This is a genomic window from Bacillus halotolerans, assembly GCF_004006435.1.
GTDB lineage: Bacteria > Bacillota > Bacilli > Bacillales > Bacillaceae > Bacillus > Bacillus halotolerans.
In genome coordinates this window covers 1,652,900-1,710,570 of the sequence record NZ_CP029364.1, presented here as the reverse complement: position 1 = coordinate 1,710,570, position 57,671 = coordinate 1,652,900, and the positions used below count along the sequence as shown (strand labels likewise).

Here is a 57,671-nt window from a genome sequence, read left to right as displayed (position 1 = left end):
CTACGATCTCTTGCTCCCAGATGATCCGCAGCTGTTTGTATACGTCAGAGAGGACGGCCGGCAGAAGCTTTTGGCGGTGAATAATTTTTCAAAAGAGAAGGCTGTATTCCAATGGCCGGAGCGCTGCAGCAAGGATCAGGCGTCCCTTTTACTCAGCAATTATAAAAACAACGGTGATATTGCTGATGAAATGGTGTTTCAGCCTTACGAGAGCAGAGTATATCTTTTGAACACAAGAGAATAAGAAGTCAGCCCGGCGCAGTTTGCCGGGTTTTTCAGTACATATATCCGCGCTGCACGCGGGAAGAATAAAAACATAGCGTCAACATAAAATTAATCTTGCAAAACGTAATGACTTCGGTTTATTATTATTAAGGATTACAAAATCGTTATCATTTTGATTTAAAGTCATTGTGAAAAAGAGGGGATATCGTTATGTTTAAAAAATGGAGCGGTTTGTTTGTGATTGCAGCGTGCTTCTTATTGGTCGCGGCATGCGGCAACTCATCAACAAAAGGGTCAGCGGATTCAAAGGGTGATAAACTGCACATTGTCACGACGTTCTACCCGATGTATGAATTTACGAAACAAATTGTGAAAGATAAGGGCGATGTGGATCTTTTAATTCCGTCTTCTGTCGAACCGCACGACTGGGAGCCGACGCCGAAGGATATTGCAAGCATTCAGGACGCAGATTTGTTCGTTTATAATAGCGAATACATGGAAACTTGGGTTCCTTCAACTGAAAAAAGCATGGGCCAAGACCATGCGGTTTTCGTAAATGCGAGCAAGGGCATCGATTTAATGGAGGGCTCTGAAGAAGAACACGAACATGAACACGGAGATCACGAAGAGCATGAACACAGCCATGAAATGGACCCTCATGTATGGCTCAGCCCTGTTTTAGCGCAAAAGGAAGTTGAAAATATTACTGCGCAAATCGTGAAGCAAGACCCGGATAACAAAGAATACTATGAGAAAAATAGTAAAGAATATATTGCAAAACTGCAGGATCTTGATAAACTATATCGTACAACCGTAAAAAAAGCGGCGAAGAAAGAATTTATCACACAGCACACAGCTTTTGGCTATTTGGCAAAAGAATATGGCCTGACTCAGGTTCCGATTGCAGGGCTTTCTCCTGAACAAGAGCCGAGTGCAGCTGACTTAGCAAAACTGAAAACGTATGCCAAAGAGCATGACGTGAACATTATATATTTTGAAGAAATTGCATCCTCCAAGGTTGCAGATACACTGGCCAGTGAAATCGGCGCGAAAACAGAAGTGCTGAATACGCTGGAAGGCTTAAGCAAAGAAGAACAGGATAAAGGTATAGGGTACATCGACATCATGAAGCAAAACCTCGATGCCCTGAAAGATTCACTATTGGATAAATAAAAAGATAGTGTGCGCCGGAGGGTGCACACTATTTCTTTGTGAGAAAGGAAGATTGACATGAATCTCGTCTCATTGAAAGATATCGTTTTTGGCTATTCCCACACGCCTGTGTTGGATAAAGTATCTCTTGATATTGAAAGCGGCGAGTTTGTCGGCATCACAGGTCCAAACGGCGCTTCTAAATCAACGCTGATAAAAGTGATGCTCGGCATGCTGAAACCGTGGGAAGGCAAGGTAACAATCAGTAAAAAGAATGCAGAAGGAAAACGTCTGACTATAGGGTATGTCCCGCAGCAAATTTCTTCATTTAATGCAGGTTTTCCGAGCACCGTGCTTGAGCTTGTCCAATCCGGCCGGTACACAAAAGGGAAATGGTTTAAACGTTTGAATGAAGAAGATCATATCGAAGTAGAAAAAGCCCTGAAAATGGTGGAAATGTGGGAGCTTCGCCATCGGAAAATCGGTGACTTGTCGGGCGGCCAGAAGCAGAAAATCTGTATTGCCAGAATGCTTGCCAGCAATCCCGATCTCTTAATGCTGGACGAACCGACCACAGCGGTTGATTATGACAGCAGAAAAGGGTTTTACGAATTCATGCACCACTTGGTGAAAAATCACAATCGCACAGTTGTGATGGTCACTCATGAACAAAATGAAGTACAGCAATTTTTAGATAAAGTGATTCGATTAGAGAGAGGAGAAAAAGGCGGATGGAAATGTTTGACTTGGAATTCATGCGACGAGCTTTTCTAGCAGGCGGTATGATCGCCATCATGGCCCCGATTTTAGGGGTATATCTTGTGCTTAGAAGGCAGGCCTTAATGGCTGACACACTCTCGCATATTTCACTGTCGGGTGTTGCCATCGGCTTTTTCCTCAGCACCAATATTACCGCGGCGAGCATAGTCGTTGTGACCGTCGGCGCGGTCGGAATTGAATACATGCGGCGGGCATATCGGACATATTCGGAAGTGTCCATTGCCATCTTAATGGCGGCGGGTTTGTCCTTCGCGATGTTTTTAATCAGCCTTTCGAAAGGCGCCGCCAATATGAGCATTGATCAGTACTTATTCGGGTCGCTCGTGACGGTTAACCAGCAGCAGGTCTATATTATCGGCATCATTACATTGTTGATCCTGCTTTATTTTATCGTGCTGAAAAGGCCGCTCTACCTGCTGACATTTGATGAAGCAACAGCCAAAACGTCCGGAATCAATACAAACATTCTGTCGATGTCATTCAGCATTGTCACTGGTCTTGCGATCTCAGTTATTATTCCGATTATCGGCGTACTGCTCGTATCGGCACTGCTCGTATTGCCGGCAGCTTTCGCCATTAGAATCGCAAAAGGCTTTAACATGGTATTTATGTCAGCCATACTCATTTCCTTATTCAGTGTATTTATGGGACTGACATCATCTTATCAGCTCGGCACACCGCCAGGGCCTTCCATTACCCTGCTGTTAATTGTTCTGCTCCTGATCGGATTTGCAGTTCAGGGGATATGGACGTTTATCAAAAAAGAAACCCAGCGTAAAAAAGGGCACAGATAAAAATAAAAAGCAGTTTTTCCTTTGGGAAAAGCTGCTTTTTTTATAGAAATAACCCGGCAAGACGTTCATATGATTCTTTTTTCGCCTCAAAATCAAACACATTGCAAAGAACCATGATTTCATTTGTTTCATAGCGGTCCGCCAGCTCTAGAAGCTGCTGTTTTACAGTGCTTGGAGAACCGATGACCATGCGCTTTCTGTTTTCTCGTATTTGGTTTTTGTCTGATTCAGTATAGTGGTATGCTTTCGCTTCCTCAATGCTTGGCACTCTGCTGTCCAAGCCTTTCCCGACGCGAAGAAGCCACAAATCCTGGCTTAACGCGAGCTCCTCTGCCTCTTCATCTGTTTTTGCGCAAATGACAAAGATCGTAAACAGTGCGGCCGGAGATGTGAAATGGGCTGATGGCTGAAAGTTTTCACGATAGATACGAAACGCGCTTTCCCCTCGTTCAGGGTTGATAAAATGCCCAAACACATATCCGATTCCCTGATGGGCCGCTCGCCTTGCGCTGTTCTCCCCTAATCCAAGCACCCAAAGCTCCGGTGCTGTGTCAATAAGAGGAGCCGCTTTGATCCCGGCATACGGATGCCCGGCGGGAAGCGAATCGGTCAGAAAATAAGAGACATCCTGAAGCTGTCTGTTAAAATCGGTTAAGCTTTTTTTGATGCCGTCGGTTAGTGCGAGCCGGGTTTTTGTCGTTCCGCCCGGCGAACGCCCGAGGCCAAGGTCAATCCGGTTCGGATACAAGGCCTCAAGCTGGCGAAAGGTCTCGGCCACCTTAAACGGGCTGTACTGAGGCAGAAGCACACCGCCAGACCCGACACGAATCTTGTTTGTGTGAGCCGCGATACGGGCGATCATAATTTCCGGTGCCGTGCTTGCCAGTCCTTTCGTGCTGTGGTGTTCGGCAAACCAATAACGCTTATAGCCCCATTCTTCACTTCGTCCGGCCAGCTCGACCGAATGCTGAAGGGTTGTCACGGGGCTTTCTCCTTTAGAAACAGGTGCCTGATCAAGTATGCTTAAATGAATCAAAAGGCCGCTTCCTTTCCGTTGCTTTTTAGAATGTGATACAAGAATAGGCAAAATGACTCGCTCACGTCAAATGGTATGTTTAAGATCCGCCATTCATATGATTTGCAAAACATATATCAAATATGGGAGATTTTTTTCGAGGATTTTCGTCAATTATTCTTAACTTTTACGAAACTTTGATATAATAAAAAACGTATATATTAATAATTTACGGCATACTCAAGTTACGTTTGTACGTAAAAATAAATGTGACTATATTCACATTTCGATGATTAGGAGTGAATCGTGTGGCAATTTCTTTAGAAAAAGGTCAGCGAATTGATTTAACAAAAGGAAAAGCGGGTCTGTCAAAATTGATGGTCGGTCTCGGCTGGGACCCGGTTTCATCAGGCGGCGGCTTTTTTGGAAAGCTGCTCGGCGGAGGCGGACCAAATATTGACTGTGACGCATCAGTGCTGATGCTGGAAAACGGCAAATTCACTGATAAGAAAAATGTCATTTATTTTGGAAACCTGAAAAGCCGCTGCGGCAGTGTCAAGCACACAGGTGACAACCTGACAGGCGACGGAGCGGGCGATGATGAGCAGATTTTAATTGATTTGGCGAAAGTGCCTGCCAACATTAATAAGCTTGTATTTGTTGTGAATATTTATGATTGCGTGAGAAGAAAACAGGATTTCGGCATGATTCAAAATGCTTTTATCCGTGTTGTTGATCAATCGAATCATGAAGAAATGCTCAAATACAATTTGAAAGACAATTATGCCGGCAGAACAAGCCTGATTACGGCTGAAATCTACCGCCAGGACGGCGAGTGGAAATTCGCGGCGGTCGGCGAAGGCACAAACGATACGAGATTAGAAGATATTGTCAACCGGTACGTATAAAAGAAAAAGGAGTGGATGAAACATGGCAATTTCATTGGCAAAAGGACAAAAAGTAGATTTAACAAAAACAAATCCGGGTCTTTCAAAGGTTGTTGTCGGTTTAGGCTGGGATACGAATAAGTATGACGGCGGTCATGACTTTGACCTTGACTCAAGTGTATTTCTTTTAGATGCGTCTGGAAAATGCGCATCTCAAAATGATTTTATTTTCTATAACCAGCTTGAAGGCGGAAACGGTTCAGTTGTTCATTCAGGCGATAACCTGACAGGTCTTGGCGAGGGTGATGACGAGAATGTAAAAGTCAATCTCAGCGCCGTACCTGCGAATATCGACAAAATCTCATTTGTTATCACGATTCACGAAGCGGAAGCGCGCAGCCAAAACTTTGGACAAGTGTCAAACGCGTTTGTACGCATTGTCAATGAAGAAACAAATGAAGAGCTTATTCGTTACGATCTTGCGGAAGATTTCTCTATTGAAACGGCAATTATCGCTGGAGAGCTTTACAGACACAACGGCGAATGGAAATTCTCTGCTATCGGCTCAGGCTACCAAGGCGGTCTTGCCCGCATCGCAACAGACTACGGCTTGCAAGTCGGTTAAGACATATTACGAAGAGCAGAAAGGAGAGAGGCAGTATGGCCATTCAATTAGCAAAAGGACAGCGTGTTGACTTAACGAAAACAAATCCGGGACTCACAAAAGCGGTGATCGGTTTAGGCTGGGATACAAATAAGTACTCAGGCGGACACGATTTTGACCTGGATGCTTCAGCCTTTTTAGTGGATGCGCATGATAACTGTGTGAATGATCTCGATTTCGTCTTCTATAATAACCTTGAGCATCCGAGCGGCGGTGTCATCCATACGGGTGACAACCGCACCGGTGAAGGCGACGGAGATGATGAGCAGATCATCGTTGATTTTTCAAAAATCCCTGCTCACATTGAGAAAATCGGCATCACAGTTACAATTCATGACGCGGAAGCACGCAGCCAAAACTTTGGACAAGTGTCAAACGCGTTTGTACGCGTTGCAGATGAAGAGACTCAAAATGAGCTTCTTCGCTTCGATTTGGGAGAAGATTTCTCCATTGAAACAGCCGTTGTCGTATGTGAGCTGTACAGACACGGAAACGAGTGGAAGTTCAATGCGATCGGCAGCGGTTTTTCCGGCGGCCTTGCTTCATTATGCCGGAACTACGGTTTGCAGGTGTAAGCGAGTGACAAATAAAGCAGTCACCGTTTTCAATTAATAGGAGGAAAAAACTTGGAATTTTTACATCACATCATGTCTACGTATGCTTCATTTTTCGATTGGAAAATGTGGGGGGAAGTTCTGACTGATCCGGTTTCTTGGGGTCTGATCGGTTCCCTTGTTGTACTGGAAGGCCTTTTATCGGCCGATAACGCGTTAGTTCTTGCGGTTATGGTGAAACATCTTCCGGAAAAACAGCGTAAAAAAGCGTTAACGTATGGTTTATTCGGAGCGTACATTTTCCGATTTATATTCATCGGACTCGGTATGCTTCTCATTAAATTCTGGTGGATCAAAGTGCTTGGCGCGCTTTACCTGGCTTGGCTCGTCATTAAGCACTTCTGGATCGGCGAAAAAGAAGAGGAAGCAGACGGTATTAAGAAAAACTCTTGGATGGTCCGTACATTTGGTATCTTCTGGGCAACTGTTATTTCAGTTGAACTGATGGACCTTGCCTTTTCTGTGGACAGCATCTTGGCCGCGTTTGCGGTATCTGAAAAAGTATGGGTTCTTTTGATCGGCGGTATGCTGGGTATTTTAATGATGCGTACAGTCGCAAAAGTATTCCTTGTGCTGATCGATAAAATCCCTGAGCTTGAAAACACAGCATTCGTGTTAATCGGAATTATCGCGCTGAAAATGGCAGGGAGCGCTTTCCATTATGAAATGCCGCATTCTGTATTCTTCATTATCATTATCGCTGCATTTGCGGTAACATTTATCATTCACTATATCAACAAACAAAAGCAAGTGCGCGAACAAACAGCTGCGTCAAAAGAAGAATAAAACAAAACAAGGAGGGAGTTTCATGTCCTTCCTTTTTTGTTACAGAAAAGAGGGTGACTGGTTTGCGGTATTTCCACTATTTATCAGCGCGTCAAGAAGAGCATGTATTTTATCAAGTGCCGAAACAGGTCACGAAAGAGGCGCCTAAAAAATGGCTTGAACAAGCGCTGGGAGCCCTATTATATATGCCTGCAACCCGCCACGACATAGCCGCTATGATTACTGAACAAAAGTACGAGGATCTAACGTCCGTTGTTTTCTGCTTAGAGGATGCGATTGGGGATCATGAAGTCGAGCAGGCTGAACATAATCTCAACATTCAGCTTGAGCGCATAGAACAGGCGATTCAGCAAAACAAAATTGAACCGGATAATCTTCCGCTCATGTTTGTAAGGGTGCGTTCTCCGAAGCAGCTGCAGGAGCTGGCGGGCCGCTTGAAGCGCTTTCTTCATTTGTTAACCGGTTTTGTGTTTCCGAAATGTTCAGGAGTGAACGCCCGTGACTATGCGGAAACGGTGGAAAACATTTCTCGCGATATGAGAGCGCCGATTTATGGAATGCCGATTTTAGAAACGCCCGATTTGCTTTCTAAAGAGACGCGGCCGGAGGCTTTCGGAGAGCTGAGTGCGGTTCTGCATCAATATCAGGACTTGATTTTAAATGTGCGAATCGGTGCTACTGATTTGTGCGGGTTATACGGCATCCGGAGAAAGCCGGGGCAAACCATCTATGATATTCGCCTGATTTCCGATTTTATGGCGGATGTCATCAATTATTTCGGCCGGACGTTTGTCGTTTCTGGACCGGTCTGGGAATATTTCCAGACAGCGCAAAAGCCTCACCTTCTGTCAGCGCACCAGCCTTCTGAGCTGAATGAGCATGTCAAAGGTTTGGTGAAGGAAACAGAGCTTGATATCGCTAACGGGATTCACGGGAAAACGGTCATTCACCCGTCTCAGCTTAAAGCGGTAAACAGCCTGTATGTTGTATCAAAGGAAGACTATATGGATGCGTTAAGCATTATTCATCACGGAAACGGTTCAATCGGTGTGATGAAAAGCCATTTTTCCAACAAAATGAATGAGATGAAGCCCCATATGAAATGGGCTGAGAACATCATAATAAAATCAGAAATCTATGGGGTGTATCATGAAAACCGATCTTTCTCCGATTTGCTCAACGAACAGCAAAACACTTCAAATATTGGACAATATGGCGGTTGATCTGTCGGTCACTGACAATCCGCTTTCTATTCCGGAGCAAGTCTTATTTGAAATGGCGGCGCGTGTAAACAAAAAAAGGGGTTTTTTATTTGTCAGCAAAGTGCTGGGAAAGCATATTCCAGTTCATCCGCTGAAGCCGCTTTTGGCGTCAGGGCTGCTTGCTTTGGAGTACGCTGAACGAAAAACGGGCCGTGAGCTGAAGGAGAAGGCCGACATTCTGAACGGGTTTCTTTCAGGAACGGACAGCGGGCTTCGGGCTGCTTATCGAACGTTGCAAAAGCAGCGTATTGCACTAGAGGAAGCGCCGCTTGTGATCGGGTTTGCGGAAACGGCGACAGCCCTTGGACACGCGGTTTATGACTGCATTGAGAATGCGTCGTATGTCCATACAACACGTGAACTGATACGGAACAACGAGCCTTCCATTACCTTTGTCGAGGAGCACTCCCATGCGACCGACCAGCTATGCTATGCGGAACCTCATATGATCAACAACGATTGCCCGGTGATTCTCGTGGATGATGAAATCACGACAGGAAAAACCGCACTGCATATCATTCGGGATATACAATCGAAGTTCCCCCGCAAAGAATACGCTGTTTTGTCTTTATTGGATTGGTGCACTGAGGAGCACAAACAAGCTTATGCTGAAGCGGAACGGGAATTAGGGGTTACCATATCAACAACAGCTTTACTGTCTGGGCGCATTTCCTTTAAAGGAGAGCTTTTGTCAGAGTCCTCCTATGATTACAGACCGAAGCCGCAGGAATCAGCAATACACAGAACAGACATCGACTTGTCCGGCTTCTTTGCATCCTTACCTTATCAGCCGGCCATATTCGCAGACGAGCATTTTTATGTGAAGGAAACAGGGCGGTTTGGCTTAAAGGCGAGTGACAGGCAGGCGGTTCACGAGGCCTGCCGCCTAGCTGCGCAGCATGTGGAACAGTATCGGAAGGGGAGAAGAACGCTTGTGCTTGGAACGGGAGAGCTGATGTACATTCCTATGAAAATCGCAGCGCATCTTCAGGGCTCCATTTCCTATCACTCTACTACCCGCAGCCCGATTCACCCTGTTGTCAAAGCGGGCTATGCTGTGCAAAACGGTTATTCATTTATGAATCCCGAAGATGAGGCGGTTCGCCATTTTATCTATAACCTCCCCGCCGGAGCGTATGACGAGGTCTTTTTCTGTCTTGAAAAGACCGTTTCGGATGAGGCGTTACAGCCAATTTTTCATATATTCAAAGAAAAAGAAGTGCCGCATATCCACATTGTAACCCTTTCAGGAAAGGTGTGATCTGAATTGACTGAGATAATTGACCAGATTGGGAGCTATCCGAAGGAGGATGTCACCTTTCTATTAAAAGATTTGTCCGCTGTTTCGATTGAAAAAAGCACGGAAGAACGGGAACGCTCGATCCAAAGTGGCACCCATTACTCAGAGATGCTGCCGATCGAATATAAGCCGACAGATGAATATATGAAACTGTTTTATGCCTCGCTTGAAGATAGTAAACAGAAGGTTGCGTTAGCGGCCGGAGCTGTAGCGGAGCAGCTTTTCGCCAAACACGGTGAGCATATGGTTTTGTGCAGTCTGGCAAGGGCGGGCACGCCGATCGGTGTATTGATCAAACGGTACATCAAGATGAAGTATCACGTCTCAGTTCCGCACTACAGCATATCGATTATTCGGGACAGGGGAATTGATGAAAACGCCATGCAGTATATGCTGAAGCATCATCCAGACGGAAAAATCGCCTTTATCGACGGCTGGACAGGCAAAGGCGCTATTACTAAAGAACTGAATCGATCCATCGAACAGTTTAACCAGCGCTGGAATACGAGACTTTCCTCAGAAATTGCGGTGCTTGCCGATCCGGGTGATTGCGCGGACATCTACGGAACGAAGGAGGATTTTCTGATTCCGAGTGCCTGCTTGAACTCTACGGTCTCGGGTCTTGTCAGCCGCACGGTCTTAAATGAAAAATGGATCGGGCCGGATGATTTTCACGGGGCGAAATATTACCGTGAGCTGAGCGAAGAGGATGTTTCTGTATTCTATATTGAAACGATAGCCGAGCAATTTCCGTCTATTTTTAAAGAAGCAGAACGTCTGGCGATTGGCTTGCAGCGCGTACGTATGAAACCGGCTTGGGACGGCTTGGCTTCCATTGAGACGATCCGAAAGCAATTTGGCATCAGCAATACGAACCTGATTAAACCTGGTGTCGGAGAAACGACCCGTGTGCTTCTTCGCAGAGTGCCTTGGAAAATACTGATTCAGCCTGGCGCTGAAGAAACGCTGAAACATATTCTTTTACTGGCAAAGGATCGGGGAGTGCCTGTAGAAGAATACGAGAACATGTCTTACAGCTGCTGCGGGCTGATTCGTCCGGCGGAGAAAAGCCTATGAACGCGTTTGCCAGCGATTTAGACAGAACATTAATTTATTCAAGGCGCATGATCGGCACGCCCGATAAGGAAGCCGGGATTGAGCTGATTGAAACATTAAATGGGCGGGAGCTTTCCTATATTTCCTCAGCCGTAAAAGAGCACTTAAATCAGATTCAGAAGGATCACTATTTTATCCCCGTCACCACGCGTACAAACGAACAGTATAAGAGAATCGGATGTTTCCAGCAGGACATTGTGCCGGAATATGCGGTGACAACAAATGGCGGGTGCATCTTAAAAGACGGCGAGCCTCTGAAAGAGTGGGACGAGCTGATGAAAGAGGAGCTGGCGTCGTGTCTGCCGATCGAGGCCATGCTAAGGGAAATCGCAGGTCTCTCTTTATCAGAGGCGGTAAAAAGAACCCGAATCGCCCATCACTATTTCGTGTATCTCATTTTACATGAGGAAAAAATACCGTATATCGATATATCCGCTGTGAAAGAGTGGGGCGCCGATAAGGGCTGGCAAGTATCTCTGCAGGGGCGGAAGCTTTACTTTATTCCCAATCCGCTTAATAAGTGGAAAGCAGTTGAATACCTGAAATCCAGGCTCTCTCTTGATGAAATCTATACGGCTGGAGACTCGCTGCTTGATCTTGAACTGATCCGGGAAGCTGATTTTGGCATCGCACCCGCGCACGGAGAGGTATTGAGTCACGATCCGGAACTACGCAAAACAATTGCAAGCGGCATGCTGGCGGGTGAAGAAATCACAGCGTCAGTTTTATCGCAAATATCCAAATTAAAACACGTGTAATATACACAAACAAACCAGAAAGGAGGATATGATGAGACAAGAAGAGCTAATCATTCATAAAGCTGTTCCGGCCGATGGTGATTGGAAAAGCATGCTGTTTCAGCCATTGCCGGAGCGGGATCACTATGAGAATGAACAAGGTCTTGCTTTTTCGAGGCTTGCCGGGCAAATACTGGGCACGCCCATTGATGAGACCGACTACTTTAACGAGCTGTATGAACTTTCTGTAAACGATCATATTTATGTCCTGAGCGAAACACTTGATAAAACAATTGCACCCGAAACATTTCAGGCGCTTCAGCATATTCATTCCATCAACCAGAAGGAAAAAGGCCTTTCGGTCAGCCGCTTTGTCGCCTTTCTGGACGGGGAACAGCTGATTGCGAAGCATTCCAATTCATTGCTGCACCGCCATTTAAGAAAAGCACTGATGACGCTTTTACATACCTTTGCCGAAAATCATGAGCAGGGGCTGAATCATCCTGATTTTCGCAGAGTGCTTCTTGATGTTTCAAAGTTTTCTTTGAACCACCTGAATCCTTGGCTGGAAAAAGCCGATATAGAGCGGGAGATGCCGAAGGTGGTCTGGTATGGAGACGCGACGAAAAGCCAGCTGTATTTCTTATATTATTTGATGCTTGTCGGCTGTGATGTTCTATTGTTCCATCCGGCGGGAACCGATCAGCTGACGCTCGTTGACCCTAAGCAGGAGCTAAGCTTCACGGAAAAGCTTCCGGATGTTTCAGATCTTCAGCGATTCCCGAAAGAAAAACCTGACCGTAAATCAACGGTGGCGTATCGATCGACAAAGGAAATTGAGCATGTGCTGAATCACGAGGAATCCATGCTGTACAAGCCTTGGCAGTTCAGAGACCACACACCGGTTTCCGTGACGCTGAAAACGACCTATGATGAACTGTTTTTAATTGCGAAAGAACGTGCGTTTATTCGCCCGAATTTCAAAGCCGATAAACATTCGATCGATATTCCGAATGTGTTTGCCAAAATTATGGGTGTGTCGAAGGACAATAAAGAATATTGGAACAGACTTCATACAATGGCGGACTATCCAGAAACGGAGATGGTTCGAAGCTTTCCGTTAACAGAAGAAATCAAATCAAACTATCAATTTCATTACAGCCACGCGCTTGATCATGAAGGAAACATCGATCCGGACAAGCTGATCGCAAGCAATGTGTGGCAGTACAAACAGCTTCCGGCAGGCATTCAGACCGCGATCGCCAAAACGATCTCGAGAATGTGCAGACACCCGCGGCTGAAGGCATTGCATCAGGAACAGGTCAAGGATGTTCAAATCTACTTGTTTAAACAAACAACAAACCTTCCCGCTAACCTGCTGAAATTGATTCAAATGTTCGACTATGCGCAGACTGTTCCGAAACTGGTGCTGTATCATACGGAAATGAACGGTGAGCTCACACGATCAGACGCCGCAGCCCTGCTGTTTTTGAATGAAATCGGAATTGATATCGTCATTTATAATCCTCCCGGACATCAAGACATTGAGCATTATATTGAAGAGGATCAGTATGATATCCACTGGCTGGACGACATGGTGTTTCAGCAGGACTATAAAGAGCCTTCGCTCGTGAAAAGGCTGTTCAGAACGATTACCCAAAAGTAAGGAGAGAAGAAAAGCATGACAACAGAAAATCAAAATCCGCTTGTTCTCGATAAAAACGAAGAAATTTCTCAGCAAAAGGCAGACGATATCCGCCTGCAGCTCCGCCAGGAACCAGAGGTGCAGCGCCTCGCCCAGCAAATTGACGTGAAAAACCAAATGGAGCTGCTGGAGTATGGAAAGGAGCCGGCTGTTGAAATTTCCAAGTTCTCTGACCGCATCTTAGGAATGATGAAAACAACAAGCGTGACAGACTCAGGCACAATGCTGACTCAGCTTGGAAAAATCATGGACCGCTTTGACAAAAATGATTTTGACGAGCCCAAGGGACTGATGGCCAAAATCTTCAAACGCGGCGGCAGCATGATTGAGAAAATCTTTAAAAAGTACCAGACGCTCGGCGGAGAAATTGAAAAAATCAACGTTGAGATTTCCAAATATAAAGATGAGATGACAAAAACAAACTACACGCTCGATGAAATGTATGAAAACAATATCAACTACTACATGGAGCTTGAAAAATACGTTGTTGCCGGTCAAATGAAGCTGGAAGAGATGCAGTCAATCCTTCCTTCATATGAAGAAAAAGCGGCAAGCGGAAACCAGCTTGCGCAAATGCAGCTCGATACGCTGCGCAACGGCATTCAGGCGCTTGAGGAACGCGTGTATGATCTTGATATGGCGCGAATGGTGGCGCTTCAAACCGCACCGCAGATCCGACTGCTCCAGCGCGGTAACGCTAAGCTGATCGGGAAAATTAACTCCGCTTTTATCATCACCATTCCGATTTTCAAAAACGGCATTATTCAGGCTGTTACGGTGAAACGCCAAAAGCTTGTGGCTGACTCTATGAGCGAGCTTGACCGCCGGACAAATGAGATGCTGAAACGCAATGCGGAGAACATCTCGAACCAGAGTGTTGAAATTGCCAGAATGGCCGGCAGACCAAGCATTGATATAGAAACGATCGAATCCTCTTGGAACACGATTGTCAGCGGCATGCAGGAAACAAAACAAATCGAAGAAGAAAACAAACGCCTTCGAGAAGAGGGCGCAAGACGAATTGCCCAGCTGCAGGATAATATTAAAAAAGCAGCATTACAGCAATAAAAAGACCCCCGCTTGTGAATCATAAGCGGGGTTTTTGATTGACATCAATTAGGTAATGACAATGTGTAAAGACAGGTGTAAACTTAAACGGTAATCATTTTGCATATCAGAGGTGTTGGCTATGGGAAAACAACAGCCTATATCCCAGCGTAAGCTGCTGGGTGTCGCCGGTTTAGGGTGGCTGTTTGATGCAATGGATGTCGGAATATTATCGTTTATTATCGCCGCGCTCCACGTGGAGTGGAATCTTTCGCCTGAAGAAATGAAATGGATCGGAAGCGTAAATTCCATCGGCATGGCTGTGGGTGCGTTTTTGTTTGGATTGCTGGCTGATCGAATCGGCCGCAAAAAAGTATTTATCATTACTCTTTTATGCTTTTCAATCGGAAGCGGTATATCAGCTTTCGTCACAAGCTTATCGGCATTTCTCATTCTGCGTTTTGTAATTGGGATGGGGCTTGGAGGCGAACTGCCTGTCGCTTCAACGCTTGTTTCGGAAGCGGTTGTGCCTGAAAAACGGGGCCGGGTCATTGTGCTTCTCGAAAGCTTTTGGGCTGTGGGCTGGCTGGCAGCGGCGCTTATTTCTTATTTTGTCATTCCAAGCTTCGGCTGGCAGGCGGCTTTGCTTTTAACCGCACTGTCGGCATTTTATGCGCTGTACTTGCGGACAGGATTGCCTGATTCGCCAAAGTACGAATCGCTTTCTATGAAAAAGAAATCGGTGTGGGAGAACGTGAAAAGCGTTTGGGCGAAACAGTATGTACGGCCGACGGTAATGCTGTCGATCGTCTGGTTCTGCGTTGTCTTTTCTTATTATGGGATGTTTTTGTGGCTGCCGAGTGTGATGCTGTTAAAAGGGTTCAGCATGATTCAAAGCTTTGAATATGTTCTGCTGATGACGCTTGCTCAGCTTCCGGGCTATTTTTCGGCTGCGTGGCTGATCGAAAAGGCGGGCCGGAAATGGATACTGGTCATTTATTTGATCGGAACAGCGGGAAGCGCGTATTTCTTCGGAACGGCAGATTCCTTAGGTCTGCTGCTGACGGCTGGAATGCTGTTGTCCTTCTTTAATCTTGGCGCGTGGGGCGTGCTGTATGCCTATACACCGGAGCAATATCCAACATCGATTCGGGCGACAGGTTCAGGAACCACAGCGGCGTTCGGAAGAATCGGCGGCATTTTCGGCCCGCTGCTCGTCGGAACACTCGCCGCCCGCCATATTTCGTTTTCAGTGATTTTTACAATCTTTTGCATTGCCATTTTACTGGCGGTCGCGTGTATTTTGATTATGGGAAAAGAAACGAAACAAACTGAGCTTGAATAACAAAAGCACCTCATCGTGAGGTGCTTTTTACATGGAAACCGGCAGCTTGCGGTTTGTTTTTTCTGCTTGTTTGATAAAGGGCCATAGACAGGACAAATAAAATCGCCGTAAACGCCGTGACAGCCCCAAAATGATGCGTGTTTTGATATAAGAGTCCGGCAAGGCATGTGCCGACAGTGGTTCCTGCATACATAGCCGCATTGGAAAGAGATGCAATCGTTCCGCGCGCGTTCGGTGATATGGATTGGAATATCCCCATCATTAACGGAAAAATGATCCCCGCTATAAAGAAAGTCAGAAAAAAGCTGGTTTCTACAATAAATAAGGTAGGGAAGAAAGGAAGAGAAAAATAGAGCGCGCCCATCAGCAGCATGCCGCTGATTAATGTCTTAAACGTTCCGAGCTTTGATGCAATTTTGCTTCCTATAAGGCTTCCAAGCATATTTCCCAGCCCCAGTACAAGCATCGCAGCGCCGATTTGGGATACGGTTAGATGATAATCTGCAGAAAGCCAGGTGCCGAGAAAGCTGAACGTGGCGAAATTTCCTGTTTGAAAGAGAAAATAAGCAAGCAGGATCATCGATGTTTTTGGCAGTGAAAACAGCTCACGATAAGGGCTGACTATAGATGAACGGTGTGCTGCCGCTTCTGCAGGACGAATATCTGGCATGGCCGCCGCCAAAATGAACAGGAGAACCAGCGAGCCTGCTGACAGAACGAAAAAGGGCGTGTGCCAAGTGAAGGAAGCCAAAAATCCGCCGATCGGAAGCCCGAGCATTTGTGAAGCCGCTAATCCTGCTGTTGCAATCCCCATGCTTTTTAACACTTTTGAGGCATGGACGATGACAGGGATGGATGCCCAAATTTGAGGCGTCACAAACGCGGCGCTGACACCGGCGGCAAAACGGAATGCACACATGGCGGCAAAGGAGGGAGCGATGCCGCATAAAAACGTGGAAAGGATAAAGCCCGCAAGCCCCGACAGCATCACGCTTTTCCGATTAAAGCGGTCAGAGATCGGACCGGCTGCCAAAGCAAACAGCGCATAACCGAGCGCATAAGCACTGACCATCCAGCCTGACAAATCAGTGGAGACATGGAATTGGTCCTGCAAAAGCGGGAGAAGCGGTGAGAGCAAAAAGGTATCTGTGCCGATGACAAACATTACACTGAAAAAAAGCCAAATAAGTTTCACTTTTAACACTCCTATAGTTTTATAATTATGAAACTATGAAACAGATATGTATATAGAAAACCCTTTTTAGAGGGTCTCCAGAAAGCCAGGCAGGTATGTTTGAAAGGTGTCTTCACGCAGCCTGACATATTTTGTCCGTGAATCTTTTCGCGTTGCAGTCAATCCCGCTTCACGCAGCGTTTTGAAATGATAAGATGCTGTGGTTTTGACGATATTGCATTTTTCACCTACTTCACCGCAGCTGAGTTCTTTTCCGCTGTAATAAAGCGTACGAATAATTGCAAGCCTGGATTCGTCAGACAATGCTTTGAATATGTGAGCTCTGATATGGTCTTCTGATTGTTTCATAGTCATGAAACTATAATACATTACATAGAGATGAAAAAGCAACTTATTTTTCCAGTAAAGGAGCTTGAAGTCATAAGAGGAAGAAGGATTTTCGGTTCAATAAAAGCGTTTTCAATTTTAAAAAGGCTTAATTTTACCTGTAAAATACAATAATAAAGGAGGATTACCGAGTATTTAGAAGCATAAATAAGGTCTTGGGGTCACAGGGATGTTTATCATGAAATGGTACAGAATAAAAGAGAATATGCGGTTTGTGTGTGTTGTTACATAAATGGTACGGTAATAAAGATTGCTTAATATGGAGGGAAAATATGAGTGTAGATGAGAAACCGATTAAGATAAAAGTCGAGAAAGTCTCTAAAATTTTTGGGAAACAAACCAAGAAAGCAGTTCAAATGCTTGCCGACGGAAAAAATAAAAAAGAGATCCTGAAAGCAACCGGATCAACCGTTGGGGTTAACCAAGCAGATTTTGATGTATATGATGGTGAGATATTTGTCATCATGGGTCTATCAGGGAGCGGTAAATCAACTTTAGTACGGCTGTTAAACCGGCTTATTGAACCGACTGCCGGAAAAATTTACATTGATGGTGACATGATAACAAATATGTCTAAAGACCAGCTCCGGGAAGTCCGCCGGAAAAAAATCAGTATGGTCTTCCAAAAGTTCGCTCTGTTCCCGCACAGAACGATACTTGAAAACACAGAATACGGACTGGAGCTTCAAGGTGTAGACAAACAGGAGCGCCAGCAAAAAGCGCTTGAGTCGCTTAAACTTGTCGGACTTGAAGGATTTGAACACCAATACCCTGATCAGCTTTCGGGCGGAATGCAGCAGCGTGTCGGCCTTGCCCGCGCTTTGACGAATAATCCGGACATCCTTCTGATGGACGAAGCATTCAGTGCGCTTGATCCATTAATCCGTAAAGATATGCAGGATGAGCTTCTGGATCTGCATGATAATGTCGGAAAAACGATTATTTTTATTACGCACGACCTGGACGAAGCGCTTCGCATCGGCGACAGAATCGCTCTGATGAAGGACGGAAATATCGTTCAGATCGGCACGCCGGAAGAAATCCTCATGAATCCGTCCAACGAATATGTTGAGAAATTCGTTGAGGACGTTGATTTGTCTAAAGTATTAACTGCCGGCCACATTATGAAACGCGCTGAAACGGTGCGGATTGATAAAGGGCCTCGCGTTGCGTTAACACTGATGAAAAACCTAGGGATTTCATCTATTTATGCAGTCGATAAACAGAAACAATTGTTAGGTGTCATTTACGCAGCTGATGCGAAAAAAGCAGCCGAGTCTGATTTATCCCTTCAGGATATCTTGAATACGGAATTTACGACTGTACCAGAGAATACGTATCTGACTGAGATTTTTGACGTTGTGTCTGACGCGAATATTCCAATTGCGGTTGTAGATGAAAAGCAAAGAATGAAAGGGATTGTCGTAAGAGGCGCGCTGATTGGCGCACTTGCGGGCAATAACGATTATATCAATGTTGAAGGCACTGCTGAGCAAACACAAGATCCTTCTGTACGGGAGGTGAAGTAAATTGGATAGACTGCCTAGAATACCTTTAGCAGATATCATTGACCGTTTTGTTGACTGGATTACGATAACGTTCGGCGGGTTCCTCGACGGAATCGCAAATGGCTTGGCCGTTTTTGTAAACGGGATTGTAAGCGGGCTTGGATTTATACCTTCTATTTTGTTAACGATTATTTTCGCAGCTCTTGCATGGTGGATCAGTACGAGAGGAATTGCGCTGTTCACTTTAATTGGGTTTCTCGTAATTGATTATTTAGGATATTGGGACCCCATGCTGCAAACGTTAGCGCTGGTTGTCACGTCCGTCATTATTTCGATTGTAGTCGGTGTGCCGATCGGAATTTGGGCATCTCAGAAAGAAACGGTTCGCCGTATCGTAACGCCTATCCTTGATTTAATGCAGACAATGCCTGCTTTCGTATATCTTTTGCCGGCAATTTTCTTCTTTAATATCGGTGTTGTGCCGGGTGTTGTTGCGTCTGTTATCTTCGCAATGCCGCCGACAATCCGTATGACGGTTCTCGGTATTAAACAAGTGCCTGCGGATCTGATTGAAGCAACTGAAGCGTTTGGTTCTACAACAGCTCAGCGTTTGTTTAAGGTTCAGCTTCCGCTTGCAACAAAAACCATTCTTGCCGGGATCAACCAAAGTATCATGCTTGCATTATCAATGGTTGTTATCGCAGCAATGGTCGGTGCGCCTGGACTAGGTTCAGAAGTATACAGCGCCGTTACACAGCTGAAAACAGGGGTTGGTGTAGAAGCAGGTATCGCTATCGTTATCGTTGCGATTACGCTCGACCGTATTACACAAAATATTAAAGTGAAGAAGAAAAGCAGGGGGAATGCCTGATGTTTAAAAAAATCATCGGTATCGGTGTTTCCGCCATGCTGGCACTCTCACTTGCGGCTTGCGGACAAGAAAACGACGAAAATGCGTCCGCGGCTGAACAGGTGAATAAGACGATCATCGGGATTGACCCCGGTTCAGGTATTATGAGCCTGACTGATCAAGCGTTGAAGGATTATAACCTGGACGACTGGACACTGATTTCATCGTCAAGCGCTGCTATGACTGCTACGCTCAAAAAGTCATACGACCGTAAGAAACCAATTATTATCACAGGATGGACACCGCATTGGATGTTCTCCAGATATAAATTAAAATATCTCGATGATCCGAAAAAAACTTACGGCAGTGCTGAGGAGATTCATACGATCACCAGAAAAGGCTTCAGCAAAGAACAGCCGAATGCCGTTAAGCTTCTGAGCCAGTTTAAATGGACGCAAGACGACATGGGTGAAGTGATGATCAAGGTGGAAGAAGGCGAGAAACCTTCCAAAGCCGCTGCTGAGTATGTGAAGAAGCATAAGGATCAAATCGCGGAGTGGACCAAAGGCGTGCAAAAGGTCAAGGGAGACAAAATCAACCTTGCCTATGTGGCGTGGGACAGTGAGATTGCAAGTACAAACGTTATGGGCAAAGTGTTAGAAGACTTGGGCTATGACGTGAAACTCACTCAGGTAGAAGCTGGTCCGATGTGGACGGCGATTGCGACGGGAAGCGCGGACGCATCCCTTTCCGCATGGCTGCCGAATACCCATAAACCATACGCTGTCAAATATAAAGGCAAATATGATGATGTAGGCGTCAGTATCACTGGCGTGAAGATGGGTCTTGTTGTGCCTCAATATATGAAAAACGTCAACTCAATTGAAGATCTAAAGAAATAATGAAGAAAGCAGCCTGTTCGCAGGCTGCTTTTTTGATTTAAGAAGCGTTGGCTGATGCGAGTGTATCGGCTTTTTGGAACGTTTTTAACACGGCGTTTGCTAAAATGTGAATCCCGGTAAACATCGCGTTTCTGTCAAAGGTCATATGCGGGTGATGGAGTCCTGGCTGAAGTCCGCAGCCGAGGCCAAGCATGGTCGTTTTAAGGTTCGGCACTTTCACAGAATAAAAATGAAAGTCTTCGCCGCCGGTTGTCACAAGCGGTTCATCGAGCTGATCAGCTCCGATAACGTCTGTGATTGCTTCAGCCATAATGCCTTCAGCTTCTTTATTTTGTGTTGCCGCCGGAAGGCTGTGTTCCTTGTGAAGTTTAATTTTCGCATCGAATGCCGCGGCAGCCGCTTCGCAGGCTCTTTCTGTTTCTGCGATCAGCGTCTCCATGGCTTCATTTGTTTGCGCCCGCAGGTCAAGGCTGAAGGTCGCTTTTCCGGGAATGATGTTGGAGCTGTCGCCGCCGGCTTGAAGCTTTGTCATTTTGACTGTGTGCGGGATTTTCGGATCAATGTGAATCAGCCCCAGCTTATGTACGAGGAATGCAGCGATTTCGATGCTGTTTTTGCCAAGATGCGGACGTGCGCCATGAGCTTCCTCTCCGATGATTGTGCCTTCGATGTGCTGGCTTGACCCGTGCAGAATGGATGGGGCGCAGCGTCCGTTTTGGGTTTCCTGAATTGGACGGACATGGACGCCATACAAATAGTCGACGTCATCAAGCACGCCTTCCTCTATCATTTTCAGAGCGCCTCCGCCTTTTTCTTCTGCGGGCTGAAAGATAAAACGTATCGTTCCGTTCGGAAGCTGCGGCTGTTTTTTCAGCAGCATTAACGTACCTAAAGCCATTGTCATATGCGAATCATGCCCGCAGGAATGATTGGCGCGAAATGTGCCGTTGACCTCCTGCCATAATGCATCAATGTCAGCGCGGACAGCTACAACAGGCGAACCCGAACCTATTTCGCCGACAACTCCGGTACAATCTGAAAACGTGCGCGTGCGGCACCCTGCATCTTCGAGTTTTTGTTTAAGAAATTCAGTTGTCTCATATTCTTTCCAGCTGACTTCAGGTTTGGCGTGAAGATGTTCAAAGATGTGCATTACGGTTTGTTTCATTTCTTCTGAGAGTTTTTGCATGGGAAGAAAAACCTCCTTCATTCCTTTTTTTTATATTGAAACAGGTAGATAGGCTGTTTATAATATAGCACATATTTATATTTTTCAGAATAATAGATATTTTCTAAAAAAGGGGATGGATCGAAATATGAGTATGCCAGCAGCCGAAACACAGCCAAAGAAGAAACGCACCGCCTTTAACATGCCTGACGCCTATGTCCTCTTATTTATCATCGCTTTCATTTGCGCCGTTGCTTCGTATATTGTGCCGGCGGGAGAATTTGACCGTGTGACGAAAGGGGAGGTTACCACTGCGGTGCCGGGAAGCTACCATTCAATTGAACAGTCTCCGGTCAGCCTGATCAGCTTTTTCACTTCTCTTCAGGATGGAATGGTGGGATCAGCGCCTATTATTTTTCTGATTTTATTCACAGGCGGCACGATCGCTATTTTAGAAAAAACAGGTGCCATCAACGGACTGATTTACAATGTCATCAGCAAGTTCCGCACAAAGCAATTATTATTTATTTGTATTGTCGGTGCGTTGTTTTCTATTCTTGGAACGACTGGAATTGTCGTGAATTCAGTGATCGGATTCATCCCCATCGGCCTTATCGTCGCACGCTCCTTAAAATGGGATGCGGTCGCGGGTGCGGCTGTTATTTATATTGGCTGCTATGCCGGGTTTAACTCTACCATTTTATCACCGTCTCCGCTTGGCTTATCGCAATCGATTGCGGAGCTGCCTCTGTTTTCGGGGATCGGCCTTCGTGTGGTCATATACTTATGCTTTTTGGTGTCTTCTATCATTTATATCTATTGGTATACAAGAAAATTAAAGAAATCAAAGGATGCCAGTATGTTAGGCACAAACTGGTTCCCGGCGGCAGGATTGAGCGATGCGAATCAAGAAGAAGATAAGTCTGTGCCGTTTACCGTTCGCCATAAGCTGATTTTGGGAGTGGCGGGTTTGTCGCTGATCGGATTTTTGTACGGCGCATTGAAACTCGGCTGGTCAGATTCCCAAATGGCTGCGACGTTTATTTTTATTTCTGTCCTTGCCGGATTCATTGGAGGACTTGCGGCAAACGATATTGCCAAAACTTTTATTACCGGCTGTCAGAGCCTTGTATACGGTGCGCTGATTGTCGGGATGGCGCGGAGCATTTCTGTCATTCTTGAAAATGGGAAGCTGCTGGATACAGTCGTCAATGCTTTGGCTTCGGTTTTGGACGGGTTCAGTCCGATGGCCGGCGCAATCGGCATGTATATCGCCAGCGCTCTGCTCCATTTTCTCATCTCTTCAGGATCGGGCGAAGCGGTTGTGTTCATTCCGATTCTGGCGCCGCTCGCTGATTTGATGGGCATCACGAGACAGGTCGCGGTGGAAGCGGTTATGCTTGGAGAAGGGGTCGTCAACTGTGTGAACCCGACGTCCGGCGTTTTGATGGCAGTGCTTGCCGCCAGCGGAATTCCGTACGTCAAGTGGCTTCGGTTTATGCTGCCGCTCGCTCTGATTTGGTTCTTAATCGGGCTTGTGTTTATTTGTATCGGTGTCCTGATCAATTGGGGGCCGTTTTAAACATTGCTGCCCGCCGGCTTGTACGGCGGGCTTTTCATTTATTCGTTGCAGAAGCGCAGGCTGTTATTGTAACATGTAAGCCATAAGCCATTCGTAAAAGTGCGGGAGGAAGGTCATGAATAATCTGCATAACAGACTTTCAGGCGTGAATGGGAAAAATAAGAGAGTAAAAGAAAAAGAACAAAAGATCTGGTCGGATATCGGCAAGTTAGCCGGGGCGTTTGCGCTCCTGGATGTGATCATCCGCGGCATTATGTTTGAATTTCCGTTTAAAGAATGGGTCTCGAGCCTTGTGTTTTTGTTCATTATCATCTTATATTACTGCATCAGGGCATCAGCTTCTGGAATGCTGATGCCGAGAATAGACACCGAGGAAGAACTGCATAAACGGGTGAAGCAGCAGTTCATAGAATCAATAGCTGTCGCCTTTGCGGTAGTGGTGCTTACGATGTATGACAGGGGAGTTCCCCATACATTCTTCGCTTGGCTGAAAATGATTCTCCTATTTATCGTCTGCGGCGGCGTTCTGTTTCTGCTTCGATTCGGAATCGTGAAGCTGTCTTACAGAAGAACGGTAAAAAAGGAGTTTAAGAAGAAATCATCATAGAGATGGTTTCTTTTTTTGTTCATAAATCAGACAATATCTCCACTTGCTGTTTAAGCATGTAAAATGGCTCGAGATGTCTGTTTGGGAAATGACTCTATCAAGTTGTTTTGATAGAGAGAGTATGATAGTTTAAAATGTAAGTTTTAACAAAATTCTCCAGTCTTCGCATGCGTCTGAAAGGAGGAAGTGGAAGGATTGAGTAAGAGGGATTTCTGACTCCGCAGTAAGTCTTCAGAAATGAAAAATGAAATAAGGAGTGTCCAGAATGTCTAAAAAACGATTTAATACCTCTTTACTGCCGTTATTCGCTGGATTATTATTGCTGTTTCATTTGATTCTGGCAGGGCCGGTGGCTGTAAATGCAGAGACCGCGAACCAATCAAATGAATATACAGCGCCATCAATAAAGAGCGGGACCATTCTTCATGCTTGGAATTGGTCGTTCAACACCTTGAAAAATAATATGAAGGATATCCATGATGCAGGATATACTGCCATTCAGACGTCTCCTATTAATCAAGTAAAGGAAGGAAATAATGGAGATAAAAGCATGGGGAACTGGTACTGGCTTTACCAGCCGACCTCTTACCAGATTGGCAACAGGTATTTGGGTTCCGAGGAAGAGTTTAAAGAAATGTGTGCGACGGCTGAAGAATATGGCGTGAAGGTTATTGTCGATGCCGTCATCAATCACACAACCAGTGACTATGCTGCGATTTCAAATGAAATTAAAAGTATTTCAAATTGGACGCATGGAAACACACAAATTAAAAATTGGTCCGATCGAAGGGATGTCACTCAGAATTCATTGCTGGGGCTTTATGATTGGAATACGCAGAATACACAAGTACAGTCATATCTGAAACATTTTCTGGAAAGGGCATTGGATGACGGTGCTGACGGATTTAGGTATGATGCGGCCAAACATATAGAGCTTCCGGATGACGGTGATTTTGGCAGTCATTTTTGGCCGAATATCACAGATACATCTGCAGAATTCCAATATGGAGAAATATTACAAGACAGTGCCTCCAGAGATGCTGCATATGCGAATTATATGAATGTTACAGCATCAAACTATGGGCATTCCATAAGGTCTGCTTTAAAGAATCGCAATTTTAGCGCATCGAACATCTCCAATTATGCATCTCATGTATCTGCGGATGATTTGGTCACATGGGTGGAATCGCATGATACGTATGCCAATGATGATGAAGAATCTACATGGATGAGCGATGATGATATTCGTTTAGGCTGGGCGATTATTGCTTCTCGTTCAGGAAGTACACCCTTGTTTTTCTCCAGACCTGAGGGCGGCGGAAATGGTGTAAGATTCCCTGGGAAAAGTCAATTAGGTGATCGCGGGAGTGCTTTATTTAAAGATCAAGCCATCGCTGCAGTCAATACATTTCATAATGCCATGGCCGGACAGCCTGAGAAACTCTCTAACCCGGATGGAAACAATCAGATATTCATGAATCAGCGCGGCCCTGAAGGTGCTGTTTTGGCAAATGCATCTTCATCACCAGTTTCCATTCATACTTCAACGGATTTACCTGATGGCAGCTACGATAATAAAGCCGGGGATGGTTCGTTTAAAGTAACAGATGGCATACTGACAGGTACAATCAGCGGCAGAGGTGTGGTTGTGCTTTATGCGGAAGATACCGCAAATGTACCTAATGTCTTCCTCGAGAATTATCAAACAGGTGTAACCCATTCTTTCTATGATGATCAGCTAACGGTAACTCTGCGTGCCGACGCTCATACCGCAAAAGCTGCTTATCAAATAAATCATGGTGATGAGACACAGTTTAAGGACGGGGATCAATTAATGATCGGAAAAGGGGACCCGTTTAATACAACATACAAGGTCACTTTAACAGGAACGAACAGTGATGGAGCATCTGGGACAAAAGAATATACTTTTGTAAAAACAGACCCATCTTCTGAGAAAAGAATAGGCTATCAAAACCTAAATAATTGGAGTCAAGTTAATGCATATGTATACAAGGAGAATGGGGGGCAGGCAATAGAATTGACCGGATCTTGGCCGGGAAAAGCAATGAGTAAGAATGCAGACGGCATTTACACTCTGACGTTATCGGCGGATACTGATACAAAAAACGCCAAAGTGATTTTTAACAACGGCAGCGCCCAAGTACCTGGCCAGAATCAACCTGGTTTTGATTACGTGCAAAATGGTTTATATAATGACTCTGGCTTAAATGGTTCTTTGCCCCATTTAGTCCGGACATTTCGTTAACAACAATACCCTAAAGTGAACAATCGCTTACTTTATCTGTTTGGAGATCACCATGTATAGGCTCCGGCAATGTCAGATCGATGCGTCACAATCATGATAAATAATGAGCATTCACATTGCCGGATACAATGCTTTTTGAGGAAAGCAGCGAAAGAAACTAACAAACATTCCTTCTTTGTCTTGCGATTCTCATGCTGAAAATCACTCAAGAAAACGGTAAGAAACTATCATAGATAGTTTCTTTTTTTGTTCATAAATCAGACAAATCTTTTCTCTTGCAAAAGTTTGTGAAATGTTGCACAATATAAATGTGAAATACTTCACAAACAAACACCAAAGAAAAACAAACACTGGAGGATGAGGATAAATGATGAATGAACGTGTAAATAAAGTAGCTTTAATCGGAGCGGGTTTTGTTGGAAGCAGTTATGCATTTGCGTTAATTAACCAAGGGATCACAGATGAACTTGTGGTCATTGATTTAAATAAAGAAAAAGCAATGGGCGATGTAATGGATTTAAACCACGGAAAGGCGTTTGCGCCGCATCCGGTCAAAACATCTTTCGGAACATATGAAGACTGCAAGGATGCTGATATTGTCTGCATCTGCGCCGGCGCAAACCAAAAGCCTGGTGAGACACGCCTTGAATTAGTAGAAAAGAACTTAAAGATCTTCAAAGGAATCGTCAGTGAAGTCATGGCGAGCGGATTTGACGGCATTTTCTTAATCGCGACAAATCCGGTTGATATTCTGACTTATGCAACATGGAAATTCAGCGGCCTGCCAAAAGAGCGAGTGATCGGAAGCGGCACAACACTTGATTCTGCGAGATTCCGTTACATGCTGAGCGAATACTTCGGTGCAGCGGCACACAATGTGCACGCTCATATTATCGGCGAACACGGTGATACTGAGCTTCCTGTCTGGAGCCACGCGAATATCGGCGGAGTGCCGGTCAGTGAACTGGTTGAGAAAAACGAAGCATACAAACAAGAAGAGCTTGACCAGATCGTGGATGACGTGAAAAACGCCGCTTATCATATCATTGAGAAAAAAGGCGCGACGTATTACGGGGTAGCCATGAGCCTTGCGCGAATCACTAAAGCGATTCTTCATAATGAAAACAGCATTTTAACAGTCAGCACATATTTGGACGGACAATACGGAGCAGATGACGTGTACATCGGAGTGCCGGCTGTCGTCAACCGCGGCGGAGTCGCTGGCATCACTGAGCTGAACTTAAATGAGAAAGAAAAAGAGCAGTTTAACCACAGCGCCAACGTGCTCAAAAACATTTTGAAACCGCATTTTGCAGAACAAAACGTCAATTAGAACGCAACTATAGAGTAAAGGGCTGATTGTCAATGTGGGAGCAGTTGTATGATCCGTTTGGAAACGAGTATGTGAGCGCACTGGTTGCGCTCACACCGATTCTCTTTTTTCTCTTAGCTTTAACCGTTTTTAAGATGAAAGGCATTCTTGCGGCATTTCTGACCCTAGCCGCCAGCTTTTTGGTTGCCGTATTGGCATTTCATATGCCGGTTGAAAAAGCCGTTTCTTCTGTTTTATTAGGCATCGGAAGCGGTTTGTGGCCGATCGGCTACATTGTCCTGATGGCAGTGTGGCTCTATAAAATCGCTGTGAAAACCGGGAAGTTTACCATTATTCGTTCCAGCATTGCCGGCATTTCGCCTGACCAAAGATTACAGCTATTATTAATCGGTTTTTGTTTTAACGCATTTTTGGAAGGTGCGGCCGGCTTTGGTGTTCCGATTGCAATTAGTGCGGCGCTGCTCGTAGAACTTGGCTTTAAACCGTTAAAGGCGGCGGCGCTCTGTTTGATTGCGAATGCTGCCTCTGGAGCCTTTGGCGCGATCGGGATACCGGTGATTACAGGCGCGCAAATTGGAGACTTGTCTTCTCTTGAGCTGTCTCGGGCATTGATCTGGACACTGCCGATGATTACTTTTCTGATTCCGTTTTTACTCGTGTTCTTATTAGACCGGATGAAGGGAATCAAACAAACCTGGCCTGCCTTGTTGGTTGTCAGCGGTATATATACAGCGGTTCAGACGCTGACAATGGCTGTGCTCGGACCGGAATTAGCTAACATTTTGGCGGCGCTGTTCAGTATGGGCGGGCTTGCGCTCTTCCTGCGCAAGTGGCAGCCGAAACAGATTTACCGTGAGCAGGGAGCCGAAGAAACCGGTGAGAAAAAGAGATACAGCGCCGCAGACATTGCCAAAGCGTGGTCTCCTTTCTACATTTTAACTGCGGCGATCACCATCTGGAGCCTTCCTGCATTCAAAGCGCTTTTCCAAGAAGGCGGGCTCTTCTATCAGACAACGCTTTTGTTCAAGATGCCTTTTCTGCATCAGCAAATTATGAAAATGCCGCCCATTGCCCCATCTGCCATGCCGCTTGATGCGATTTTTAAAGTCGATTTGTTATCAGCGACAGGTACAGCGATTTTAGCCGCAGTCATCGTTACAGGACTGTTCAGCAAAAATTTCTCTTATCGGGATGGCTTCAGTTGCTTGAAGGAGACAGGGAAAGAACTGTGGATGCCGATTGTCACGATCTGCTTTGTGATGGCGTTTGCCAATCTGGCCAACTTCGCGGGGCTCAGCTCTTCCATCGGGCTGGCACTGGCGAAAACAGGCGATTTGTTCCCGTTTGTGAGTCCTGTTCTCGGCTGGATCGGCGTGTTCATTACTGGCTCAGTTGTCAGCAATAACGCTCTGTTCGGGCATTTGCAGGTTGTCACCGGAGCACAGATCGGTGCCGGTTCTGATTTGCTGTTAGCCGCAAATACGGCGGGCGGGGTGATGGCGAAGCTCGTTTCTCCGCAATCTATCGCCATTGCCGCTGCCGCGGTCGGCCAGACAGGGAAGGAATCAAAGCTGTTTAAACGGACAGTGATGTATAGTCTGATTCTGCTATTGATCATCTGCATATGGACGTTTATTCTTGCAAGATTAGGTGTTTAATAGAAAAAAAGCAGTACACTCGAGGTGTACTGCTTTTTGTATTAATTTGCTTTCTTCGTCATTTCCTCAGTTGTTTTGACTCTTGTTTTTCCCATGAACAAAACGGTGATCGCCGCGAGGACAATTGGAATCAAAGCAAGTAAAAAGACATATGTGATGCTTGATGACATGGCGTCGATGATCCGGTTCAGAATCGCAGCAGGGATCTGTGATCGTGTGCCGGCTTGGAAAATCGCCTGTGGATCACCGATATTCTGCGGAGCGCCTGAGCCGGCGGAGCCTTTCATCCCGCTGAAGGCATCGCTGAGCTGGTTTGTGAATACGTTCGTCTGAACCGTGCCGAAAATCGTGACGCCGAGCGTCATGCCGAATGATCGTAAAAATGAATTCGTGGAGTTGGCCGTTCCCCGAAAACGAGGTTCAAGATCATTCATGGATGCTGCCGGGAGAAGCGAGAAGTTAAAGCCTACGCCGAAGCCTGAAATCATCATAAAGACAGTCAGCCATACGCGCGCTGTGTCCGGCGTCATATTGGAAAGCAGCAGCATGCCGATAAAGAAAGATATGACGGAAATCAGCATCAGATTGCGGAAGCTTGCCTTCGTTTGGAAGATTCCGCCGATCATACTTCCGATCACTGATCCGATCATCATCGGTGTCAGAATGAAGCCTGCGCTTGTCGCTGAGCTGCCGTATACCGCCTGTACGAAAATCGGAATAAACACTGCTAAAATAATGAATGTTCCGCCATAAAGAAAAGCGAGAATCTGCGCTGTGGCAAACAAGCGGTTCTTAAACATCCAGAAGGAGATAATCGGTTCTTCCGCTTTTCTCTCCACAATAAAAAAGGCAATAAAGAAAACAGCGAAAATGATAAACAGGCCAATGATTTGAATCGAATTCCAGTCGTATGTTTTGCCGCCGAGCTCAAGCGCGAACATCAGGCACACAATGGATACGACTAAAGTAATCGCGCCGCCCCAATCAATTTTCTGCTTTTTATGCTCCAGCGATTCTTTGTAATAGCGAATGATGAAAAACAATGACAGTGCACCGATAGGGACGTTGATGTAAAACACCCAGTGCCAGCTGATAGAGTCTGTGATAATAGCGCCTAACAGCGGGCCGAGAACACTTGATAATCCAAATACAGCGCCGAACATGCCTGACATTTTTCCGCGTTTTTCCGGCGGAAACAAATCAAAGATAATCGTGAAGGCAATCGGCAGGAGCGCTCCGCCCCCAATCCCCTGAATGGCCCGGTAGATGATCAGCTGGTTCATTGTTTGTGCGATTCCGCATAATGCCGACCCGATTAAGAAAAAGATAAGTCCAAACAGGAAAAAACGTTTTCGGCCGTACATGTCGGAAAGCTTGCCGTAAATCGGCATTCCAGCCATCACCGCTACCATGTAGGATGCAGTTACCCATGCAAATTTATCAAAGCTTCCAAGATCAGCCACGATGCTGCCCATCGCTGTGGCAACAATTGTATTGTCCATTGCCGACATTAAAATGCCCAGCAAAAGACCGAGAACCACAAATTTAGTGGAAGGATATTTTGCGGCTGTTGTATCCATTTATTCTACCTCCTCTACCTTTTCTAAGTAAGGTTTGATATCATGATAATAGTTTGATTATTAATTATCTCGATTATCAAGATAAATTTGATTTTATAGGGAGGACTGTCAGTTGTCAACAAGAGATTCCAGAAGTGAGTTGGAAAAGACTTCCGTTCAGCTTTTTCGGAAATTGGGCACAAGAACGGTTCTGTTTCATCAGGCAGCCGCTCAGGCTCTCGGTCTGTTTCCCACCGATTTGAAATCAGCTGACATCTTAAATGAAGCGGGGCCAATGACGGCCGGCGAACTGGGGAGAAAGACGGGACTCAGCACGGGTTCGGTTACGGCGCTCGTTGACCGGCTGGAAAAAGCGGGGTATGTGGCCCGTGAAAGGGACCCGAACGACCGCAGAAGAGTGATTATCGTGCCTCTTACCGCTTCTAAACAGCATGTGAAGGATTTGTTCCGATCACTGTCAGAGTCGACGATGGATCTGTGCCGCGAGTATACGGAGGAGGAATTGGAACTGATTTTCGGTTTTATCGGCAAAGCCTCCGATATTATAGAGGAAGAGCTTGACCGCTTGAAACAATAGGTGAGTTTTGTGCATAGCTTGGCCCGTTCCCGAATAAATTGTACAAGTTGAGTAAGAGAGGGGAGTACGGGCCGGTGAACATTTTTTTGAGTTATATTGTGCTGGGGCTGTCCTTGTCTGCGCCTGTGGGACCTGTCAATGCGGCGCAAATTGATAAAGGCATTAAAAACGGGTTTTGGCATGCGTGGATTTTTGGTTTAGGCGCCATGACAGCTGACGGACTGTACATGCTTTTCATCTATTTCGGTCTGTCACAGTTTTTGACCGCTCCGTTTGTGAAAACGTTTTTGTGGCTCTTTGGCTTTTTTGTACTGACCTATACCGGTATTGAAACGCTGAAGAATATCAGGGAAGCGATAGACGTACGCAGCTCGAAGGGGAAGCCGTCCTACAGAAAAACATTTGCCTCGGGTTTTCTCATCTCATTGTCAAATCCATTGAGTATCCTCTTTTGGCTTGGGATTTACGGGAGTATTCTTGCAAAAACGGCGGAGGCTTACAATATGAGTCAGCTTCTCATCTATAGTTCCGGCATTATGATTGGCATTTTAATCTGGGATTTTTGCATGGCGATCGCAGCCAGTACATTCAGGAACCTGCTTCACGAAAAGCTGTTGCGGGGATTCACCGCGATTGCTGGCATATCCTTGCTTGTATTCGGTTTTTACTTCGGTTATCAAGGCATTAAAGAGTTATTGGGCTGATTCAAAAAGGACAGTCACCTGCCGCCTTCCGTTTTAATATAGTATTCAGATGATACTGGAGGTGGATCAATGGTGAAAGGGATTTACACCAAAAGTTTTCTGGAACGGAATCAAGCTGAGTTCCCGGAATGGCAAAGGATCGCTTTTGAGCTATTAGCAGAAACTTTGGCGGATGACGCGGATAAGTTCCCGTGTATTCCCGGCCGTCAGGCATTTCTGACTGATCAGCTTCGCATTGCCTTTGCAGGAGATCCCAGGGAAAACGGTACGGTGGAGGAACTGGCGCCGCTGCTTGCGGAGTATGGGAATATCTCGCGAGACTCCGGGAAGTATACGTCATTGGTTGTGTTATTTGATACACCGGAGGATTTGGCTGAGCATTATTCCATTGAAGCATATGAAGAGCTGTTTTGGCGCTTTTTAAATAGACTGAGCGAACAAGATGAAAAAGAGTGGCCGGCAGATATTCCGGCCGATCCAGAGCATTATAAATGGGAGTTTTGTTTTGACGGCGAGCCGTATTTTATTCTGTGTGCAACGCCGGCTCATGATGCGAGGAGAAGCCGAAGCTTTCCTTATTTTATGATCACGTTCCAGCCAAGATGGGTGTTTGAAGATCTAAATGGTTCAACCGCATCTGGCCGAAACATGAGCAGGCTGATCCGATCCCGTTTACAGGCTTATGATCAAGCCCCGATTCATCCGCATTTAGGCTGGTACGGAGGAAAGGATAATCGGGAATGGAAACAGTATTTTCTCAGGGATGATGAAAAACAGGTATCAAAATGCCCGTTTTCATATTTAAAGAACATGTTTAACAAAATGAAATAGTTCACGAGCTGGCAGGGCGGTCTTTGTGTCCCTGCTTTTTTTGATAGATCAAGGTGACAACGGCAATGACAGCTAGAAATCCCAAGCTGACAAAAAATCCGGGTCGGCTTGATTTTTCAAACAGCGTGCCGGACACAGCCGCCGCGATCAGAATTGTCGCCAAATAAATTTGCGTTTTCGCCATGGCTGCCGGATCGGTCAGCTTTTTGCTGGAGAACAGGATAAACAGCCAAGTGTATAAAAGCATAAGCCCGGCCGCTGTTGTCATGTGCTCATATATATTTTTAGGCAGCACTAAAGACAGTACGATAGACACGATAAGCCCCGCAAATGTTAATCCGAGCGCGGGCCAGCATATTTTTTTGCCTTCTTTTAGAGTAAAGCATTTCGGCGCGTCGCCGTCATCGGCCATCGTACAAAGCAATGTTGTCACGGCAAAGAGTGAAGCGACAAGGGTCGAGAAGCCCGCGATAATAAAAATGCCGTTAAAAATATCAAGGATCACTTCGAGATGAAATCCTTTTAAAGACGTAATAAACGGGCTGTCCTGTTCTGTAAACTTGTGTAAAGGAACTAGTAGCAAAGCGAGCCCGATTGAAATGATATAAATAATCGCCAGCGTTGCCAGCATCAGCTTTCCTGATTTTGAGGCTTCCTCCGGCTTCTTTAAATGAACCGTCATGAGCCCCATGACTTCAATGCCGCCAAACGCGTAAAATGCATAAATCAGGCCTGTCCACAGCCCCATAGCTCCGAATGGGAAAAATTCTTTCGTCTCATTCGGAATCTGCACCTCCGGCTTTCCGCCTGATAATATGCCGCACAAAGCCAGAATGGCAATCACGATAAACATGAAGATAGCGGCTGTTTTGATAACTGCCAGCACGTTTTCTGTTTTTTCAAAAACAGAAAGTCCGGTAAAAATAATGAGAAGCCCAAGTACAGCATAGATGGAAGCAAATACCCACAGCGGTACTTGAGGAAACCAATGCTTCGTAAATAACGAAATGGCTGTCAGCTGGCTTCCGGTAATCAGCATTTCAGATGACCAGTACACCCAGCCGTTGCTGAAGCCGGCCCACCTGCCGAACGCTTTTCTCGCATATGAACAGAACGAGCCCTTTTCAGGGTGTTTTGCCGAAAGTTTGGCAAGCTGTTCGAATACAAAATAAGTGCCGATCGCTCCAATTAGAAATGAAAGCAGAACGGAAAATCCGCTTTTCACAATTGCGATGCTGGAACCGAGAAAAAAACCTGTTCCGATTGTGCATCCTATCCCGATTAATGAAAGCTGCCACCAAGCCAGATTTCCTTTTTCTTGGTCTTTTTTTGTTTGACTCATTTACATTCAACCCCTTTTATCTAAGGTTAGATTGCAACCCGCGCAAGGCTTATATGCATCGGATTTTTGCCTCTTTTTACATGGAGGCGATGGTAAACGCTCATACTAATAGAAAAAGGAGCGAAGCGGATGACACAGCAATATATCGTTCAGCCGAAGAAAGGGCTCGGCCTGAAGCTGAAAAAGGGCCAGATTTTGAAGGTGGTTGATGTAGAGGGGCAGCAGGTTGCTGATTTTGTGGCGTACCACGCAAAGGATTTTTATGAGCATCTTGATCAGGGAGCGACCATTGATGCCAATCATTCCATTCATGTGAAGGTAAACGATCATATTTACTCTAATTTGTATAAACCGATGCTAACGCTCATTGAGGATACAGTCGGCAAGCATGACCTGCTTCTGCCCGCCTGCCGGCCTGATATGAACCGGCTGTTATACGGAAAACAAAAGGACGAGTTCCAGGATACGTGTTATGACAATATGAACCGGGCGCTTGAGCAGTTCGGCGTGCCGAAGCCGCATATGCATTATCCGTTTGCGATTTTTATGAATACCGTTCTGGATGAGAAAGGGAACCTGTCTGTGGAAACGCCGCTGTCAAATGCCGGGGATTACGTCAGACTCAGAGCGGAGATGGATTTGGTTGTCGCGTTTTCTTCCTGCCCGATTGAAAAAGGAAAGTGCAATGGCGACAGTGTGACGTCCATACGGGTTGAAGTCAGCTGATCTCTCTTATTCACTATGAAATAAGACCTGTGCTATAGTTAATATGGATACATAACAGTCATGATTCATTTTCATTGATTCGGGGAAATGAACAGTAAGAAACAAGCGAAAATGTACAGGAGGAATGATTGGGATGAGCATGCAGGAAAAGATTATGCGTGAATTACATGTGAAGCCCTCAATTGATCCAAAGCAAGAAATTGAGGACAGAGTCAATTTTTTAAAACAATATGTAAAGAAAACCGGCGCTAAAGGACTTGTGCTTGGCATCAGCGGCGGACAGGATTCAACACTTGCGGGAAGACTTGCTCAGCTTGCGGTGGAAAACATTCGCGAGGAGGGCGGAGACGCTCAATTTATCGCGGTCCGTCTTCCGCACGGCACACAGCAGGATGAAGATGACGCCCAGCTCGCTCTGAAATTCATCAAGCCGGATAAATCATGGAAATTTGACATTCAATCAACAGTCAGCGCTTTTGCGGATCAATATCAGCAAGAGACAGGCGATAAGCTGACAGACTTTAATAAAGGAAACGTAAAAGCGAGAACGAGAATGATTGCTCAATACGCGATCGGCGGCCAAGAAGGCCTTCTTGTGATTGGAACAGACCATGCGGCCGAAGCCGTGACTGGTTTCTTTACGAAATACGGTGACGGAGGCGCAGATCTCCTGCCGCTGACAGGTTTAACAAAGCGTCAGGGAAGAAGCCTGCTGAAAGAGCTGGATGCACCGGAACGCTTATACTTAAAAGAACCGACTGCCGATCTGCTGGATGAAAAGCCGCAGCAGTCTGATGAAACTGAGCTTGGCATTTCCTACGATGAGATTGATGATTATCTCGAAGGAAAAGAAGTATCGGCGAAGGCGTCAGAAGCGCTGGAGAAACGCTACAGCGTGACGGAGCATAAGCGCCAGGTCCCAGCTTCTATGTTTGATGACTGGTGGAAATAATATGATAAAAGCCCACTCTTGGAGTGGGCTTTTTATTTATTGATCCATTTGCATGTATCAGGGACATGCTTTCAAAACGTCTTTTATTTGATACGGATATGATTCAGCTTCACCATCAATCTGTCAGTGAATCTTCGCAGGCTGCCTCTCGAATCAGGCTCAAGCGGCAGATTTGCTTGGGCAGCGATCGTTTCTGCGACCTGCTGAATAGACATTTGGTCTGTATGGAGATGTTCTGTGAAGAGGCTATCAGACAGGCTGTTGATGCAGCGGTCGATTTGTTTTGCGGCCCAGGAGTTTTTTCCTTCCGCTCTGGTGCGCAGGCGTTTCAGCAATGTTTCCTTTGAAGCCAGCAGGGTAAAGTGGTGAATGGTCCGGCCATCCTGTCTCAGCCTGCCGATAATGTCATCGAAGTATTGATCATTCGTAATGGTCATGGGCACAATGATGATGCCCTGATATGTATCTGATAAATAGGAAAGCATGCTGTAATTGAATTCCCGCCACAGATGGTAGCTTTGAAAGTCATCTTCAGCGATATCCGGCGGTATCATCGAACGCATCGCAAACCCCATCTTTTCAGGATCATATACGTAAGACGGTTTCAGCCTTCTGTGCAGTTCAAACGCTGTTTGTGTTTTTCCGGAACCGAAAGCCCCATTTATCCAAATGATCATCATGATATCCCCCTTTTTGTTTATGATACAAAAAAAGACCCTTCGATCGAAGAGTCAGCGGGAAAAAACAGACGTATATTCGCGGAGCGATTCCTTTATATGCGTAAAGGCATGTTCTCCAAAATACTCAAGAGAAACAAAACCATCATATTGTCTGTTCATCAGCTCTTTTAAAAATGCTTTTTGATCGAGATCTCCTTGAAAAATCGGAGTTGGCTCGCTCAGATACCAGATATCAAAGTTCCAGCGGTAGTTTTTCAAATGGATATGGCTGATCGTATGAAAGGTTTTTTCTAAAGCGGGCAGCTGGTCAATTCGGTTCGCGTGCAGATTTGACCCGTCAAAAATCGTTCGGAGTCTCGGATGGCCGACAGCCTTCAAAAATGTTAAAGCAGCTTCAGGTGTATCGGCATACGTATCATAGTGAATTTCCAGACCGATATTCACCTCATAGCCGTCTGCCATTTGCGCAGCCTGCTGGAATTGTTCAACCGCACGCAGCCATTTTTCCGGTGACGTTCTGTTTGACGCCTGATTGCCGGCAAATACGCGAATAAGCGGGCTGTGAAGCTGTCTCGCAGCCCGAAGCCCTTTTCTCACTGCTTCTTTTGTTTCTTCTTCTCCTTGTGTCACAAAATCGGTGTATAAGCTGACCGCGGGCACCTTCAGTTTATGCTGCTGCAGCAGGGTATAAAGGCTGTCCAGCGGCCCGAAGTCCTGTTCATACTGTTCGATGTGGCCGTACCACAAATCAATCCCGTCAAAGGACTGCTCCTTCGCAAAGGAAATGACGTCCATTACATTTTGCTTTTTACACCCGGTTGTACAAAAGCTTATTTTCATCTCACATCCCTCCCGTCATCTTTTTCCCTGATGAAAAACGGATAAACGCAGAGAGAGGAAGGACGTTTAATCATTTAATGCTTTTTTGCGTCGAAGTATTAAATTATTTCTGAAAATGTTGTACAATGAATGTCATCCGGACAAGAAGGTTATTGAACGCAAAAAAGAAACGGAGCCGACTGCTCAAAAACGACGTTTCGTCATGTTACATCTTTTATTCTGCATCACGGAGGCCATTGCGTTTTCTTATGTTTTATTGTAGGAAAGCTTAATGAAATAGAGGACGCCTGAGCCGGTATCTATATAAATATTCGCAAAATCAGCATATAATGAAGATAAACTTTCATTCCTTAGGAGGATTTCGCCGAAGATGAACGCTAAACGAGCCATCCCAGTAAGAGAAAGAAATATCGTCCTGATTGGATTCATGGGTGTAGGAAAAACGACAATCGGCCAATTGGTCGCTAAGAAATTATATAGAGATTTTATCGATATTGACCAAGAAATCGAAAAGGATTTCAACATGTCGATCCCTGAGATGTTTGAAAAAAAAGGTGAGGACTTTTTCCGGAAAACAGAAAAAGAATATATCCTGAATCTATGCCACCATACAAGATTTAAAATTGTCTCACTTGGCGGAGGCTCTTTTAAACAAGAGGAAATCAGAAAATGCTGTCTCGAACATTGTCTGGTGCTTCACCTCGATCTGTCTTGGGAGAACTGGAAGCAGCGCGCGAATTTGCTGATCGAAAGCCGCCCGGTGCTGCATAACCGGTCAATGGATGAAATGGAGCAGCTGTTTAACGAAAGAAAAGTCATCTATGACAAGCACAATTCAAAAGTGGAAACAGACAACCTTGCTCCTGAAGAGATTGCAGATTACATTGTGGAGACGTTAAAAATCGGTTGGGATCTTTATCAGCCAATGTAAAAGCCGTGCGGTATGCACGGCTTTTTTTATCGCTTCACGCCTTGGATCAATATCGCTTTTAAGCAAAAGGATTCAGGCTTTCCGTTTTGATTCAATTCGAGGCAAAAGGTGTCACGGGCTTCGTCAGACGCGTTGTTCAAATGGCTGATGATACGCTGTTCCCGATCGGCGGGGGTTCCGCCTCGTTTGATCCAGCTGTTGTATTCAATCGGCAAATTCCACTTTTGGATTTCTTCATAGCCGAGCTGGTTGGCCGTAAACATTGACTGCCATTCCGATAATGAACTTTCGCGTACGTGAGAAGGATCTCTGAGCCGGTTCAAATGATTGACAAACTCATCAAGATCAGGAGCTTCAGGCGCGTAGTGATCGACCAGGAAAAACCGTCCGTTCTTTTTCATCACGCGTGCAACTTCACTGACGGCTTGATGAACATTGGAAAAGTGGTGAGCCGCATATCGGCAGGTGATGACATCAAATGAATCGTCAGGGAAAGGAAGCTCCTCTGCCGTTCCTTTCTGAAAGTGTACATTGAAAGCGCCTTTTTCTTCCGCAAAAGATAAAGCAACGTCAACCATTTCTTGCGTCGCATCAATGCCGATGCATTCTTGGACGTAAGGGGAAAAAGCCAGCGCTGTATGGCCCGCTCCCGCTCCGACATCAAGCACTCGCTGCTCTGCACGGCATTCCGCAGTTTTGATCAGCATCGCTAAATCTTCACCCTCAGCAAATACCTTCTCATCACGGTACATCTCAGCATTTTTCGAAAACGGAGTTTCATTTGGCAAGTGAACCAGCTCCTTCATTTTTGGTGGTGATATGGATTATGTTAGCAATGTCTGTTATGATTCGTCCAAGATATAAAAATGATGAATTCGATAGTTTCAACCTATGGAGGCTGAAATGGATATTAAAGTGATGGAATATGCTGCGGAAATTGCCCGCCGACAGAGCTTTACAAAAGCGGCGAAGCACCTTCATATCGCCCAGCCTTCTCTCAGCCAGCAAATCAAAAAGCTGGAGATGGAACTTGGGCTTACTCTTTTTCACAGGTCACACGGCTCTGTTACGCTGACACCGCACGGCCGCCGTTTTATTGAAAAGGCTGAGGACATCATTCGATCAAGGGATGACTTGCTGCGGGAGATGCAGGAGCGTTCTCAAGGACTGGGACACAAGCTTTCGATCGGGATTCCGGCTGTAACAGGGAGATATATTTTTCCTCCGCTGCTGAAGCAGTTTTTAGCGCGTTATCCCCATATGGAGGTTCAGCTTATCGAAAAAGACCCAGCTGCCTTAGAGGAGATGACGGCAAAGGGTGAGGTTGATCTTTCTGTTTTATCCTTGCCGATCGAGGATGAGAGACTCTCCATCGAACCCTTGCTGACGGAGCCGATCGTTCTTGCCGTACCAAAGGAAAAACAAAGGTGGATGCCGCCCGACATGACTGCACTGATTGATAAAGCGCTGGAAGGAGAGGGGAGCCGGCCGCCGTGCGTGCCGCTTGAGATGGCAAAGCACGTTCCTTTTATTTTGCTGAAGGAGGGCTACGGTTTTCGCCGGACGGTACTTGACCTATGTGCGGAAAGCGGCTTTAAGCCAAACGCCGCGTTTAAAACGAGCCACATCGAAACCGCGCAATCCCTTGTGGCAAACGGTTTGGGGGTAACACTGGCGCCAAATATGGTCAAAAGAGACAAAGACCCGGGTGTCATCTATTTATCTCTTCAATCTGCGCCTTCACGCACTCTGGTTTTTGTATTTTTAAAGAACCGCTATGTCAGTCTGACCGCTCAGGCCTTTATGGAACTGAGCCGGGAATCGGTTAAACAAACGTTTGATCAAGAAGAGTGAATATGGTGTCAAGGATAGAAGGATATTCATCACAAGAACGAATGCACGTCGAGGGATTGAATCAGAAACAGATGTTAAAAAATTTAGAAAATAGATTCAAAACGTGATAGTATAGAATAAACTAAATCTTATTAAACAAAGGAGAATAATCGGAAATGCAACTATTCGATATGCCGCTCGACCAATTGCAAACGTATAAGCCTGACAAAACTGCCCAAAAAGATTTTTCTGAGTTTTGGAAATCCTCTTTGAATGAGCTTGCCAAAGTTCAAGCAGTTCCTGACTTACAGCCGGTTGATTATCCTGCTGACGGGGTGAAGGTATACCGCCTCACATATAAAAGTTTTGGAAATGCCAGCATTGCCGGATGGTATACGGTGCCTGACAAAGAAGGCCCGCATCCGGCGATCGTCAAATATCACGGCTACAATGCAAGCTATGACGGAGACATTCATGAAATGGTCAATTGGGCGCTGCACGGATACGCTACGTTCGGCATGCTTGTCCGCGGCCAGCAGGGCAGCGAGGACACCAGTATTTCTCCGCACGGACACGCATTGGGCTGGATGACGAAAGGAATTCTTGATAAAGATACATACTACTACCGGGGAGTTTATTTGGACGCCGTCCGCGCGCTTGAAGTCATCAGCAGCTTTGATGAAGTCGACGAAACAAGAATCGGCGTGACAGGCGGAAGCCAGGGCGGAGGCATAACCATTGCGGCCGCTGCTCTGTCAGATATTCCGAAAGCCGCTGTTGCTGATTATCCTTATTTAAGCAATTTCGAGCGAGCCATCGATGTGGCGCTTGAACAGCCGTATCTCGAAATCAATTCCTTTTTCAGAAGAAATGGCAGACCGGAAACAGAAGAGCGGGCTATGAATACACTAACGTATTTCGATATTATGAATCTGGCTGACAGGGTGAAGGTGCCTGTAATGATGTCGATCGGGCTGATTGACAAGATTACGCCGCCTTCTACTGTGTTTGCGGCATATAACCATCTGGAGACAGAAAAAGAGCTGAAGGTGTACCGCTACTTTGGGCATGAGTATATCCCTGCCTTTCAAACGGAAAAGCTTGCCTTCTTTAAGCAGCATCTTAAAGGCTGACAGACGTGAAGAGCCGCCGCATCATCGGGCGGTTTTTTTCTGCAGACAGCCGGAATGAGAAAAGACGGGAGACGAATATATATGAAACAAAGAATCATTGATGAACTAAAACGAATTGAGCAGGAATACAGCGTTAAAATCGTGTATGCCGTTGAATCAGGGAGCCGTGCTTGGGGATTCCCGTCGCAAGACAGCGATTATGATGTCCGCTTTATTTATGTGCCGAAAAAGGAGTGGTATTTTTCAATTGAGCAGGAGCGGGATGTCATTGAAGAGCCGATCCACGATTTGCTGGATATCAGCGGCTGGGAACTGAGAAAAACGCTGCGTCTTTTCAAAAAATCAAACCCTCCGCTGCTTGAGTGGCTGTCCTCAGACATTGTGTATTACGAAGCCTTTACGACCGCAGAGCAGCTGAGAAAGCTGCGAAGCACAGCGTTTAAGCCTGAAGCCAGTGTGTATCACTATATCAATATGGCAAAAAGAAACGTCAAGGATTACCTGCAAGGGCAAGAGGTGAAAATCAAAAAGTATTTTTACGTGCTGCGGCCGATACTGGCGTGTAAGTGGATTGAAAAGCACGGAACCATTCCGCCGATGGATTTTACTGTTTTGATGAATGAATTGATTACGGAACCCGAACTGAGAGCAGAGATGGAAACCTTGCTTGAGCGCAAAAGAAAAGGTGAAGAACTGGATCTAGAAGCAAGAATTCATGTGATTCACCAATTCATTGAAACGGAGATTGAAAGGATTATGGAAGCGGCGAAAACGCTGAAAATCATCAAAAAAGATATCACGCCTGAGCTGAATCGTTTGCTTTTGAATACTGTTGAAGAAGTGTGGAATGATGGAGGAAGCTGATGTTTCATGTCGCTTCCTCTCTCCATATTTCGACAGGAAGTCCCCCGACTTTCTAACTATCTAATTGTGAGAAACCCACAAAAATAATCAGAATCTTTGTATTTTGAGAATATTGTGAACGGAGGTTTTGTCCATTTACAATAAACTCATACAAATACTTCTTAGATTGCGGGGTGTTGAGATTGGAAGTGATCACAAGAGATTTTTTCTTATTTTTATCCAAAAGCGGCTTTCTCAATAAGATGGCGAGAAACTGGGGAAGCCGGGTAGCAGCGGGTAAAATTATCGGCGGGAATGATTTTAACAGTTCAATCCCGACAATTCGACAGCTTAACAGCCAAGGCTTGTCAGTTACTGTCGATCATTTAGGCGAGTTTGTGAACAGCGCCGAGGTCGCAAGGGAACGCACGGAAGAATGCATCCAAACCATTGAGACCATTGCGGATCAGCAGCTGAACTCACACGTTTCTTTAAAGATGACGTCTTTAGGTCTCGATATAGATATGGATCTGGTGTATGAAAATATGACGAAAATCGTCCAGACGGCCGAGAAGCATAAAGTCATGGTCACCATAGACATGGAAGACGAGGTCAGATGCCAGAAAACGCTTGATATATTCAAGGATTTCAGAAGGAAATACGAGTATGTAAGCACGGTGTTGCAGGCCTATCTGTACCGGACGGAAAACGATATTGACGATTTGGATTCTTTGAAACCGTTCCTTCGTCTTGTAAAAGGAGCATATAAGGAATCAGAAAAAGTGGCTTTTCCGGAAAAAAGCGATGTCGATGAGAACTACAAAAAAATCATCCGAAAGCAGCTCTTAAATGGTCACTACACAGCGATTGCGACACATGACGATAAAATGATCGATTATACAAAGCAGCTTGCCAGGGAAAACGGCATTTCCAATGACATGTTTGAATTCCAGATGCTGTACGGCATGCGGTCGCAAACCCAGCTCAGCCTCGTAAATGAAGGTTATAACATGAGAGTCTACCTGCCTTACGGAGAGGATTGGTACGGCTACTTTATGAGACGCCTGGCAGAACGTCCGTCAAACATTGCATTTGCTTTCAAAGGAATGACGAAGAAGTAAAAAAGGAGAGATTACAATGACAACACCTTACAAACATGAACCATTCACAAATTTCCAAGACCAAAACAACGTAGAAGCGTTTAAAAAAGCGCTTGCGACAGTAAACGAATATTTAGGAAAAGACCATCCTCTTGTCATCAACGGTGAAAGAGTGGAAACAGAAGCGAAGATCGTTTCAATTAACCCGGCTAATAAAGAAGAGGTAGTCGGCAGAGTCTCAAAAGCTTCTCAAGAGCACGCTGAGCAAGCAATTGAAGCTGCGGCTAAAGCCTTTGAAGAGTGGAGATACACGTCTCCGGAAGAAAGAGCGGCTGTCCTGTTCCGCGCGGCTGCCAAAGTCCGCAACAGAAAGCATGAATTCTCCGCTTTGCTCGTAAAAGAAGCAGGGAAGCCTTGGAACGAGGCAGATGCCGATACGGCTGAAGCGATTGACTTCATGGAATATTATGCACGCCAAATGATTGAACTGGCAAAAGGAAAACCGGTCAACAGCCGTGAAGGCGAGAAAAACCAATATGTATACACGCCGACTGGCGTAACAGTCGTTATTCCGCCTTGGAACTTCTTGTTCGCGATTATGGCGGGAACAACAGTAGCACCGATCGTTACCGGTAACACAGTTGTTCTTAAACCTGCGAGCGCAACGCCTGTCATTGCTGCGAAATTCGTTGAGGTTCTTGAAGAATCCGGTCTGCCAAAAGGCGTTGTCAACTTTGTTCCTGGAAGCGGAGCGGAAGTCGGTGACTACCTTGTTGACCATCCAAAAACAAGCCTTATCACGTTTACGGGATCAAGAGAAGTCGGTACGAGAATCTTCGAACGTGCGGCAAAAGTTCAGCCAGGCCAGCAGCACTTAAAACGTGTTATTGCTGAAATGGGCGGTAAGGATACAGTTGTAGTGGATGAGGATGCGGACATTGAATTGGCGGCTCAATCCATCTTTACATCTGCATTCGGCTTTGCGGGCCAAAAATGTTCTGCGGGTTCACGTGCTGTTGTCCATGAAAAAGTGTATGATCAAGTATTAGAGCGCGTTATTGAAATTACAGAATCTAAAGTAACGGCTAGCCCTGACAGCGCAGATGTTTACATGGGACCTGTCATTGACCAGGGTTCTTATGATAAAATTATGAGTTATATTGAGATCGGAAAAGAGGAAGGCCGATTAGTAAGCGGCGGCACTGGTGATGATTCAAAAGGATTCTTCATCAAACCGACGATCTTCGCTGACCTTGAACCGAAAGCAAGACTCATGCAGGAAGAAATTTTCGGGCCTGTTGTCGCTTTCTCTAAAGTATCAAGCTTTGATGAAGCATTAGAAGTGGCCAACAATACTGAGTACGGTTTAACGGGAGCGGTGATCACAAACAACCGCAAGCACATTGAGCGTGCAAAACAAGAATTCCATGTTGGAAATCTGTACTTTAACCGCAACTGTACAGGAGCCATCGTCGGCTACCATCCGTTCGGCGGCTTCAAAATGTCCGGCACAGATTCAAAAGCCGGCGGTCCTGATTACCTGGCACTGCACATGCAGGCAAAAACAATCAGTGAAATGTTCTAAAGCGGGACTAAATGGGCATCCTCCCTGCGGGGGTGTCCATTTCATCCATATACTATAAAAAAGAGGAGGAAGTGCCATAGAAAACACACAGCTGATTATTTCAATTTGTATTTATATGGCGGGGATGCTGCTGATCGGCTACTTTGCCTACAAACGTACGTCAAACCTGACGGATTACATGCTGGGAGGACGTTCCTTAGGTCCGGCTGTAACCGCTCTCAGTGCGGGAGCTGCCGATATGAGCGGCTGGCTGCTGATGGGGCTTCCGGGCGCCATGTTTTCAACTGGACTAAGCGGCGTTTGGATTGTGTTCGGGCTTTGCCTTGGAGCATGGGCAAACTGGCTCTACGTCGCGCCGCGGCTGAGAACATATACAGAAAAAGCGGGGAATTCGATTACGATTCCCGGATTCCTTGAAAATCGTTTCGGAGATCAAACAAAGCTCCTCAGACTGTTTTCAGGAATTGTCATTTTAGTCTTTTTCACATTTTATGTATCGTCCGGAATGGTGTCCGGCGGCGTCTTATTCAACAGCATCTTGGGGATGAATTATCACACCGGCTTGTGGATTGTGACTGGTGTTGTTGTCGCGTACACCCTGTTTGGGGGCTTTCTGGCTGTCAGCTGGACAGATTTTGTTCAGGGGATCATTATGTTTGCAGCACTTATTCTCGTTCCTATCGTTACGTTTTTCCACACCGGGGGAATAGGTGAAACAACTGCTGAGATCCGCTCTGTGGACCCTGATATGTTTAATATTTTTAAAGGAACCAGTGTTCTTGGCATCATTTCATTGTTTGCCTGGGGCTTGGGCTACTTCGGCCAGCCGCATATCATTGTGCGCTTTATGGCGATTACGTCTGTCAAAGAGATCAAAAGAGCGCGCAGAATCGGAATGGGATGGATGATTCTTTCGGCAGCCGGCGCAGTGCTGACAGGTTTGGGCGGAATCGCTTATTACCATCAGCGGGGCATGACATTGAAGGACCCGGAGACGATTTTTATTCAATTAGGAAACATTTTGTTCCACCCAATTATCACAGGTTTTCTGATTTCTGCGATTTTAGCGGCCATCATGAGTACGATCTCTTCCCAGCTGCTTGTCACATCAAGCTCTTTGGTAGAGGATTTGTATAAGTCGATGTTCCGGCGCTCAGCTTCTGATAAAGAACTGGTGTTTTTAGGGCGTCTGGCTGTGCTGGCTGTTTCAATTGTCGCGTTAGTTCTGGCATGGGAGAAAAACAATACCATCCTTGGATTGGTCAGCTACGCGTGGGCGGGCTTCGGTGCATCTTTTGGACCAGTTGTACTGCTCAGTTTATTTTGGAAACGAATGACCAAATGGGGGGCACTCGCCGGCATGATTGTAGGGGCAGCGACTGTAATCATTTGGGCGAATGCCGGTCTTTCGGGCTTTCTGTATGAAATCATACCTGGTTTTGCTGCGAGTCTATTATCTGTCTATATCGTCAGCGTATTGACGCAGGCTCCGTCACAAGATGTGACAGACCAGTTTAAAGACTACCAAGATACGATGTCACAATAAAGATCGAAAGGAGGAGGAAGGGGATATCCCTTTTTCCTCTTTTCTCCTTTTAAGACCGCTGTTTTTTCTTTTGGAAACAAACGTATTTTTTTCTATACAAAAAGACCCCGTATGGATATGATTAAAGTAAAAAAAGTATAGGAGAAAAAAGGTATGGAAGAGCTTTTAGAGAGAGTTTTTTCATTTTCAGATGTTGATAAGCTGATTGACTTTATCAGCTATGAACTGCAAAAACCAGTGATACTGGAAAGCGCGGATTTCTTTTTGTTAGCCTACAATTCTTACTATATTAACCATTTTGATTCTGCGAACCAGCAGACTATTTTTTCAAAAAAATGTCCGGTTCAGATTTTTGAGAGGTTTTTGAAGGACGGGATCATTGAAAAGCTGAAAACAGAACCTGAGCCTTTTCGCGTCAATAAAATTGAGAGCATTGGGTTAAATCAGAGAGTAGTCGTGAGTGCGAAGCATAAAGGGGAAGTCATGGGCTACATCTGGATTCAGGAACTGGATCGTGATCTGACAGACGAAGAGCTCGATTTTTTGTACGAGACCTCCTTCCATGTCGGAAAAATAATTTATAAAGCGAACAAGCTGAAACAGGAAAAGGAAGAAAGAGCTGAGGACCTCATCAAACGGGCTATCTATCAGCAATTTATTTCTGAAAAGGAGCTCAGGCGCGAAGCTGAGAGAATCAACACCGTGCTGCCTTCTGTGTTTTCAGTTGTCATCCTGCACGCCGCGAATGGGGATGGGGAAGCGGTGGAAGATTTAAAGGAAAATATCAGGTCTTACCTGAATTTGCGGGATAAAGTCAGTCATGTCTTAACGATAGAATCCAATATTGTCATCGTCGTAGCGAGTTTTTCCCAAAAAAGCTCCGCCTCCTCAGCAGCTGCTGAATTCATTAACAAGCTGTTAACACATTTTCACTTTCAAAAAATTCCTACCCCTATCTATATCGGTATCGGAAACGAATATGATCACATCTTAAAGCTCGGAAAAAGCTATACAGAAGCATTGGAAGTCATTAAAGCCGCAGAAATAACCGGCAACCAGGAAAACATTCCATATGAATATGAGAAGCTCGGTATTTATCGTTATTTAGAAAGCATTGAACAGAAAAATGACTTTTTGGAATACGAGAATAAGGATTTGGCTTTACTAAAAGCGAAAGACCAAGAAAGCAGCACCGAGCTGCTGAAGACGCTGGAAATCTATCTCCTCAACAATTGCAAAACAAAACCAGCCGCAGAACAGCTGTTTATTCACCAAAACACATTAAATTACCGCATCAAGCAGATTCTTGAAATGACATCCATCGATTTAAGCGATTTCAGAACGCGATGCCAGCTCTATCTTGATTTGATGCTGATGAAAAAGAAATAAAAAAAGAAACCAGTACTTGTACTGGTTTCGTCTTCAATTAAAATCCTCTGTAAACATACGGATCATCAGGTTTTTTAATGGTGTTCCAGTCCGTCACTTTCACGACAGGGAGGGTGGATTTGAATGGCTGATAGTATTCTGAGGACAAAGTGCCTTTGATATGAATCCATTCATCATCCTTAATATCCATGTCCTTCGGAAATTCCACTAGCATCCCGTAAACGCCGGAATCAGCGATACAGTGAATAATGCCAAACCGCAATACGAAGAGCTGGTTTTTGTTAATTGCGTTTCCTTTATACGCAAATCCATGAAATTCAATCGTACGGCCGAGAAATTCGCCCGGATAGTTATAAATGGTTTCCATACCCTTTAAGAAATCATCATCGGTCAGAGAAATCTCTTTTTTACCAGAATATTTTTTATACAGCTGTTTCATCTGCTTGTCATAGCTGTCTTGCGCATAATAAAGGCTGGCATCAGGCCGCAGATACTGGGTTTGGGAGTAGTGATCTCCGCTTTCCATGGCCTTAAACGAGAATCCTTTCGTTTTGACGATGGATGAGTCAAGCGTCGCAATCGGAAAAAAGATGCCTGACACCAAAGGGAAAATAAAAACAAGATAAATAAAATACCGCTGATAAAATGGTTTGTTTTGTTCATGATCATGCTCGTGATCATGGCCGCAGCCGCAATCATCGTCATGATGATGCCCGCCTTTTTCAGGCGATTTGATAAACAAATAGGCTTGAACAGCTGTCAAAATGGCCAGCAGGAAGATCGCAATAAAGGACAGATAGGCATATTTCATATTGATATATTTTGTTAGATTTCCTGAGGTGTGCAGATGATAAAAGAAAAACGTAAATCCCATCAGCACCAATAGACGAAACATCCAATCACCCCTTTACCAGTAGTGATCCCGCTAAGACGATCACGACAATATACGTAATCAGCAGGAAAACAAATCGTTTTTTGAAGGCCGCGAGCATCATCAAGAGATTCTTAATATCAACCATCGCACCGAAGACGAGAAAGGCGATGAGCGAGCCTAAAGAAAATGTGCTGCTGAAGGAAGACGCAATAAATGCATCCACTTCTGAACAAAGCGACAAGACAAACGCCAGGCCCATCATCACGAGGGAAGATGATACATCATTCTGTCCGATCGCAAGCAGAGTGGATGTTTTGACGTACGTCTGCATCGCAGCTGCGATAAAGGCGCCGATGATTAAATATTTCCCCACGGAGAAAAATTCATCAATGGCGTGACGCAAGGTCCCTCCCAGCTTTTGCAGCAGGGTGTGGTGATGATGATGGCGATGCCCGGGTTCATCAGGCTTTAAAAGCTGGTTATCCTTAAATTGATAGGATAAGATGATGCCGATGATCACCGAAACGGCGAGCGCCAGTCCGCCCCGGTAAAAGACAACGCTCCATCTATTCCCGAACGCAATATACGTAGAAAACAAAACAATGGGATTGATGATAGGAGCAGTCAGCATAAAAGCAACACCTGCATGAAGAGGAACCCCTTTTAGCAGAAGCCGCCTCGTAATCGGGATAATGCCGCATTCGCAGGCGGGAAATAAGATGCCGGCAAGCGCACCAAATAAGACTGCGAGAAACCGGTTTTTCGGCATGATCCTTGCAATCATTTCTTCAGAAACAAACATTTGAATGATTCCGGACAAAATGACGCCAATCAGAATAAACGGAATGGCTTCTATTAAAATACTGATAAAAATAGAATTCAGCTGAAGAAAAGACGATTGTGCTGTCACAATAAAACCTCCGCTCATGGTAAGCTGCCTCTGATTATATCACGAAAAAAGGCACTGATTGTTTGACGGAAGAGGAGGAAGGATCGTTTCACTTTGGTTAGGATTCTAAGAAATCCAGTGATGCAGCAAACATCCTGCGCGGGAATTATTATTCAGGGCCGGCAAAATGGTTGAACACGGACTCTGGAAATATGATATACTTTGTATTGATATTCATTCTCAATTAAACGATATAACGTTAATGATAGATTTGGAATGGGAGGCAGGACGGATGGCTGAAAATCAAGAGGTGTATGACGTCACGATTGTAGGCGGGGGACCGATCGGGCTGTTTACGGCTTTTTACTGCGGCATGCGGGAGCTGAAAACGAAAGTGATCGAGTATTTGCCGCGGCTCGGGGGCAAGGTGTCTTTATTTTTCCCTGAGAAAATCATTCGCGATATTGGCGGGATACCGGGGATTGCCGGGGAGCAGCTGATCGAACAGCTGAAGGAGCAGGCGGCGACGTTTGACCCTGATATTGTGCTGAATCAGCGAGTGACTGGATTTGAGCGTCTGGATGACGGAACCATGGTGCTGACTAGCTCTGAGGGGGAGAAGCACTATACAAGAACCGTTATTTTGGCTGTCGGCATGGGCACGCTGGAGGTCAATGAGTTTGACAGCCAGGATGCGAGTCGATATGCAGGAAAAAATCTTCATTATAAAGTGGAAAAGCTTGATGCGTTTAGAGGCAAACGGGTCGTGATTTCTGGCGGGGGAGATACTGCGGTCGATTGGGCTAATGAGCTGGAACCGATTGCGGCGTCTGTTACTGTCGTGCACCGCAGGGAGGAATTCGGCGGACTGGAAAGCAGCGTGACGAAAATGAAGCAGTCATCTGTGCGGGTGCTTACTCCTTATCGGCTGGAACATCTCAGCGGCACTGAAGAACGCATCGAAAGCGTCACCGTTTGTCATGCTGAGTCTGGACATACCGAGGAAATCGAGCTTGATGAGCTCATTATTAATCACGGGTTTAAAATTGATCTCGGCCCGATGAAGGATTGGGGTCTCGAGATTGAAGAAGGCCGGATTAAAGCTGACAGACATATGCGGACGAATCTTCCGGGCGTGTTTGTTGCGGGGGACGCGGCGTATTATGAAAGCAAGCTCAGATTGATTGCCGGCGGTTTTACGGAAGGCCCGACTGCCGTCAACAGTGCGAAATCTTATCTGGACCCTCAGGCGGAAAATATGGCGATGTATTCCACCCACCACAAAAAATTGGTTCATAAATAAAAAAGCCCTTTGGAAAAGGGCTGTATCATCAGCTGTGGAGGAGCTTTTTCTCCACTTGCTCATTTTGTATAAACGCAAATAATTGCTCTTGGTCTTGTACGGCAGTAAACCCATATGCAGCGGCGGCCGCGCCATCGCCTATACAGATGACAGGGGGGCGGCTTGCTGACGGTTCTGGTGAAATGCCGATTTCTTCTCCTGCGCTGATCAATTGCTGAGCGGACTGCTTGCCGGGGCAAATGATCATGTGCAGAGGAGACTCACTGATCGTCCGTTCGGTCATTCTGGTGAATCGCTCATCTATGACGTTTTCATGGGTGATATAGCACAAACAGGACTCTGATTTCTGCATTTCTTCTACTGAATGACGGCTGCCGACAATCAGCTTTTTAGGTGAATTGTGATGGTGCTCGGATATGATGAAGCCGCGTTTTATAAGCTCTGCCTTTCCTGCTTCTGACGCTGCACTCAGGCGTGCGGTCAGCTGGCGAATGTCGATTCGTTTGGACGCGAGCGCTTGAAAAAATTCGCTAACCGCACGGCGTGATGTGAAGAAAATATCCTCAAAGGTGCTGATCTGTCCTAGAATATCCTCGTTGGCAGGCATTTTTTCAGTCCGCCATTTTGGCCATTCGATGACATCGGCACCATAATCGCGCAGCTTGTCTGCCAGCGTATGCTCATCTTCGCCATGAGTGACTATCATCATATGCTGCCCGATGAATGGTTTGCTTTCAAACCAGCTGTGTGTTTGAACGTTTACAATATCACCGATGACGATAATGGCGGGATTTGTGATTTGCTGTTCCTGTATTTTTTGATGGATATCCTGCAGCGTTCCTTTTACGCTCCGCTGGCGGCCCCACGTTCCCCATTGAATCACGATGACAGGGACAGAAGGAGATTTTCCGTACGTGATGAGCTGCTGGCAAATAAATGTAAGGTTTTTGACACCCATGTAAAACACAAGCGTTTGAACGCTTCGGGCAAGCCCTTCCCAGTCAAGGTTCGGCGTTCCTTTTAAGGATTTATCATGTGCGGTAATCATGGCGAAAGACGAAGCGAAATCCCGGTGCGTGACGGGGATTCCCGCATACAGCGGCGCTGCGATTCCCGAGGTGATGCCCGGCACCATTTCATAGCGGATGCCATGCTGGTGGAGAGCGTCTGCTTCCTCGCCGACTCTGCCAAACACGCTGGGATCTCCGCCCTTTAAACGGACAACGGTTAATCCCTCCGACGCTTTTTCAATCAGCAGGGCATTGATCTCTGCTTGTTTCATAAAATGGCGGTCCGGCAGTTTTCCGCAATAAATGAACTGGCAGTCTGGTGATGCGTATTCGAGCAGCTTAGGGTTTGCGAGCCGGTCATACAAAATGACATCCGCTTCCTCCAGCGCCTGTTTTCCTTTTATGGTGATGAGCCCTGGATCTCCAGGTCCGGCGCCCACAAAATATACGATTCCGTTTTTCATGATCATGTCATCCTTCCGTCACTGTAAAAAATGAAGGATCACTTTGAAAGTGATCCGGTCTTTGATCAATATACGAGATAAACATATTCTCCTTCGATCAGCGTTTCGTATGTTTTGACACAGCCGTGATCCGGCTCTTGAACGATTCCGTCTTCCAAGGAGATTTTCCAGTCGTGCATCGGACAGAAGACATATTCGCCGCTGACGATACCTTCTGCAAGGACGCCGCCCTTATGGGGACAGCGGTTTTCAATGGCGCGGATGCTCCCGTTTGAAAGCTTAAAGACCGCAAGCTCCTTATCTTCAATATACACTGTTTTTCCTAATTGTTCAGGCAATTCTTCGATTTTTCCGATACATACTTTTGTGACGTCTTTGTTCACCATGTCCATTCCTCCTCAATGTTTGTTTCTGTCATTATGATGTGGTCACGACATTTTCAAATAATTCTTTAGAGGTTTGTTTATCTTCCAGGAAGTCCTTCCACGGATCTTTGCGGACAGAGAGCGTTTCATTCATTCGGTCGTTCAGCTCCTGCCGTTTTTCCGGATCGTTTAAAATATCTTGGACATGGGATAAACCGACGCGCTCTAGCCATGCGGACGTGCGTTCTAAGTAGTTTGCCGTTTCCCGGTAGTATTGAAGATAAGCGCCTGCGTATTCCAAGACTTCTTCATTTGTTTTCACCTTCATCAGCAAGTCGCCGGCACGCAGATGGGTTCCGCCGTTTCCGCCGACGTAAAGCTCCCAGCCTCCGTCGATGCCGACAACGCCAAGATCTTTAATGCCGGACTCTGCACAGTTTCGCGGGCAGGCAGATACGGCCATTTTCACTTTATGAGGCGTGTTGAGTCCTTCAAATTTTTTCTCAAGGTCGATGCCTAAGGCCATGGAGTCTTGTGTGCCGAAGCGGCAGAATTGTTCGCCTACACATGTTTTTACCGTGCGGAGTGTTTTTCCGTACGCGTAGCCTGACGGCATATCAAGATCGGCCCATACCTTTGGCAGGTCTTCTTTTTTCACGCCGATCAAGTCAATTCGCTGGCCGCCTGTCATTTTGACGAGCGGGATCTCGTATTTGTCGACGACATCAGCGATTTTGCGAAGATCTTGAGAGTTGGTTACACCGCCGTACATCCGCGGTACGACAGAGTAGGTTCCGTCTTTTTGAATATTGGCGTGCATCCGTTCATTAACAAAGCGGGATGTTCTGTCATCCTCATATTTGGACGGATTGATCATGCCTAAGTAGTAGTTCAGAGCCGGACGGCATTTGGAACAGCCTTCTGGCGTTTTCCAGCCGAGCACGTTCATGACTTCTCTTGTATGTGACAGCCCTTTGGCTTTGATTTCTTCGACTACCTCGTCTCTCGACAATGAGGTACAGCCGCAAATCGCTTCTTTTTGGGCTGATGCGTCAAAGTCTGATCCCAGCGTATACTGAAGGATGTCTTCTACGAGCGGCTTACAGCCTCCGCATGAGCGGGACGCGCCGGTGCATGCTTTGATTTCATCTGTTGATGAACAGCCCTGTTCCTGGATGGCCTGAATAATTGCTCCTTTTGACACGCCGTTACAGCCGCAGATGATTTCATCATTGCTCATGGCAGCGGTCAGACTTGTGCCGGCTTCTTGGTTGAGAGGCTGTAAAATTGAGATTTTAGAGGTTTCAGAGATATCTGCTTCTTTTTGAATCATCGAAAACAGGCGGTTGCCCTCACTGCTGTCGCCGAATAAAACGGCTCCGACAATCTGATTGCCTCGCAGCACGACTTTTTTATAAATGCCATCCTGTTCATCAAAAACCTTAATCGCTTTTTTCTCGTCTGATTCGTTAAAGTCACCGGCAGAAAAGACCTCGACTCCTGATACTTTCAGTTGAGTGGAGAGAACGGAGCCTTCATAAGGTTTCGTTTCAACACCGCAGATATGTTTAGCGAGCACTTTCGCCTGTTCATAGAGCGGCGCCACGAGTCCGTATGCGATTCCTCGGTGCTCGGCGCATTCACCGACCGCATAAACGTGCGGGATTTCGGTTTGCATATAATCGTTGACAATGATGCCGCGGTTGACTGGAATTCCGCTTTCGGCCCCAAGCGCTGTATTCGGACGGATGCCGACGGCCATGACGACTAAATCGGCTTCAACACTTGTGCCGTCTTTGAATCTGACGCCCTCGACCCGGTCATCTCCGAGAATTTCTTCTGTTTGCTTTTCAAGCAGAAAGGTCATTCCTTGTTTTTCTAATTCGTTTTGCAGCAGGCGTCCGGCCGTTGCGTCAAGCTGGCGTTCCATCAGGAAGGGAGCGAGATGGATAACGGAGACTTCCATACCGAGATTCAGCAAACCGCGCGCAGCTTCTAAGCCAAGCAAGCCTCCGCCAATGACGGCTGCTTTTTTATATTGTTTTGACGCGGCGAGCATCGTGTCTGTGTCTTTTATGTCCCGGAAAGCTGTGACGCCTTTTTTGTCTGCACCTGGAATCGGCAGGATAAAAGGGACAGAACCCGTAGCCAGGATCAGTTCATCATAAGGCTGTATTCTGTCTGCATCGGTGATGACGGTTTTGTTTTCGGTGTCCACTTTAATAACTGTTTCATTGGTATACAATTGTATATTGTTTTCTTCGTACCAGTTCCAATCGTTTAACGTAATATCTTTGATATCTGTATCGCCTTGCAGCACTTTTGACAAAAGGATTCGGTTGTAGTTGGGATGCGGTTCGGAACCAAAAATTGTGATTTGAAATTCGTCTTTTGAAACATTCAGTATCTCTTCAATCGCCCTTACCCCGGCCATTCCATTACCAACAAGAACTAGCTGTTTTTTTCCCATCAGATGATCCGCTCCTTATCAATGTTTTTTTCAGCGTAGCACAGCAAAAAGAAATATTTAAGATGCATGTTATAAAATGTAACAAAAAATACGAAAATTTCTAAAAATTTTATGAAAATTTTAAATAGGTCTGACTCGGACGGCGCATACCTTAAAACCGGGCATTTTACACGCTGGATCTAGGCTGTCGCCAATCAAATCATTTACGTTTTGGGCATCCGCCCAGTGGATGGGAACAAATACTGTGTCTTTTCTGATGTGTTCTGACCATTTGCTGCGGACGGTGATGCTTCCGCGAGGAGATTCGATGTTCACGAGAACGCGGTCTTCGATATTGTAGGCTGCTGCTGTTTTCGGATGGATTTCCATAAATGATTCAAAATGTCTTGCGGCCAAAGAGGCGCTTTTTCTCGTTTGGACACCTGTTAAATAATGAGACATGACCCTTCCGGTCGTTAAAAACAACGGATATTCGGCGGTCGGCTTATCTTTTGGAACAACGGGTTCGTTTGGGATCACACTTAATGCCGCTTTTTGATCCGGATGTGCAAATGAGTCCTCAAATAAGCGCCCGGTTCCGGGATGATCAGGCTCCGGACACGGCCAGTGAATCCCGCCTTCTTGTCTGAGCCTGTCATATGTGATGCCGGAATAATCGGCGATTCCGCCGCGGCTCGCTTCTCTCAATTCGTTAAAGATATCCTCCGCAGACGTGTAGGAAAAATAACGGCCTTTTCCGAGAACGGACGCGATTTCGCAAATGATCTGCCAATCATGCTTTGCTTCTCCCGGGCAGGGGCGGCTCGCTTCCCTCAATGTCACGCGGCCTTCGACATTTGTCATCGTGCCTTCGTCTTCTAAGTAAGAGGATGCGGGCAAAATGACATCAGCGAATTTCGCAGTTTCAGATAGAAACAAGTCGATCGCAACAAAGAATGTCAGTTTCGACAGCGCCTGTTTGACAAGGTTGGCATTTGGGCTGGAGACTGCTGGATTGGAACACATTAGAAACAGCCCTTTAATGTCTCCATCGTTGATTTTTTCCATCATTTCATAGGCTGAGACGCCTTTTCGCGGGAGCTCATCCGGATCGACTCCCCACACTTTTGCAATATAAGCCCGATGTTCTTCGTTTTCGATGGAACGGTAGCCGGGAAGCTGATCTGCTTTTTGGCCATGCTCTCGGGCGCCTTGCCCATTGCCCTGTCCGGTGATCGCTCCGTAGCCCGAGTAAGGCTTGCCGATTTTTCCTGTGATCAGCACCACATTTAAGAAGCCTTTCACAGCTGCGGTTCCGTCGGTTTGCTGTTCAATGCCGCGGGCTGTAAACAGCATGCCGGACGTTTCCTTGGCAAACTTCATAGCGGCCTTTCGTATTTGCTCTAAAGGAACACTTGTCTGCTCGGCGATGTCTTCCAGATTTAAAGCGCCGGTATGCTGTTTGAGCTCATCAAATCCGTTTGTGCGCGTGCGAATGAAGTCTTCGTTTATCAGCTGTTCGTCTATGATGATTTTGACTAAACCGTTGGCAAGGGCTGCGTCTGTTCCGGGTTTGATTTTCAGATGAAGGTCGGCTATTTTGGTCGTCGCTGTTTCCCGGGGGTCAATGGCAATGAGATAAGCACCGTTTTCTTTCGCTTGTTCAAAATACGGCATGATGGTCGGCTGGCATTCCGCGATATTGGTGCCGGCCAAAATGATCACTCGGGTGTGGGGGATTTCCGCTAAGGGATTCGTCAAGCCTCTGTCTGCTCCGAATGTTTGGTTGGCTCCGGTTGCTGAGGCGGACATACAGAGCCGGCCGTTGTAATCGATGTATTTTGTCTGTAAGCCGACTCGTGCGAACTTTCCTAACAGATAAGCCTCTTCATTCGTAATCGAGGCGCTTCCGTAGACAGCCATCGCATCATGACCGTGTTTGTCTTGGATCAGGGTGACTTGCTCTTTTATATAGTTCAGCGCTTCAGCCCAGGAAACAGGCACAAACTCACCGTTTTTTTTGAGCAGCGGCCGGGTGATGCGGGAGGAGTGCAGGGCATGCTGGTGGGCGTTCATCCCTTTCATGCATAAACGACCTTGTGTCGTGGGATTGTCGATGCCGATGGCTGTATACTTTTTCCGTGTGACGACGGTTTGTTCCACAAGCTGCATTTTGCATTGCATGCTGCAAAACGGACATTGGGTGTCGTATGTTTTTTCTGATTGGACGTCTTGCTGTTTTTCGCGGAAATATCTAAGCAGTCGTTCAGTCAAAATGCCTCATCCTTTCTTAAGTGCGCCAGCCTGTATAGGCTGATCTTGTATCAATGACAGGTCAGTTTGAAGGTTTTCCAGCAGCTGCGTACGCAAATCCTGTTCAAATAATACCTCTCTGATATGAATGATGCCGAGGCGGTCAATCCACTGATGAACCGCTTCCGCGTAGTGAGCCGTTTCGCGATAATATTGAAGAAGGCCTTTCATCATAATGGCAGTATTTTCTTCGCTATCCGTCACACAAAACAGCATTCCGGCACGGGCATGCGCTCCCCGGATGCCGCCAGTGTAAATGTCCCAGCCCTCTTGTGTTCGAATGGCGCCGATATCCTGTATAGCTGCGGCGGTGCAGTCTTTTTCACACGACAAGCTGATGGATATGTGATCAGGCATGGAAAGCACGTCAGTATGTCTTTCGATGTGGCTTGCCAGCTTTTGAATAGAGCGATCATCCCCGCACGTACATGCTATGACACTTTGCAGCGAGCGGCGGTGCTGATGAGTGAAAACTGGCATGTGCAGTTCTTTTCTGATGTTTGCAAGGTCATTCGGCCGGATTCCGG

Annotated in this window: 53 protein-coding genes (2 of these 53 running past the window's edge); 37 read left to right on the top strand and 16 right to left on the bottom strand. The window is 45.9% G+C overall.

From position 1 onward, the window contains the following. From DIC78_RS08575 to znuB, 4 genes are all read left to right on the top strand, one after another. Window positions 1–244, top strand: partial view of a glycoside hydrolase family 13 protein gene (locus tag DIC78_RS08575; protein ID WP_127696060.1) — the final stretch only. Its footprint begins 1,445 nt before the window's first position; 244 of the gene's 1,689 nt are visible here — the last part of the coding sequence; the start codon falls outside the window, past its left edge; the stop codon is at window positions 242–244. A gap of 191 nt (window positions 245–435) precedes the next feature. After that, the gene (locus DIC78_RS08570; protein WP_106021216.1) at window positions 436–1,398 is read left to right on the top strand and encodes a metal ABC transporter substrate-binding protein; all 963 of its coding nucleotides are present in this window, start codon (window positions 436–438) and stop codon (window positions 1,396–1,398) included. Between the two features lie 57 nt (window positions 1,399–1,455). Then, window positions 1,456–2,151 carry a zinc ABC transporter ATP-binding protein ZnuC gene (gene znuC / locus DIC78_RS08565; RefSeq protein ID WP_024120122.1) on the top strand — a complete coding sequence of 232 codons (696 nt, stop codon included), beginning with the start codon at window positions 1,456–1,458 and terminating at the stop codon, window positions 2,149–2,151. Continuing rightward, window positions 2,109–2,951, top strand: a complete 843-nt coding sequence (znuB, locus tag DIC78_RS08560; protein ID WP_024120123.1) for a zinc ABC transporter permease ZnuB — start codon at window positions 2,109–2,111, stop codon at window positions 2,949–2,951. The genes znuC and znuB overlap by 43 nt, the downstream gene beginning before the upstream one ends. 40 nt (window positions 2,952–2,991) lie before the next feature. Here znuB and DIC78_RS08555 read toward each other — a convergent pair whose 3' ends face one another. Continuing rightward, window positions 2,992–3,987, bottom strand: coding sequence for an LLM class flavin-dependent oxidoreductase (locus tag DIC78_RS08555; protein WP_095714472.1), 996 nt, complete (start codon window positions 3,985–3,987; stop codon window positions 2,992–2,994). Window positions 3,988–4,274: 287 nt separating this feature from the next. On the opposite strand from DIC78_RS08555, the gene DIC78_RS08550 reads away from it, so the two are divergent. The 11 genes from DIC78_RS08550 (at window position 4,275) to niaP (ending at window position 15,429) form a co-directional block, all read left to right on the top strand. Beyond that, entirely contained in the window at window positions 4,275–4,874 is a 600-nt protein-coding gene (locus tag DIC78_RS08550; RefSeq protein ID WP_010332925.1) for a TerD family protein, read from the top strand. 22 nt (window positions 4,875–4,896) lie between these two features. Next, window positions 4,897–5,478 (top strand): TerD family protein, encoded by a 582-nt coding sequence (locus DIC78_RS08545; RefSeq protein ID WP_010332926.1) that lies wholly within the window; start codon window positions 4,897–4,899, stop codon window positions 5,476–5,478. Window positions 5,479–5,513: 35 nt separating this feature from the next. Continuing rightward, complete coding sequence (locus tag DIC78_RS08540; RefSeq protein ID WP_010332927.1) at window positions 5,514–6,092, top strand: TerD family protein; 579 nt, start codon at window positions 5,514–5,516, stop codon at window positions 6,090–6,092. Between the two features lie 51 nt (window positions 6,093–6,143). Beyond that, complete coding sequence (locus DIC78_RS08535) at window positions 6,144–6,917, top strand: TerC family protein (protein WP_024120125.1); 774 nt, start codon at window positions 6,144–6,146, stop codon at window positions 6,915–6,917. 62 nt (window positions 6,918–6,979) lie between these two features. After that, on the top strand, window positions 6,980–8,140 hold the full coding sequence (locus DIC78_RS08530) for an HpcH/HpaI aldolase/citrate lyase family protein (RefSeq protein WP_106021220.1): 1,161 nt from the start codon (window positions 6,980–6,982) through the stop codon (window positions 8,138–8,140). Beyond that, entirely contained in the window at window positions 8,130–9,440 is a 1,311-nt protein-coding gene (locus tag DIC78_RS08525) for a phosphoribosyltransferase family protein (RefSeq protein ID WP_127696920.1), read from the top strand. The genes DIC78_RS08530 and DIC78_RS08525 overlap by 11 nt, the downstream gene beginning before the upstream one ends. A 6-nt stretch (window positions 9,441–9,446) precedes the next feature. After that, the gene (locus tag DIC78_RS08520; protein WP_106021221.1) at window positions 9,447–10,556 is read left to right on the top strand and encodes a cysteine protease StiP family protein; all 1,110 of its coding nucleotides are present in this window, start codon (window positions 9,447–9,449) and stop codon (window positions 10,554–10,556) included. After that, on the top strand, window positions 10,553–11,353 hold the full coding sequence (locus DIC78_RS08515) for an HAD family hydrolase (RefSeq protein WP_106021223.1): 801 nt from the start codon (window positions 10,553–10,555) through the stop codon (window positions 11,351–11,353). Before DIC78_RS08520 ends, DIC78_RS08515 begins: the two co-directional genes overlap by 4 nt. A 31-nt stretch (window positions 11,354–11,384) precedes the next feature. After that, on the top strand, window positions 11,385–12,998 hold the full coding sequence (locus DIC78_RS08510) for a YceG family protein (protein WP_127696058.1): 1,614 nt from the start codon (window positions 11,385–11,387) through the stop codon (window positions 12,996–12,998). 15 nt (window positions 12,999–13,013) lie between these two features. Beyond that, the gene (locus DIC78_RS08505) at window positions 13,014–14,105 is read left to right on the top strand and encodes a toxic anion resistance protein (RefSeq protein WP_010332934.1); all 1,092 of its coding nucleotides are present in this window, start codon (window positions 13,014–13,016) and stop codon (window positions 14,103–14,105) included. A 121-nt stretch (window positions 14,106–14,226) separates the two neighbouring features. Next, window positions 14,227–15,429 carry a niacin permease NiaP gene (gene niaP / locus DIC78_RS08500; protein WP_024120131.1) on the top strand — a complete coding sequence of 401 codons (1,203 nt, stop codon included), beginning with the start codon at window positions 14,227–14,229 and terminating at the stop codon, window positions 15,427–15,429. 10 nt (window positions 15,430–15,439) lie between these two features. Here the strand turns inward: niaP and DIC78_RS08495 are convergent, their stop codons facing one another. Continuing rightward, window positions 15,440–16,624, bottom strand: coding sequence for an MFS transporter (locus DIC78_RS08495; protein WP_127696056.1), 1,185 nt, complete (start codon window positions 16,622–16,624; stop codon window positions 15,440–15,442). A gap of 66 nt (window positions 16,625–16,690) precedes the next feature. Next, entirely contained in the window at window positions 16,691–16,993 is a 303-nt protein-coding gene (locus DIC78_RS08490) for an ArsR/SmtB family transcription factor (protein ID WP_081638228.1), read from the bottom strand. A 290-nt stretch (window positions 16,994–17,283) separates the two neighbouring features. Here DIC78_RS08490 and opuAA point away from each other — a divergent pair, with 290 nt between their 5' ends. The 3 genes from opuAA to DIC78_RS08475 are packed head-to-tail and all read left to right on the top strand — an operon-like array spanning window position 17,284 to window position 20,271. Then, on the top strand, window positions 17,284–18,540 hold the full coding sequence (gene opuAA / locus DIC78_RS08485) for a glycine/proline betaine ABC transporter ATP-binding protein OpuAA (RefSeq protein ID WP_024120134.1): 1,257 nt from the start codon (window positions 17,284–17,286) through the stop codon (window positions 18,538–18,540). A gap of 1 nt (window position 18,541) precedes the next feature. Continuing rightward, window positions 18,542–19,390 carry a glycine/proline betaine ABC transporter permease subunit OpuAB gene (gene opuAB, locus DIC78_RS08480; protein WP_024120135.1) on the top strand — a complete coding sequence of 283 codons (849 nt, stop codon included), beginning with the start codon at window positions 18,542–18,544 and terminating at the stop codon, window positions 19,388–19,390. Next, window positions 19,390–20,271, top strand: a complete 882-nt coding sequence (locus DIC78_RS08475) for a glycine betaine ABC transporter substrate-binding protein (protein WP_024120136.1) — start codon at window positions 19,390–19,392, stop codon at window positions 20,269–20,271. Before opuAB ends, DIC78_RS08475 begins: the two co-directional genes overlap by 1 nt. A gap of 37 nt (window positions 20,272–20,308) precedes the next feature. On the opposite strand, the gene DIC78_RS08470 is transcribed toward DIC78_RS08475, so the two are convergent. Further along, entirely contained in the window at window positions 20,309–21,460 is a 1,152-nt protein-coding gene (locus DIC78_RS08470) for a M20 peptidase aminoacylase family protein (RefSeq protein ID WP_127696054.1), read from the bottom strand. Window positions 21,461–21,587: 127 nt separating this feature from the next. Between DIC78_RS08470 and DIC78_RS08465 the strand changes: the two genes are divergently transcribed. From DIC78_RS08465 to DIC78_RS08445, 5 genes are all read left to right on the top strand, one after another. Then, the gene (locus DIC78_RS08465) at window positions 21,588–23,021 is read left to right on the top strand and encodes a YfcC family protein (protein ID WP_127696052.1); all 1,434 of its coding nucleotides are present in this window, start codon (window positions 21,588–21,590) and stop codon (window positions 23,019–23,021) included. Between the two features lie 115 nt (window positions 23,022–23,136). After that, a complete protein-coding gene (locus DIC78_RS08460; RefSeq protein ID WP_044162006.1) occupies window positions 23,137–23,628 on the top strand; it encodes a DUF6773 family protein in 492 nt (163 codons plus the stop codon). A 265-nt stretch (window positions 23,629–23,893) separates the two neighbouring features. After that, on the top strand, window positions 23,894–25,894 hold the full coding sequence (gene amyE / locus DIC78_RS08455; protein WP_127696050.1) for an alpha-amylase: 2,001 nt from the start codon (window positions 23,894–23,896) through the stop codon (window positions 25,892–25,894). Between the two features lie 367 nt (window positions 25,895–26,261). Continuing rightward, window positions 26,262–27,227 carry an L-lactate dehydrogenase gene (locus tag DIC78_RS08450; RefSeq protein WP_103672191.1) on the top strand — a complete coding sequence of 322 codons (966 nt, stop codon included), beginning with the start codon at window positions 26,262–26,264 and terminating at the stop codon, window positions 27,225–27,227. Between the two features lie 32 nt (window positions 27,228–27,259). Continuing rightward, window positions 27,260–28,885 (top strand): L-lactate permease, encoded by a 1,626-nt coding sequence (locus tag DIC78_RS08445; RefSeq protein ID WP_127696048.1) that lies wholly within the window; start codon window positions 27,260–27,262, stop codon window positions 28,883–28,885. A 41-nt stretch (window positions 28,886–28,926) separates the two neighbouring features. On the opposite strand, the gene bmr3 is transcribed toward DIC78_RS08445, so the two are convergent. Further along, the gene (bmr3, locus tag DIC78_RS08440) at window positions 28,927–30,465 is read right to left on the bottom strand and encodes a multidrug efflux MFS transporter Bmr3 (RefSeq protein ID WP_106021104.1); all 1,539 of its coding nucleotides are present in this window, start codon (window positions 30,463–30,465) and stop codon (window positions 28,927–28,929) included. Window positions 30,466–30,577: 112 nt separating this feature from the next. On the opposite strand from bmr3, the gene DIC78_RS08435 reads away from it, so the two are divergent. The 3 genes from DIC78_RS08435 to DIC78_RS08425 all read left to right on the top strand — a co-directional run bounded on the left by DIC78_RS08435 (window position 30,578) and on the right by DIC78_RS08425 (window position 32,577). Continuing rightward, on the top strand, window positions 30,578–31,042 hold the full coding sequence (locus DIC78_RS08435) for a MarR family transcriptional regulator (RefSeq protein ID WP_127696046.1): 465 nt from the start codon (window positions 30,578–30,580) through the stop codon (window positions 31,040–31,042). A gap of 74 nt (window positions 31,043–31,116) precedes the next feature. Further along, complete coding sequence (locus DIC78_RS08430; RefSeq protein WP_024120145.1) at window positions 31,117–31,746, top strand: LysE family translocator; 630 nt, start codon at window positions 31,117–31,119, stop codon at window positions 31,744–31,746. A gap of 69 nt (window positions 31,747–31,815) precedes the next feature. Beyond that, on the top strand, window positions 31,816–32,577 hold the full coding sequence (locus DIC78_RS08425; protein ID WP_127696044.1) for a YqcI/YcgG family protein: 762 nt from the start codon (window positions 31,816–31,818) through the stop codon (window positions 32,575–32,577). Window position 32,578: 1 nt separating this feature from the next. Here DIC78_RS08425 and DIC78_RS08420 read toward each other — a convergent pair whose 3' ends face one another. Beyond that, the gene (locus DIC78_RS08420) at window positions 32,579–33,919 is read right to left on the bottom strand and encodes an amino acid permease (RefSeq protein ID WP_103672186.1); all 1,341 of its coding nucleotides are present in this window, start codon (window positions 33,917–33,919) and stop codon (window positions 32,579–32,581) included. Window positions 33,920–34,048: 129 nt separating this feature from the next. On the opposite strand from DIC78_RS08420, the gene DIC78_RS08415 reads away from it, so the two are divergent. Together DIC78_RS08415 and nadE are read left to right on the top strand one after the other, a co-directional pair. Continuing rightward, a complete protein-coding gene (locus DIC78_RS08415) occupies window positions 34,049–34,645 on the top strand; it encodes a DUF1989 domain-containing protein (protein WP_044161986.1) in 597 nt (198 codons plus the stop codon). A 133-nt stretch (window positions 34,646–34,778) separates the two neighbouring features. Beyond that, window positions 34,779–35,597, top strand: coding sequence for an NAD(+) synthase (gene nadE / locus DIC78_RS08410; protein WP_127696042.1), 819 nt, complete (start codon window positions 34,779–34,781; stop codon window positions 35,595–35,597). An 83-nt stretch (window positions 35,598–35,680) separates the two neighbouring features. Here nadE and tmrB read toward each other — a convergent pair whose 3' ends face one another. Together tmrB and DIC78_RS08400 are read right to left on the bottom strand one after the other, a co-directional pair. After that, window positions 35,681–36,274 carry a tunicamycin resistance ATP-binding TmrB gene (gene tmrB, locus DIC78_RS08405; protein WP_106021094.1) on the bottom strand — a complete coding sequence of 198 codons (594 nt, stop codon included), beginning with the start codon at window positions 36,272–36,274 and terminating at the stop codon, window positions 35,681–35,683. 54 nt (window positions 36,275–36,328) lie between these two features. Beyond that, the gene (locus DIC78_RS08400; protein WP_127696040.1) at window positions 36,329–37,117 is read right to left on the bottom strand and encodes a sugar phosphate isomerase/epimerase family protein; all 789 of its coding nucleotides are present in this window, start codon (window positions 37,115–37,117) and stop codon (window positions 36,329–36,331) included. A gap of 370 nt (window positions 37,118–37,487) precedes the next feature. Here DIC78_RS08400 and DIC78_RS08395 point away from each other — a divergent pair, with 370 nt between their 5' ends. Beyond that, a complete protein-coding gene (locus DIC78_RS08395; RefSeq protein WP_127696038.1) occupies window positions 37,488–38,048 on the top strand; it encodes a shikimate kinase in 561 nt (186 codons plus the stop codon). A gap of 26 nt (window positions 38,049–38,074) precedes the next feature. On the opposite strand, the gene DIC78_RS08390 is transcribed toward DIC78_RS08395, so the two are convergent. Further along, window positions 38,075–38,836 (bottom strand): class I SAM-dependent methyltransferase, encoded by a 762-nt coding sequence (locus DIC78_RS08390; protein ID WP_127696036.1) that lies wholly within the window; start codon window positions 38,834–38,836, stop codon window positions 38,075–38,077. Window positions 38,837–38,951: 115 nt separating this feature from the next. Here DIC78_RS08390 and DIC78_RS08385 point away from each other — a divergent pair, with 115 nt between their 5' ends. The 7 genes from DIC78_RS08385 to putR all read left to right on the top strand — a co-directional run bounded on the left by DIC78_RS08385 (window position 38,952) and on the right by putR (window position 47,477). Further along, window positions 38,952–39,902: a LysR family transcriptional regulator gene (locus tag DIC78_RS08385; RefSeq protein WP_127696034.1), complete on the top strand. Its 951-nt coding sequence runs from the start codon at window positions 38,952–38,954 to the stop codon at window positions 39,900–39,902. A 155-nt stretch (window positions 39,903–40,057) separates the two neighbouring features. Further along, a complete protein-coding gene (cah, locus tag DIC78_RS08380; RefSeq protein ID WP_127696032.1) occupies window positions 40,058–41,014 on the top strand; it encodes a cephalosporin C deacetylase in 957 nt (318 codons plus the stop codon). A gap of 81 nt (window positions 41,015–41,095) precedes the next feature. Then, complete coding sequence (locus DIC78_RS08375; protein ID WP_024120156.1) at window positions 41,096–41,878, top strand: nucleotidyltransferase domain-containing protein; 783 nt, start codon at window positions 41,096–41,098, stop codon at window positions 41,876–41,878. A 188-nt stretch (window positions 41,879–42,066) separates the two neighbouring features. Beyond that, window positions 42,067–42,978 (top strand): proline dehydrogenase PutB, encoded by a 912-nt coding sequence (gene putB, locus DIC78_RS08370; RefSeq protein WP_127696919.1) that lies wholly within the window; start codon window positions 42,067–42,069, stop codon window positions 42,976–42,978. A 16-nt stretch (window positions 42,979–42,994) separates the two neighbouring features. After that, window positions 42,995–44,542 (top strand): L-glutamate gamma-semialdehyde dehydrogenase, encoded by a 1,548-nt coding sequence (pruA, locus tag DIC78_RS08365; protein WP_127696030.1) that lies wholly within the window; start codon window positions 42,995–42,997, stop codon window positions 44,540–44,542. A gap of 124 nt (window positions 44,543–44,666) precedes the next feature. After that, complete coding sequence (gene putP / locus DIC78_RS08360; RefSeq protein WP_240312838.1) at window positions 44,667–46,088, top strand: sodium/proline symporter PutP; 1,422 nt, start codon at window positions 44,667–44,669, stop codon at window positions 46,086–46,088. 153 nt (window positions 46,089–46,241) lie between these two features. Beyond that, the gene (gene putR, locus DIC78_RS08355; protein ID WP_010332961.1) at window positions 46,242–47,477 is read left to right on the top strand and encodes a proline utilization transcriptional regulator PutR; all 1,236 of its coding nucleotides are present in this window, start codon (window positions 46,242–46,244) and stop codon (window positions 47,475–47,477) included. Between the two features lie 37 nt (window positions 47,478–47,514). On the opposite strand, the gene DIC78_RS08350 is transcribed toward putR, so the two are convergent. Then, on the bottom strand, window positions 47,515–48,372 hold the full coding sequence (locus tag DIC78_RS08350) for a TIGR03943 family putative permease subunit (protein WP_101860177.1): 858 nt from the start codon (window positions 48,370–48,372) through the stop codon (window positions 47,515–47,517). Window positions 48,373–48,376: 4 nt separating this feature from the next. Further along, a complete protein-coding gene (locus DIC78_RS08345) occupies window positions 48,377–49,261 on the bottom strand; it encodes a permease (RefSeq protein WP_082687818.1) in 885 nt (294 codons plus the stop codon). Window positions 49,262–49,532: 271 nt separating this feature from the next. Here DIC78_RS08345 and DIC78_RS08340 point away from each other — a divergent pair, with 271 nt between their 5' ends. After that, the gene (locus DIC78_RS08340) at window positions 49,533–50,543 is read left to right on the top strand and encodes an NAD(P)/FAD-dependent oxidoreductase (RefSeq protein WP_127696028.1); all 1,011 of its coding nucleotides are present in this window, start codon (window positions 49,533–49,535) and stop codon (window positions 50,541–50,543) included. Window positions 50,544–50,571: 28 nt separating this feature from the next. Here DIC78_RS08340 and cobA read toward each other — a convergent pair whose 3' ends face one another. From cobA to nirB, 5 genes are all read right to left on the bottom strand, one after another. Beyond that, window positions 50,572–52,023: a uroporphyrinogen-III C-methyltransferase gene (gene cobA, locus DIC78_RS08335; RefSeq protein WP_127696026.1), complete on the bottom strand. Its 1,452-nt coding sequence runs from the start codon at window positions 52,021–52,023 to the stop codon at window positions 50,572–50,574. Window positions 52,024–52,082: 59 nt separating this feature from the next. After that, window positions 52,083–52,403, bottom strand: a complete 321-nt coding sequence (gene nirD / locus DIC78_RS08330; protein WP_024120163.1) for a nitrite reductase small subunit NirD — start codon at window positions 52,401–52,403, stop codon at window positions 52,083–52,085. Window positions 52,404–52,434: 31 nt separating this feature from the next. Further along, entirely contained in the window at window positions 52,435–54,852 is a 2,418-nt protein-coding gene (gene nasD, locus DIC78_RS08325) for an NADPH-nitrite reductase (RefSeq protein ID WP_127696024.1), read from the bottom strand. A gap of 120 nt (window positions 54,853–54,972) precedes the next feature. Then, on the bottom strand, window positions 54,973–57,105 hold the full coding sequence (gene nasC, locus DIC78_RS08320) for an assimilatory nitrate reductase catalytic subunit NasC (protein WP_127696022.1): 2,133 nt from the start codon (window positions 57,103–57,105) through the stop codon (window positions 54,973–54,975). Window positions 57,106–57,111: 6 nt separating this feature from the next. After that, window positions 57,112–57,671, bottom strand: partial view of a nitrite reductase large subunit NirB gene (nirB, locus tag DIC78_RS08315; protein ID WP_127696020.1) — the final stretch only. It continues 1,759 nt past the right edge of the window; only the last 560 of its 2,319 coding nucleotides appear in the window; its start codon lies off the right edge, out of view; the stop codon is at window positions 57,112–57,114.

Bases quoted from the DNA above. Each gene is read 5' to 3' on its own strand.
- DIC78_RS08570 (WP_106021216.1), top strand. From the start codon at position 436: ATGTTTAAAAAATGGAGCGGTTTGTTTGTGATTGCAGCGTGCTTCTTA.
- znuC (WP_024120122.1), top strand. From the start codon at position 1,456: ATGAATCTCGTCTCATTGAAAGATATCGTTTTTGGCTATTCCCACACG.
- znuB (WP_024120123.1), top strand. From the start codon at position 2,109: ATGGAAATGTTTGACTTGGAATTCATGCGACGAGCTTTTCTAGCAGGC.
- DIC78_RS08545 (WP_010332926.1), top strand. From the start codon at position 4,897: ATGGCAATTTCATTGGCAAAAGGACAAAAAGTAGATTTAACAAAAACA.
- DIC78_RS08540 (WP_010332927.1), top strand. From the start codon at position 5,514: ATGGCCATTCAATTAGCAAAAGGACAGCGTGTTGACTTAACGAAAACA.
- DIC78_RS08525 (WP_127696920.1), top strand. From the start codon at position 8,130: ATGGCGGTTGATCTGTCGGTCACTGACAATCCGCTTTCTATTCCGGAG.
- DIC78_RS08515 (WP_106021223.1), top strand. From the start codon at position 10,553: ATGAACGCGTTTGCCAGCGATTTAGACAGAACATTAATTTATTCAAGG.
- DIC78_RS08510 (WP_127696058.1), top strand. From the start codon at position 11,385: ATGAGACAAGAAGAGCTAATCATTCATAAAGCTGTTCCGGCCGATGGT.
- DIC78_RS08505 (WP_010332934.1), top strand. From the start codon at position 13,014: ATGACAACAGAAAATCAAAATCCGCTTGTTCTCGATAAAAACGAAGAA.
- niaP (WP_024120131.1), top strand. From the start codon at position 14,227: ATGGGAAAACAACAGCCTATATCCCAGCGTAAGCTGCTGGGTGTCGCC.
- DIC78_RS08490 (WP_081638228.1), bottom strand. From the start codon at position 16,993: ATGTATTATAGTTTCATGACTATGAAACAATCAGAAGACCATATCAGA.
- opuAA (WP_024120134.1), top strand. From the start codon at position 17,284: ATGAGTGTAGATGAGAAACCGATTAAGATAAAAGTCGAGAAAGTCTCT.
- DIC78_RS08475 (WP_024120136.1), top strand. From the start codon at position 19,390: ATGTTTAAAAAAATCATCGGTATCGGTGTTTCCGCCATGCTGGCACTC.
- DIC78_RS08470 (WP_127696054.1), bottom strand. From the start codon at position 21,460: ATGCAAAAACTCTCAGAAGAAATGAAACAAACCGTAATGCACATCTTT.
- DIC78_RS08465 (WP_127696052.1), top strand. From the start codon at position 21,588: ATGAGTATGCCAGCAGCCGAAACACAGCCAAAGAAGAAACGCACCGCC.
- DIC78_RS08460 (WP_044162006.1), top strand. From the start codon at position 23,137: ATGAATAATCTGCATAACAGACTTTCAGGCGTGAATGGGAAAAATAAG.
- amyE (WP_127696050.1), top strand. From the start codon at position 23,894: ATGTCTAAAAAACGATTTAATACCTCTTTACTGCCGTTATTCGCTGGA.
- DIC78_RS08450 (WP_103672191.1), top strand. From the start codon at position 26,262: ATGATGAATGAACGTGTAAATAAAGTAGCTTTAATCGGAGCGGGTTTT.
- DIC78_RS08445 (WP_127696048.1), top strand. From the start codon at position 27,260: ATGTGGGAGCAGTTGTATGATCCGTTTGGAAACGAGTATGTGAGCGCA.
- bmr3 (WP_106021104.1), bottom strand. From the start codon at position 30,465: ATGGATACAACAGCCGCAAAATATCCTTCCACTAAATTTGTGGTTCTC.
- DIC78_RS08425 (WP_127696044.1), top strand. From the start codon at position 31,816: ATGGTGAAAGGGATTTACACCAAAAGTTTTCTGGAACGGAATCAAGCT.
- DIC78_RS08420 (WP_103672186.1), bottom strand. From the start codon at position 33,919: ATGAGTCAAACAAAAAAAGACCAAGAAAAAGGAAATCTGGCTTGGTGG.
- DIC78_RS08415 (WP_044161986.1), top strand. From the start codon at position 34,049: ATGACACAGCAATATATCGTTCAGCCGAAGAAAGGGCTCGGCCTGAAG.
- nadE (WP_127696042.1), top strand. From the start codon at position 34,779: ATGAGCATGCAGGAAAAGATTATGCGTGAATTACATGTGAAGCCCTCA.
- tmrB (WP_106021094.1), bottom strand. From the start codon at position 36,274: ATGATCATTTGGATAAATGGGGCTTTCGGTTCCGGAAAAACACAAACA.
- DIC78_RS08400 (WP_127696040.1), bottom strand. From the start codon at position 37,117: ATGAAAATAAGCTTTTGTACAACCGGGTGTAAAAAGCAAAATGTAATG.
- DIC78_RS08395 (WP_127696038.1), top strand. From the start codon at position 37,488: ATGAACGCTAAACGAGCCATCCCAGTAAGAGAAAGAAATATCGTCCTG.
- DIC78_RS08385 (WP_127696034.1), top strand. From the start codon at position 38,952: ATGGATATTAAAGTGATGGAATATGCTGCGGAAATTGCCCGCCGACAG.
- cah (WP_127696032.1), top strand. From the start codon at position 40,058: ATGCAACTATTCGATATGCCGCTCGACCAATTGCAAACGTATAAGCCT.
- DIC78_RS08375 (WP_024120156.1), top strand. From the start codon at position 41,096: ATGAAACAAAGAATCATTGATGAACTAAAACGAATTGAGCAGGAATAC.
- pruA (WP_127696030.1), top strand. From the start codon at position 42,995: ATGACAACACCTTACAAACATGAACCATTCACAAATTTCCAAGACCAA.
- putP (WP_240312838.1), top strand. From the start codon at position 44,667: ATGCTGCTGATCGGCTACTTTGCCTACAAACGTACGTCAAACCTGACG.
- putR (WP_010332961.1), top strand. From the start codon at position 46,242: ATGGAAGAGCTTTTAGAGAGAGTTTTTTCATTTTCAGATGTTGATAAG.
- DIC78_RS08350 (WP_101860177.1), bottom strand. From the start codon at position 48,372: ATGTTTCGTCTATTGGTGCTGATGGGATTTACGTTTTTCTTTTATCAT.
- DIC78_RS08340 (WP_127696028.1), top strand. From the start codon at position 49,533: ATGGCTGAAAATCAAGAGGTGTATGACGTCACGATTGTAGGCGGGGGA.
- cobA (WP_127696026.1), bottom strand. From the start codon at position 52,023: ATGATCATGAAAAACGGAATCGTATATTTTGTGGGCGCCGGACCTGGA.
- nirD (WP_024120163.1), bottom strand. From the start codon at position 52,403: ATGGTGAACAAAGACGTCACAAAAGTATGTATCGGAAAAATCGAAGAA.
- nasD (WP_127696024.1), bottom strand. From the start codon at position 54,852: ATGGGAAAAAAACAGCTAGTTCTTGTTGGTAATGGAATGGCCGGGGTA.